The sequence below is a fragment of the Streptomyces sp. NPDC005551 genome, assembly GCF_042871785.1.
Taxonomy (GTDB): Bacteria; Actinomycetota; Actinomycetes; order Streptomycetales; family Streptomycetaceae; genus Streptomyces.
Genome location: NZ_JBIAJE010000011.1, coordinates 122085 through 178837 on the forward strand (window position 1 = coordinate 122085; position 56753 = coordinate 178837).

Here is a 56753-nt window from a genome sequence, read left to right on the forward strand (position 1 = left end):
CAGTCGTCACCACCGACAGCAGCCAGCAGGCCGCCACCGGTGTGCATGCCGCCCTTGGGCTTGTCGTGCTTGCTGCTGTCGTGCTCGTCGTTGTCGTACTTGTCCTCGTGGTCGCTGCTGTAGGAACGGTCGTCCTTGTCCCAGTCGCCGGTGCTGGAGGCGTAGGCACCGGGGGCCGCGATGGCGAGCGCTGCCGTGACAGTGGCCGCGGCGAGGAGAGTGCGAGCAGAACGCATGAAAAGATCCTTCCGTCGCAGCTGGCGTCAGCTGACGTACTGTCGGCTGTGGTACCGCAGCGGCGATGTGGCCACTGTCAGCCAGGCACAGGACGCTCACCACTCGGGCGCGTATCCGGGTGACGACCTGTCCGGTGAACGGGCGAAGCACGGTCGTGCTTCAAGCGCTGCCGTGTGCCGTGAACAGGGCGCGTTCTCCGCCGGACCGGGTTCCCTCGGGTGGACCGTGGAAGTCACCCTGACCGACGGCGACCGGACCGCCTTCTCCCGCCTCACCGGGAAGGTGGCGGGACAGCCCCGGCCGCGCAACGAACTGGCCCTCGTCATCCGGGACTCGAACCGGCTGCTGGCCAGCCCCGCCGTTCTGGAGAAGATAACCGGCCCCAGGATCGCGGTCGCCCTGAATCTCACAAGAAGAACGAGGCCCGCTTCATCGCCCAGGCCCTGGGGGCCCCGTCCTGACCGGGGCGCCAGTGCCGGCTGAGGCTGTCCGCGCGTTCTCGAAGGGTCACGACGCCGGGCGGTGCGGGACGACGGAGCCGGTGTCCCGACGGCGCCGGGGCAGGAGCCGGTCGGCGGCAACCTTCGGGCCTGCGGCGGCCACTGAGGAGTGCAACACTTCGCTCTTCGGAATGGACGGACATGCAGGAAACACGGCCGGCTGCGCGGCACCGCAAGCAAAGACCCGGGCTGATGAGGGGCATCACCGCGGCGTTGGCCGTGGTGGGTGTGCTGGTCTGGGTGGTGGTGGCCGTGCGGCCCGGCGGCAAGGCCGACGCCGGGCGGGACACGGCGGTGTCCGCCGCCGTCTCCCGGGGCAGCCTCCCGCCGGGACCGCCGACGCCCGAGCCGTCCGGCGCCTCGCCGAGCAGCACGCCTTCCACGGCCGTCCCGAAGGCTTCCAGGACCCCTTCGAAGGTGCGGACGTCGGCGGCCCCACGGAGGGCTCCTGCCACCTCGGTGCCGGCCGGGCGGATCCGGCCCGAGGTCACCTATCGAGGCGTCGCCACGGTCTACCGGGCCGGGACCGGGGACGGCGCCTGCTCGTACGGGCCGAGCGCCGACATGATGATCGCGGCCATGAACACCGCCGACTACGAGACCTCCAGGGCCTGCGGGGCACACGTGCTCGTCCGCGCGGCGAACGGGGCCTCCGTCACGGTCCGGATCACCAACGAATGCCCCCTGCCCTGCGCACCCGGCCAACTCGACCTCAGCGAACAGGCCTTCGCCAAGCTGACCGCCCCCTCCACCGGCCGGATCGCGATCACCTGGAGCCTCCTGAGCCCCGGCAGCGCCGGCACGATCTCCCTCCGCTACAAGACCGGCTCCAGCCCCTACTGGTGCGGCATCCAGGCCATCGGCCACCGCAACCCGCTGGCCCGGCTGGAGGTCCGCACCGGCAGCGGCTGGCGCCGGCTCGCCCGCACCGACTACAACTACTTCCTCTCCCCCGACGGCGGCGGGTGCGGCAGCGCGATCCGGATCACCGACATCTACGGAGAACGACTGACCGTCGACGGGATCGCTCTGCGGCCGGAAGCCGTGCAGCCGACACGCGTGCAGTTCGCGAGGCACTGAGTCAGCTGTCGGCTCCGGCGTTCGCGCGGCGCCCCGCGGGCTGGGGGCCGTGCCAGTCCAGGCACAGGACGGTGGCGTCGTCCTTCACGTCGCCGTCGCAGGCGTCGGAGACCGCGGCGACCAGAGTGCGTACGACCTCGCGGGGGTGTTCGGCCGCGGTCTTGCGCATGAGGCCCGGCAGGTCGACGGTCCGGGCCTGACGTTCCTGCATGCCGTCGGTGTAGAGCACGAGGCGGTCGCCGGGACGCAGGTCGAGATCCTGCACCTGGTAGGGGCCCTGCCCCACGACGCCGAAGGGCAGGTTCACCGTCAGGCGCAGTTCCTCGACCGCGCCGTCGCGCAGCCGCAGCGGCCCGGGATGGCCGGCGTTGACGAGCTGGGCACTGGTCCCGTCCAGGGAGATGCGCAGCAACTGGCCGGTGGCGAAGGTGCGTCTGCCGTGGTCGAGGAGGGCCTGATGGATCTGGCGGGCCTGCTCGGCGAGGTCGGCCCCGGCGCGGCGGGCGCCGCGGGAGGCGTTGACCAGGAGGGTCGCCATGAGGGAGGCGTCGACGTCATGCCCCATGGCGTCGGTGACGGACAGGTGTACGGCGTCCTGGTCGAGGCTGTAGTCGTAGGTGTCGCCCGCGATGTCGGAGGCCGGGACCAGGGCGCCGGCGAGAGCGAACTCGGCGGCCTCGCAGGAAGGCGCCGAGGGCAGCAGCTGGCGCTGGATCTCCGCGGCCAGGCGGACCGTGGTGGTGCGGTTGCCCCAGTGGTAGAGGTCGGTGAAGCGGCGGTCGGTGACGATGATGTACGCCAGCGCGTGCGCGGCCTCTTCCACCTGCCGCAGGACATCCGGTGTGACGTGGGTGAGGAAGAGTTCGAGGACACCGACGGCGTCACCGCGGTTGGTGACCGGGGCGAGCACCCGCCAGCCCTCCTCACCCTGCGGTGCCTTCATGAGTTTCTGGGTGCGCAGGACGTCGTCGTACACACTGCTGCCGGCCAGGGGGACCTGTTCGGCCTGGCGCTCCTGCCGGGTCTGTCCCATGTCGTGGACCCGCAGCAGGCGTCGGCCGACGACGTCGACGAACAGGAATGACACGTAGCGTGCGCCGAACCGTTCGCGCAGGTGACGCGCCACTGCGTCGAGAGAACGTACCGGCGCGGCGTCCTCCGCCTGCGCCAGCACCTCGGCCAGTGCCATCCGATCCCGCTCCACGGTCGCCTCCCTCGGGTCACCCACTCTCCTTCCCCCTGATGCGCGAGGCACGACTGCGGACGTGGTCCACCGGCCGCTCCCAGGGGGGTACCGCCTGCGATGGCGGAGAGAGCTGGTCCCGAGGCTCGTCAGGCCGGGCTGTGAGCGGCGGCGCCGCCGGGGGTGTCGGACAGGGCGATACGGGCCGTGATGCGCTTGCCGGCCGGCTCCTGCTCGATGTGGAGGCTCACGGCGACCGCCTTGACGATCTCCAGTCCGTGCTGGCCGATCCGGGCGGGATCCGGGGCGCGGGCGGCGGGAACCGTGGGGTCGCTGTCGCGCACCACGACGTCCACGGCGTCCGCGGTGAGGCGCAGCTCCAGCAGGACGGGACCGGGGGCGTACTTGCGGGCGTTGGTGACCAGCTCGCTGACCACCAGCTGGGTCAGGTCCATTGCGCGCGCCGACACGGTCAGGTGGTGCTCTGTGCGGGCCTGTTCGAGGAAGGCGGCGGCGTGGTGGCGGGCGTCGGCGATACAGCCGTCGTCCTCGCCCAGGACATGCCCGGCGTCCATCAGGTAGGTGCCGGGCGTCATACGGCCGTCCCCATAGGCGTGACTCCCGCAGCCGTCGTCCTCATTTACCGCTCATGTGCGCATCGGTACCCGCCATGCCGATGCATACACCACACAGGCCACTCGGGCATTCTCCACAGGTCCGCCCGGGCGCATCCTGCGGGCGTGGTGGGGCAGAATCATCCGCGCACGCCCGACCCGGGCAGGCCCGGAACGCAGCGCACGCCCGACCGCGGGCAGGCCCGGAACGCAGTCGAGGAGCCAGTGACCAACACCCCGAAAGAGAAACGGCCGGACCGGCTGTCCGTCACGCACCGCGAGGTCGACGGCATCCAGGTCGTGGCTCTGCACGGCGAAGTGGACCACGACGTGCAGGACGTCTTCAGCCGGGCCCTGCTCGCCGGTGAGGACCGGGCGCCGCTTCGGACCGTGGTGGACCTCAGCGGCGTGACCTTCATGGACTCCAGCGGCATCAACGTCATCGTCGCCGCGCACCGCCGGGCGGCCGGCGCCCGGGGATGGCTGCGCATCGCCGGCGCCCAAGGGTTCGTGCTGCGGGTCCTGCAGATCGTCGGCCTCGACGACCTCATCCCCTGCCACCCCACCGTCGAGCAGGCGCTGACCGCCTGACCCGCGGCCCGCCCGCTCGCGCCGGCGGCAGGCCGGCTGCCCGAACTCCGCCCGCGGGCCTGCTGATCGGGCGCGCAGCGCGCTCGAGCCCTGGCCGACCGGGCCCTGGCCGACCGCTCCCCCGGTGTTCTCACCATCCGCCCACACTGTGCCGTGCATCTGTCTCTGCGGTGAAGACTGGCACGGAGCTGCAGGGGAGGCGCTCGTCCGGGGTACCCATGCGGACCCGGCACGTGACGTACATGACGCAAGGCGGACCTGATGGACCAGACCTTATACAACGGACCGCCCGCACCCTCCCCGGTGGAACCGGCACCGCCCGCCTGCGCAGCCTACGACGGGGCCACGTCGTGCATCGGTGCCGCGCGCCGCTTCGCGACCGCCTACCTCCACCGCATCCACACCGAGCAGCGGACTCCGCTCACGCGGCGAGCGGTCGGGACGGCGCAGCTGGTGGTCAGCGAGCTGGTCACCAATGCCTGTGCCGGTACGCCCCCGGCCCGCTGCGCCTGGACCTGCGTCACCTCCGGCACAGCCTGGAGATCACCGTCTGGGACACCGCCGCCGCCCTGCCCACGGCTCACGCGCCCGACCCCAGCCGTATAGGACGGCACGGGCTGGAGATCGTCCTGGCCGTCTGCGCGCACTACGACGTGCAGCCGACGTCCGGGGGCAAACGCACCACCGCCGTCCTGGCCCTCACCGATCCCCCGGCCGGGCGCTGACCGCCTGACGCGCGCCCTGTCCGCGGTCAGTGGCGGTCCGGCCGCCCGGACCGAGCGTCCTGCCGGCAGGCGCGCTGCCGCACGGCTGTCCTGAGGCCCTGCTCCATCCGCCCCGGCAGGGGTTCGCCCAGCGCCCAGCGGATCACCGCCTCGGCGATCGTGTGCAGCTTGGTGTTGGTGCGCTGGGAGATTTCGCGCAGGATCTCGAACCCGGCCGCCGGCCGGAACCGGTACACGGCGGTCAGGACGCCGATGGCCTGGTCGACCACCGCGTGCGAGGCGACGGCGTGCCGCAGTTGGGCGTTCTCCGCCTCCAGGCGGGCGATCGCCGGGTCACGCGGGCCGTCGGCGTGAAGCTGCCGTTCACGGGAGGTCGTCATGACGGGTCTCCATACAAGGGCGAGGTCTCCCGTACGCCTGCCCGCCCGGCGGGACGCCAAGGCACCTTCTGTGCAGCACGGAGATCACATGCGGGCGGCCACTCGACAGATAGTCTTCGCGTAGATAATCTATGGACACATCATCCGGTCGAGGAGGCCCCGCATGTGGAAGTACGAGCACAGCATCGAGACCAGCGCCACCCCTGAGTCGATCTGGCGGCTCTGGGCCGACGTCGAGAACTGGGGCGCCTGGAACGCCGAGATCGAGAAGATCGAGATCAGCGGACCGTTCGCGGCAGGCGGCCGCATCACGATGACGCCGCCGGGGGACGACCCCGTGCTGCTGCGCATCGCCGAGGTCGTCGAAGGCGAACTGTTCGTCGACGAGGCCTCTTTCGGTGATCTGCTGCTGCGCACCACCCACCGGATCGACCGGATCGGGCAGGGACGCAGCCGGGTGGTGTACCGGATGGAGATCACCGGCACCGGCGCGGACGAAGCCGGCCCCCAGATCGGCCCGGGCATCACCGCCGACTGGCCCGACACCATGGCCTCGCTGGTCGAGCTGGCGCTGCGCTGATGCCGCTCAGCCCCGGCGAAAGCCCCGGATTCCTGCTGTGGCACGCCACCCTCCGCTGGCAGCGCGACATCGCCGCGGCCCTGGCCCCGTTCGATCTCACCCACGTGCAGTTCGTGCTGCTCGCCTGCGCCTGGTGGCTCAACAGCCAGGGCGAGCATCCGAACCAACTGGCCCTCGCCCGCCAGGCCGGTACCGACGTCAAGATGACCTCCCAGGTCCTGCGCACCCTGGAACGCAAGGGACTCGTCACGCGTGAGGTCGACCCGGCGGACACCCGGGCCAAGCGGCTGCGCGTCACCGACGCCGGAGCCGATCTGGCCCCCCGCGCCATCGCCGCCGTGGAAGGCGTCGACGCGCAGTTCTTCCGGCCGGTGCCCTTCGACGACGCGGTGGCCCTGCTCGGACGCCTGGCCCGTCCCGAACCGGGACGGGCCGACGGCGCGTGACGTAGCGTCAAGGCCTGCGGGAGACGCCCGGGGGCGTCCTGCCGGTCGGGCCGAGCCCGGGGGGTCGGTCCCGCCGCGGTGCCCGGTCCGTTCGGACGACCGGTTCTGTGTCACCCGCTGAGACCGGATTCGTGTTCCGTGCCGGGCCGCTGCGGCCGGCGCTCCGGAAGCCGTGTGACCGCGGCGCCCACGGCCAGCCCGAGCGTGACACCGACGGCGGTGGTGACGGTCTTCGTCCACGCCCCGTCCAGGGAGCCGGGCAGGAGTGCGTCGGCGAGGGGGCTGGTGACCCCCAGGACGGCCAGTGCGGACAGTGCGGCCGGCCAGCGGTGCCGTACCCCCTCGCTGATGTCGTCGACGACGTGGAAGAAGAGCATCAGCGCCATGAGGTCGCTGCCGACGAACTCGTCGTCCCGGCCGAGCGCTGTGAGCCCGGCCCCGAGAGCGAGCGTCAGCAGCCAGAGGCAGACCAGTCGCCGGACGGGCGTGGGCGGCGCCCGCCGCACACCGGGCGGGCTCCGGAAGAACCGTGTGACGCGCTGGACGACCGCGTACTTTTCCATGACTCGTGTCCCGTTCCCCCGGGGCGGCCGGCTCCTGCCGGCTCTCGCTACCAGGACGCACACGAGCGGGCCGCGGTTGTGGTGAAGCGCCGGCCGGCTCGGCAGAACGCCAGGAGCCGGGTCGTCCGGTCGAGTGGGCCGGACGGGTGCGGGTGTTGGATCCGTGCGCGGAAAACCGCCGGCCGGGCGCGCTCAGGTCCCGCCCCGGGATGGATGGATCATCCATTCGGCCCAAAAACGCCGATGTCAGGCGGTGGTGACGGTTCAACAGGAGTAATTTCCCGGGAGTTGGTCACGCACTGCCCGACCGAAGCCGGTGGGGCAGGTGCTCCACCGGCCCACCCCCCACTGCACCGGTCGTGCCGATTGAAGGATCTGATGGCGACCCTCACCGAACCCGTTGCGCCCGTCCCGGCGGCCGAGCGCCGCAGCCGCGGCCGGGTGATCGTCTCCTGGCTGACCACGACCGATCACAAGAAGATCGGTCACCTCTACCTGATCACCTCGTTCGCGTTCTTCCTGATCGGAGGCGCGCTGGCGATGGTGATCAGGGCCGAACTGGCCCGGCCGGGACTGCAGATCCTGTCCTCGGAGCAGTACAACCAGTCCTTCACCATGCACGGCACGATCATGCTGCTGCTGTTCGCCACCCCGACCTTCGCCGGGTTCGCCAACGCGATCATGCCGTTGCAGATCGGCTCCCCCGATGTCGCCTTCCCGCGGCTGAACATGCTCTCCTACTGGTTCTTCGCCTTCGGCGGGCTGATCGTCATGTCCAGCTTCCTCACCCCTCAGGGTGCCGCCGACTACGGCTGGACGGCGTACACCCCGCTCAGCGGCGGAGAGCGCAGCCCCTACGTCGGCGGTGACCTGTGGGTCATGGGGCTGGCGCTGGCCGGCTTCGGCACGATCCTGGGCGCGGTCAACTTCATCACGACGATCATCTGTATGCGCGCGCCCGGCATGACCATGTTCCGCATGCCGATCTTCACCTGGAACGTGCTGCTGACCTCGGTGCTCGTCCTGTTCGCCTTCCCCGTTCTGGCGGCTGCCCTGTTCGCGCTGGAGGCGGACCGCAAGTTCGGTGCCCACGTCTTCGACCCCGAGAACGGCGGGGCCATCCTGTGGCAGCACCTGTTCTGGTTCTTCGGACACCCCGAGGTGTACATCCTCGCGCTGCCCTTCTTCGGCGTGATCACCGAGATCATCCCCGTCTTCGCCCGCAAGCCGATCTTCGGTTACATGGGTCTGGTCGGCGCCACGATCGCCATCTCCGGGCTGTCGGTCACCGTCTGGGCCCATCACATGTTCGCCACCGGAGCGGTCCTGCTGCCGTTCTTCGCCTTCATGACCTACCTCATCGCCGTCCCCACCGGCGTGAAGTTCTTCAACTGGATCGGCACCATGTGGAAGGGCTCACTGTCCTTCGAACCACCCATGCTGTGGGCCGCCGGGTTCCTCGTCACGTTCCTCTTCGGCGGCCTGACCGGCGTCATCCTCGGCTCGCCGCCGCTGGACTGGCATGTGACGGACTCCTACTTCGTGGTCGCCCACTTCCACTACGTCCTCTTCGGCACGATCGTCTTCGCGATGTTCGGCGGGTTCAGCTTCTGGTGGCCGAAGATGACCGGCACCATGCTCGACCACCGTCTGGAGAAGATCCACTTCTGGACCCTGTTCGTCGGCTTCCACACCACGTTCCTGGTGCAGCACTGGCTGGGCGCCGAAGGCATGCCGCGCCGGTACGCCGACTATCTGGCGGCCGACGGCTTCACCGCTCTGAACACGATCTCCTCCATCGGCGCGTTCCTGCTGGGCCTGTCCACCCTGCCGTTCCTGTACAACGTGTGGAAGACCGCCCAGTCCGGCAAGCGCATCGACGTGGACGATCCCTGGGGCTTCGGCCGTTCCCTGGAGTGGGCGACCTCCTGTCCGCCGCCGCGCCACAACTTCGTCACCCTGCCCCGGATCCGCTCCGAGTCCCCGGCCTTCGACCTGAACCACCCCGAGCTCGCCGAGATCGAACACCATGCGAACGCCGGCCAGCGCGACGCCGTCGAGCCGGACGGGCACAAGGGCGAACCGGGGTGAGACACGGCATGCGCAAGGAGCCCAAGGACGACCGAAGCGAGCTGGCCAACACGATCGAGGGCTACCTCCTGGTCCGCACCCACCAGGACCAGGCGCGCCGCGAAGCCGAGGACCTCTGCGCGCGCCTGCCCTGGCTGACCGGCGCCCAGGCCGAAGACGTCACACGCCACTACCTCCACCAGCGCGTCGACCTCACCCGCCGGCTCCTCCAGGACACCGTCGAGCGGGCCGGCCGGCTACGGCAGGAGTACGAGGAGCGCTACGCGGACCTGCGCCGCAGTCTCCTCAGACGCCATGCCGTGTGCGCCACCGCCCTCGTGGCGTGCACCAGCGGGATCGGCGTCCTGGCGCTGCTCTTCAGCCGCTGACACACCGCCGGAACGACGCGCCCGGGGGGCGCGCCGCGCCGGACGCGGTCACGCGGCTGCCAGGACGATGGCGGTGTAGTGCGCGGAGAAGGCGGCGATGGTCAGGGCGTGGAAGACCTCGTGGAAGCCGAACCAGGCCGGTGAGGGGTCGGGGCGCCTGAGTCCGTAGACGACGGCGCCCGCGGTGTAGAGCAGGCCGCCGACGATGACGAGGACGACGACCGCGGTGCCGCCGGTGCGCGCGAAGTCGGGCAGGTTGAAGACGGCCACCCAGCCCAGGGCGATGTAGCAGGGCGTGTACAGCCACCGGGGAGCGCCGATCCACAGGATGCGGAAGGCGATGCCCGCCAGGGCGCCCGCCCACACCACGGTCAGCAGCACCAGTTGCCGGCCCGCGGGCAGCAGCAGTACCGCCAGCGGGGTGTAGGTGCCGGCGATGATCAGGAAGATGTTCGCGTGGTCCATCCGTCGCAGGACCGCCTCCCCGCGCGGACCCCATGTGCCGCGGTGGTAGACCGCGCTGGTGCCGAACAGCAGGCAGGCCGACACCGCGTACACCGAGCAGGCCGCCACTGCCGCGGCCGAACGTGAGACGGCGATCAGGACGATGCCGCCGACCAGCGCGAGGGGGAACACCCCGGCGTGCAGCCAGCCGCGCATCCTCGGCTTCAGCGCGGCCGCCGCGCGCTCCACCCCGCCTTCCGGACCGACGGCCGGCTGCCCGGAGGCAGGCCGGCCGGCTGTGCCGGAAGGCGCGTCGACCGCCGGGGTGCGCAGGGTGTCGGGCGTGGTGCCGGGGCGGGAGGATGACTCCCGTCCGTGTGCCGGCGGCTGAGTGTCTTCGGCGATCATGCGCTCATATTCTGGAATGTTGGCGGACGGGAGCGGCCGGGCGCGCTGCCGCGGGCCGCGGGTCAGAGGGCGGCCGTCTGCCGGGATGCGGTGCGGCGGTGTTCGGCGTTGAGGCGCTGGGCTTCCTCGAGCTGGTCCTCGAGGATGACGATGCGGCAGGCGGCCTCGATGGGGGTCCCCTGGTCGACGAGTTCCCGGGCGCGGGCGGCGACACGCAGTTGGTAGCGGGAGTAGCGGCGGTGGCCGCCTTCGGAGCGGAGCGGGGTGATGAGGCGGGCTTCGCCGATGGCGCGCAGGAAGTTGGGGGTGGTGCCGAGTATTTCGGCGGCCCGGCCCATGGTGTAGGCGGGGTAGTCGTCGTCGTCAAGACGGCTGAATGAATCGTCTGCTGTCATCTCGCCTCTCTGGGGCGCACGTTGAGGGGCCTTGGTGCCGTACCGGCACCAAGGCCCCGAAGGAACTGCTACACCATCTGCCGGCCTCAGTACTGCGCCGGCCTACTGAGTCCGCGGCCGCCCTGTACGGGACGGGGATGCGGGGATCGCGAATGCGTGACCGGAGACCACCTCACTGTCGATGTCCTGCGGTACCCGGGCCTACGTCTTGCGCCCGGGCGATCCGATGGTGCTCAACTCCTCCGTTCTTCCCTCTGAATCAATCACTTGCACTTGCCAAAACCGGTACTGCGTACTGCTGGTGTTGCTGGTATTGCTGGTATTGCGAACCACTGGCACTGCGTACTGCTTGTCCTGCCAACTACTGGTACTGCGAACTACTGGTACTGCGAACTACTGGTACTGCGAACTGCTGGTGGCCTGGGAGAAGCGCCACTCTCCGGCAGCCAGCCCCGTCGCCCGTCCTGCGTCTGCTCTGGCTTGGAACCCCACTGCCGGACTTCCCGGTACGCGCGCCCGCAGCCGACGCCTTTACCGAGGTGCTGCATCAACTTCACTGCTGGATACCGCGAACTGCACTTGCGGGTACTGCCACCGCATCAACTGCGGTCCTGCTCATGGCGGCCCCTGATCACTGCGGGCCACCCGGTCCAGCAGTCAGTCCCGTCACCGTCCAGCGAAAACCCTGGGCTCCGGAACTCCACCACCGCACCGAACTGCGAACTGCTTCCCGGCAGTTCATCCCTGCCGGGCTTTCTCGATCTCGACTACGAGAGAAACCATACCCATGCCGCCATCCAATGTCTACTCCGGCCAGCATAGATTTTCGTTGGTCGCGGAGGCCCCGGATTCAGGGCCGGGTGAGCCGGCTCGGCGTGGCGTCCGCGAGAGTCACCGGCACGAAGTCCGCGCTGCGCAGGGGTGCGGAGTAGCCGAGGTGGGCGAGGCTGGCCTGCTCCTGGCGCATGTGCATGAACGATTCCAGGATGTAGCCGACGAGCAGGACCAGAACCGCGATGATCATGATCGATGCGGCGAGCACGGCGGTGGGCAGGCGCGGCACGGTGCCGGTGCGGGTGAACTCGAGGACGACGGGCAGGCCCAGGGCGAGCGCGACGACGGTGAGCAGGCCGGCGATGACGGCGTGGAACTGGGAGGGACGCTGCCTGCGGGCCAGCCCCAGGATGAGCCTGAGGATGCGCCAGCCGTCGCGGTAGGTGCGGAGCTTGCTGACGCTGCCCGCGGGCCGGTCCTTGAAGCCCACTTCCATCTCGGCGGTGGGGAGCCGCAGGCTGAGCGCGTGGACCGTCATCTCGGTCTCGGTCTCGAACTCGCGGGACAGGGCGGGGAAGGACTTGACGTAGCGGCGGGAGAAGACGCGGTAGCCGCTGAGCATGTCGCTGACGTCGTTGCCGAAGAGGGTGCGGACGGCGCCGGTGAGCAGCTTGTTGCCGGCGGCGTGACCCGCGCGGTACGCGGTCTCCACGCTCTCGCGGCGGGCGCCGACGACCTGGTCGTAGGGGCCCTCGAAGAGGAGGTCGACCATTTCGCGGGCCCGGGAGGCGTCGTAGGTGTCGTCGCCGTCGATGATGAGCAGCGCGTCGGCGTCGACGTCGGCGAAGGCGCGGCGGATGACGTTGCCCTTGCCCTTGCGGGGTTCGTGCCGCACGACCGCGCCGGCCGCGCGGGCCTCGGCGACGGTGTTGTCGGTGGAGGCGTTGTCGTAGACGTAGACGGTGGCCTCGGGGAGGGCGGCGCGCAGGTCGCGCACGACCTTCCCGACGGCGGCCTCCTCGTTGTAACAGGGAACGACGCACGCGACGGTGGGGTTCATGGTCTTTCCTCGGCCTCTGTGCCGCCCTGGTGCCGGTCGATGCGCTCCCCCGCGAACGGCAGTCTGATTTGGTAGCTTTTGCGGCATACGTTACCTTCGGCGTCATGCTGCGGCCGACGGCTTGGATGCGACGTTCACCCGTGTGGATGCGGAGCGTCCGGCGCGAGGTCGCGGCCTTCGGCACCGTGGGCGCGCTCGCGTTCGTGGTGGAGACGGCGAGTTTCAACCTTCTCGCCTTCGGCCCACCGGGTGAGGGGTTGCTGCACGCCGTCCCGGCCGGCGCCTCGGCCCTCGCCACCGTGCTGGCCATGCTGGTCGGTTGGTTCGGAAACCGTCACTGGACCTACCGCGACCGCAAGGGGCCGGTCGATCCGCGTGAGGTGGCCTGGTTCGTCGGGGTGAACCTGGTGGGCCTCGTGATCACCGCCGCTCCCGTGTACGTGGCTCACCGGCTGTCCGGCTCTTCCTCGGCCCTGAGCGACAACGCGGCCCGCCTGACGGGATGGGCCGCGGCGACGTTCGTCCGCTTCACCGTCTACCGGGAACTCGTCTTCACTTCCCATCGAGAGGATCCCCCCGACGTGGCCGCATCGAGTCGCCGTGGTTCGGGAGTGTGGCGGGACGACCGGCTCTGGCCGGGGTTCCTGGCCCTGACGGCCGCGGTGTGCGGTTACCTCGTCTCCACCGTCTTCCATCCCGGCTTCCTCACCGCCGACAGCGTCGAACAGCTCCTCCAGGCGGAGGGCACGCGGCCGGTGACCGACTGGCATCCGCCGGTCATGGCACTGCTCTGGCGCGTCCTCATCCACACCACCGGCGCGCTCTCGGCGATGGCCGCCCTCCAGACGGCCGTGCTGTGGGGAACCGTGTGGGTGCTGGCCGTCGCCCTGTGGAAGCGGACGGGAAGCCGCCCCCTGTCGCTGCTGATGTTCGGGTTCGGGCTCGCACCGCACATCGCCAACTTCACCGGAGTGGTGTGGAAGGACGTCCACCTGGCCTACGCCCTGCTGGCCGTGTGCGCGATCGCCCTCCTCGCGCGTGAGCTGCCGCCGGGACACGACCGGGCACGCTGGGCCCTGCTCGTGCTGGGTCTGCTCTTCACGGCCTACGCCATCCTGGTCCGCAAGAACGCGTTGCCCGCCGCCCTGCCCGTCCTTCCGATGCTCGTGCTCGCCCTCTGGCCGGCACCCGGCAGGCGCCGGTGGCTCATCACCGCCGGTTCCCTGCTGGCCTTCACCGCGGCCGGCAGCGTGGCGGTCTCCTCGCTCACCCATCCGATGGCCGTCCGCCAGTACGCGCAGATCCCGCTGGACGACCTGACCCACGTGCTGACCCCACGAGAGGTACGGTCGGCCGCCGGGCAGGCGGGTGCCACCCCCTCGTTCCGCGACGACCTCGTGGAGACCGCGCGGACCTGCCGGACGAAGGGGATCCTGTGGGACGCGTACTTCACGTGCTACCCGCACCGCCCCGGTTACCGGGACACCGTCGGCCCGCACTTCACCGCCGACGAGGCGGACGTGCTGGTGAGGATGTGGGTGCAGCAGATGCCCGGCCGGGCCTCCGGTTACGCGGAGTACCGCGCCCGGACCTTCACCCGGCTGCTGTTCGAGGGCAATCTGCGCTACGCCGGCGGCACGTTCGGCGGCACCCCGGAGAACGTCAGGGTGGATCCGGCCCTCGACGCCCTCATGAGGTCCTACGTGACGGGTCTGGCCCGCGACGTTCCCTGGCTCTTCCAGGCATGGTTCTGGCTCGCCGTCGCGCTGGTCCTGACGTTGCGCCCAAGGTGGCCGGGGCCCTGGTCCAGGGAACTGCGCCTCCTCGGACTGAGTTCCGTGCTCTACATCACCTGCTACCTGCCGACCGCCCCGCAGGCCAACTACCGCTACGTGTACTGGCCCGCGTCGGCCGGCACGCTCGCCCTGATCCTGATCGCCGCGGCGGCACTCACCCGCCGCCGCGCCCTGCGCGCCGCGGAGCAGGCCCCGGACGGGGCCGCCGCGGACGCGTCGCCCACCCCGTCCGGTTCCCCCAGCGCGGCGGGGGTGGGCAACGGAAGGCCCGCAGCCGGGTCCCGGCTGCGGAAACGGGAGGCCGCGTAGCGGACCGGGAAGATGTCCACCTTCCGCGACACGGACGGCCCCGCGCCCGCGGGGTGCCGAGACGGACCTGAGCGGCTGCGGCTGTGGATCCGACCGGGCCGCAGCATCCGATCGAACATGCCGTAGGCCCTACGAAGCCCGTCGTCCGATCGGGTGCGCCGGCCGCGTTCGGTAGTGTTCCGAAGTGCTGGCTGTTCGGTCGGTGCCTTTCTGGGGGGATGAGCGAGACGAGGAACATGCCGGAACAAGCGAGCCCGCCTGCGATAGCACCGAGTGAGCGGTTGACCGCCTCGGCCGAGGTGGCGCGGATGGCGGCGGTGCGCCGTTACGACATCCTCGACACTCCGCCGGACGGCGCCTACGACCGGGTTGCGGCGCTGGCCGCGCGGCTGTTCGAGGTGCCGGTGGCGACGGTGACGATCGTGGACGAGGACCGGATCTGGTTCAAGGCCGCGCACGGACTGGAAGGTGTCAGCGAGATCGGCCGGGATCCGGGCCTGTGCGCCTCCGCGGTGCTGCGTGATGACACCACCGTCATCCCCGACACTTTGCTGGACCCGGCCGCCTGCTCCAACCCGCTGGTCACCGGCCCGATGGGAGTGCGGTTCTACGCCGCCGCTCCGATCATCACCGCGGACGGCCACCGCCTGGGCACGGTCAACGTCCTTGACACCCGCCCCCGCGAGATCAGCGAGGCCGATGCCTCCACCCTCGAAGACCTTGCCGCGGTAGTACGTGACCAGCTGGAACTTCGTCTGTCGGCGTTGCGGGCGGTACGCGCCGAGCAGGAGCGCCGTCAGGTGGAGGAAGAGGCCCGGCAGCGTGCCGAGCGGGACAGGATGGCCATCGCCGCGTTCGCCTCCACCTTGCAGCGCACCCTGGTGCCTCCCGCGCTGCCCGCGGTACCGGGACTCGAGCTGGCCTGCCACTACAAGACCGCCTCCCCGCAGGAGGTGGGCGGCGACTTCTACGACGTCTTCCCCATCGGCGGAGGCAGGTGGGCGTTCTTCCTGGGCGATGTGTGCGGCAAGGGCGCCGAAGCCGCCTCGGTCACCTCACTGACCCGCTACACGCTGCGGGCCGCAGCCCTCGTCGACGCGGACCCCACGGCCGCGCTCAAAGCCCTGAACACCGCGCTGCTGCTCGACCCGGCGGTCGGCACCCGCTTCTGCACCGCCGTCTTCGGCCTGCTCGACCCCGCCCGGGACGGCGGTTTCACGGTCACGCTGGCCACCGGCGGTCACCCGCCCGCCTACCACCTCAGCCCTGCCGAGGGCGGCGGTGTACGGGTCGAGGCGGCCCGTGTCAAGGGCGGCATGCTGGTCGGCGCGTTCGCCGAGGCTGCCTTCGCCTCACGCACCCTGCAACTGGCGCCCGGCGAGGGACTGCTGCTGTACACCGACGGGCTGACCGAGGCCCGCACCGCCGACGGCCACATGCTCGCCGATACCGGCCTTACCGACTTCCTTGCCCGACGACCGGCGCCGATCAGCGCAGGCACCCTGATCGACGACACCGTCGCGCTGTTGGACACACTCCCCGACACCGAACGCGACGACGTGGCGCTGCTTGCCCTGTCCGTTCCCACCGCGGACGCTGCTCCCGCCGGCATCACCACCACCGTTCACAGCGCCGCCGCCCCGACCGCACCCGCCGACGCCTCCGTCGGGCAGGAGATCCCGCGCCCATGACCGACGCATTCCACATCGACGTCCCGCACACCGACGGCACCCTGGCCGTGATCACGCTGTCCGGTGAATTCGACATCGCCGCCGCACCCGCCGTGCGGGCCCGCGCCCTGGAACTCATCGCGGCCGGACACCCCGACCTGGTCACCGACCTGTCCGGGGTCACGTTCTGCGACTCCTCGGGGCTGGGAGCCCTCGTCGGCATCTGGCGCTGCGCCAAGGACGCCGACGGCTCCCTGACCCTGGCGGCCATCCCCGACCGGCTGAGCCGCCTGCTCAGCGTCACCGGGATGGACACCTTCCTGACCCCCTACCCCAGCACCGAGGCCGCGCTCGCCGCCCGCCAGGGCAATCGCACCACCGCCTGAACATCCCGGCCTGGCTCCCCCGTGACGCCCGGGGGCTGTCTCTTCGACCCGCCCTGGTGGCGCCGGCCGCCCTGGTGGCGCCGGCGCCGCCGCGTGAAGGGCGGGCCCGGGGCAGCCGGTGGGCTTGAAGACCAGGCTGGAGACCATGAACAGAATGCCGGTTCCCCACAGTCTGGGGTTGCGTACTCCGCCCGGTCCCTGAAGGCTCAGGGACCGGGCTGGAACTCGCGATCGAGGATGGCGTGCACGACGGAGTCTCGCCACTGCCCCGCCTTAAGGACGTGCTCTCGGATGGTTCCCTCTTCGACCATTCCGGCGGCGCTCATAGCCTTGGCGGATGCCTCATTGAGGGGGGACCGCGCGCCCCATATGCGGTGCAGTTGCAGGTCGTTGAAACCGAAGGCGAGCAGGAGACGCACCGTCTCGACGCCGTAGCCCTGCCCCCACACGTCAGGGCGCAGCGCGAAGCCGAGGGTGGCTCCGCGCTGCTGGTGAGGATCGAGGGCCAGGCGGCCGAATCCGATCAGATCGGTCGTCTCATGCTCAATGACGGCGAGCGCGTACTCCGTGCGGGGCGCCACCGTGGCAGCCGCGATGGACCGGGCCACGATCTGCTGGACCTGTTCACGGTCGCGTGGCTCGAAGGAAAGGTGCTCCGTGGCTGCGGTGCTGCCATAAATGGCTAGCACCGCGTCCACGTCCCCGTGGGCGAGTTCCCGTAGACCAAGACGTGCGCTTGAGCGGGTGACGGGATGCATGCTCCGGACTTTACCCGCGGGGCAGCGCGGGCCGACTGGCGGGGAAGGCCTCGATCTCCGCGCGAAGTTCACGGGCGGCAACGGCCGTGCGGACAGAGCCGGTGGTCAGAGAGTTCCTGACGCGCATGGCCGAGACGATGATGCCGTTGTTGCGGTGGGAAGCCGGGAGTTCCAGTACGGGGCGGACGGCGGCCGCAGCGCCCTCCACGTCGCTGCTGTGGAGCCGGACGAGTGCGAGGTCGCACTGGCTGCCGGCGAGGTCGCCGAACGCCCAGTCCGGGTGATGGGGGTCGCTGAAGCCCTGCACGGCTTCCTCCGCCTGCACGGTCAGCTGCGCTCCGCCGTTCCCGAGGAGCGCCTGGGCCTCGACCGCGTAGTAGAGCTGCTTGGCGCGGGCGTAGTGGAAGAGGCCGCCGAGCTCGTCCAGGTCGTCCGGCACAGCTGTGTCGCGTCGGTCGGCTGCGTGCTGGTTCGCGGCGTGCACAGCTTCTTCGTTGCCGAGCACCGCGGCGGCACGCGCTTGAAGGCCGAGCAGCCACAGGCCCACGGTCCCACGAAGGTTAGCTGCGGTCTCCGCGCCCTTGGTGGCGTAGTGGTAGGCGTCCTCGGGCCTGTCCGCCCAGTACGCGATAAGCGACTTGAGGCCGTCGGTCAGGGCAATGAGACCAGGGTGTTCAGCGTCCCGGGCGCAGGCTGCGGCGACCCGGGTCATCGTCATGGCCTGATGCGGGACCTGCATGTCGTTGAAGCCTTTGGCGACCAGGAAGGACAGGATGGCGCCCGCAACGTTCAGGTCCCGCAGCTGTGACGGCCGCACCCTTCCGCCCTCCAGGAGGCGGAACACCTGCTCCTGTGTCTCCAGCAGGTCCGGCCACAGCGCCGACAGCGGCACACGTGGATACTCGGCAACCAGGCGCCGCACCTCGTCGTCCAGCACCCCGAGAGTGTCTTCACCCACCCGGTCACGGTCTGCCCCGAGAAGGAAGTCTTTCGCTCGTCGCACTGCCATCGCGCCCGTCCTTTTCATCTCGTCCAGGCCCACGCCGAGATCGGCGTGGGGTGCAAACGGTGACGTGCCTGCCTCAGGAACGAAATGCGGCGGGGCACCCTCCGGGACCTCGGTCCACAACTGCTCGATGCTGTGACCCAACATCTCGACGATGGCCGGCCGGAACACCCGCTGCGGCTTCCGCCCCTCGTAGACCCATCCCTCGACGGTCTTCACCGCAGGCTCGGCACCTCTCAGGTCCAGCCGTTGGGCGGCCTTCCGGTACTCCGCCAGTAAGTCTTCCGGGGTGCGTATACCGCGTAATTCGAGGGCGCTTCGGAAGAACAACACAGCTGCCTCCCCAGTCATCCGACGGCACGTCACTGATCCGACGGTAGAACGCCGTCCCAGTCGACTTGCCCCATACAGACGCTACTCAGTGGTTCCGAGGTAAGTCCGCGGAACGTCCGAGGAGATGCGTCATTCCTCTCCTCGACCCGAGGTCGGTTTGGGGGTAGATCCGTCTGCGCACGGTTGCAACGCTCGTCTCAGCCCTCGCAGAGAGTGCCTGACCGAGCACAATCGTGAATCTGGGAGTCTCCCTGTGAACCCGCGACCAACGCAGCGCAGAGACGCTGCTTTCCCCGCCTACAACGTGGAAGGGCTCAGCCTCGCCGCCTCTCCCCGGCCCTGCCACGAGACCGACGATGAGGGCTCCTCCGAGGGCCGCCCGGCGAGCTCCCCGCCCGTCCAGTCACTCACGGAGGAGGATGCGGACACTCTCCCGCGCTTCCGGTGGGAAGCGAAGCTGATGGCCGACCCGACGGCCGGATCCAACGTCCGGCTGCGGGCCCGGCCCCGGCTCAAGCAGCTCCCCCGCCGACGGCCAGACCAGGCACAGAGGCACCCCGACGCGGCCCCCGTAGGCTTCACACGCAGTCACGACTTCGTCGACCCGAGCGCCGTTGCGTCCGACATGGGAAACCTGGCCTCCCGGGTCCGGGCCCTGATGGCGCTCCAGCAACAGCAGGTATTGCAGCTCCCGTTAGGCGGCCGCTTCTTCGACATCGTCCTCACGGCGAGCGGCCCGCAGGCTTACGCCGTCATGGCGGTCATGGACAACATCCAGCACTCCGGCGAGGAATCCGCCGACGCGTGCGGGCCGGTGATCGAGGACCCCCAGCAGTCGTGGCTGATCTGGCTCGTGCCGCCGGGCACCAGCGAGCAGTGGGCACCGCACCGTTACGCGACGTGCCTCGGCCGGCCGTACCACGTCGCGCTGCCCGCCATAACGGCGACGGAGCCGCCCGGCCCCTATTGGCGGCGCCCCTGCCGCAGCGACCGGCTCGTCCCGCCGGCGTCCCTGCGCCAGATGCTCGACCAGTTCCAGCCCGGCCCTGCGCCCCACGAAGCGCTCCTCGGGTCCATGTTGAGCACGATCTCCTGATCTCCGCGTGCGGCCCCGGCGCTGCGCCTCGGCCCTCGGTCGCATGCGGACTCCACTGCCTGCCGCCGGGAACCTCCTCCCCCCTCGGCGGCAGGGCCAACACCGCGAGGGATCCACGCCGTGACCACAAGTCACAGTCCAGAGCTCCTCGACTCTCCCGCCTACCGGAGCCTGGTGCGGCTCCGCCGACGGTACGAGCGAGAAGTAATCGAAGCCTCACTCGGGCGGTCCGCGTCGCTCCGTACGTACTTGCCACGTCCTGCGCCGAGCGGCGTGCGGACTTGGATTCGATCGAGGAACACGTGCGGCAGGTGGGATGGCGAATCACGCGCAGCAGTTTCGCGGACGTCGGGCAGCCTCCACCGGTCGCCGAGCGGTGCGGTTTCGGAGAGGCCTTCCGGTACGCCGCATCGGGCTTCGCGCACGGCATCGTCGCGATCAGCCGGGCAGTGATCACCGCAGATGACGAGGCGTACCGGCACCTGCTCAACCAGTTGCACAACTGCCGTGTGTTCCTGTCCTACCTCCCAGCCGAGGTGGATCCGCCTAGCTGACCTCTCGCTGCTACGCCTTCTCCACCCGCATCCTCATGGGCGGCTACGTGCACGTCGTACGGCGCAGCACGGACGACTGGTACAGGCCGTTCAACAGGACCGAATCTGGCTCGGCGGCGCCCCGTCGACGATCGCTTTACACAGCCGGGCGCGCGGCACCCCCGTGACGCGAGAGGCTACGGCGCACCATCCGTACCACGACGAGGAGCACACCATGACCGGCGTCCTGACGACCGATCACCCCGCCTGGACCGTGACCGAGAACAGTGGTCGCGCGCGAGCCGTGCGCACCACGTCCGGTGACTGGGTTCTGACATGGGACCGCGAAGGCCTGCGCATGGCGTGCGTCAACGGCACGGAGGACGTGAAGCCCACGGTCGTCTCCACCGACCCCGCACACCTGCCCGACGCCCTCCCAGCCGCACTCAAGAACGGACTCGAAGACCTCGGCCCCACGCAGCGTCTGGCCAACCCCTGGCTGTGGGACGCCATCAGCACCGCCGTCCTGCGCCAGGTCGTACGCGCCGGTCAGGCCCGCAAGCTGTACCGGACGTGGTGCCAGATGTACGGCACCCGCATTCACAGCGCCCACGGTGAACTGTTCATCGCCCCAGACCCCGATCGGGTGCTGGCTCTCGACGACGACCAGTTCCAAGCCGTTGGCGCGAAGTTCCACAGCAGCGCCCTGCGGGCCGCCGCCGTCCACTACTCCCGGCACTGCGATTCCTGGCGGCTGATGGACGCCGGCAACCTGGCCGCAGCCCTGACGTGCATCCCCCGCATCGGCCCGTGGACCGCGTCCGCGGCCGTCGCCGACTACACGGGCGACTTCAGCATCTATCCGCACGACGACCTGGCCGTGCGTACCTGGGCCGCGCACATCGCGCCCGATCACGACTGGCCCGGCAAGAAGGATCCGGCCTTCCGCTCGATGTGGACCGGCTGGGCCGGCCAGGACGACCACACCGCCCTGCACACCCTGACCCTCTCCACCCTCTCGTGGGGTGCCCATGCCCAATGACCTGGAGGATCCATGCCGCCGTTACCGCTGATCACAGGTGCCGATCCGGCACGCGCGCTCGACGCGCTGTTCGTGAATGCGCCGCTACGCGACTACGACCAAAGGCCTCGGACCAACGACTACACGCTGCCCGTACTGGGGATGGCCTACATCGCCACCTACGCACAGCAGGCAGGTTTCAACGTCGGGGTGCTCGACGCGGAAGCGCATGGTCTCGGGATCACGGAGGCTGCGAAGATCGTCAACGAGGCGCAGCCGCGGTGGGCAGCGCTGAACCTCCTCGCTCCCACCTACGAGATGTCCGCGCGCATCGCGGCCGCCCTGGCCCCGACGATCGCCCTGATGGCCGGGGGCCACCACGCCAAGGCCATGCCGGATCGTGTCCTTGCCGATCTACGCATGGCCAACCTGCGGGCTCTCGTCCTCGGTGAGGGGGAGCTCCGGGTCGCCGCTCTCCTGGAGGATGAACGGCGCCGCAGTGAACTGCCCGGCGTGGTGTGGCGCGATCGGCTGCTCGGGACCCGGGCGACCGGCATCCCGGCGAATCGGAAGCTGAGCGCGCAGATGCTCGGCCCGGACATCAACGCGCTCCCGTACGTCAACCGCGCGTTCCTCCCGCAGGACCCGTACCCTGCCGCTCCCACGGAGACCGATCGGCGCCTTGCGGTCAGCCGGGGCACTGCGCTCCTGCGGCGCGCAGCTGGTGCCGGGCACACGGAGGCGAACATCGTCGGCAGTCGCGGGTGCCCCTACAACTGCACGTTCTGCGGAGCGGCAGTCAGCGCCAATCCGGACGTCATGATCCGGGTCCGGGACCCCGAGGACATCATCGGGGAGCTCGACATGCTGCACGACGAGTACGGCGTCACGGCGTTCCGGTTCGTCGATGACCTGTTCCTCGGCGTGGGCCGCGTCATCGAGGAGCAGATGGAGGCTTTTACCCGCCATCGCATCGGCGATAGGTACGTGTGGGACGCCACCGGCCGTATCAACGTCCTTGACCGGGTCTCCGACAGTGCACTGGACCAGCTCGTCGCCAACGGCCTTCGGGAGGTCGCCCTCGGTATCGAGTCGGGCAGCGACCGCATCCTCAAGGCAATGGACAAGCGCATCAACGCCGAGATGACCGAGCGCGTCGCCCGCCGTCTGGTCGAGCACGGCATCGGCGTGAAGGGCTACTTCATCCTCGGCTTTCCCGGCGAGACGCAAGAAGACCTGGACGCCACCGTCCGCCACATCCACAACTTGTGGCGTATCGCCGACAACGCTCCCGGTGACGTCCGCGCCAGCGTGTTCGAGTTCCGCCCCTATCCGGGCACGCCCGTGTGGAAGACGCTCATCGACGCCGGCCACGAGCCCGACACGCTCCTCGCGTACAGTGACGTCGACCTGACCGGAAACGGCGCCGACGAGTCAATGCGTCAACGCGACGAGTTCAATTTCAGCGTCGGCATCCAGTTCGGCGACGTCCCCCTCTCCCAGGTCCGCTCCACCCTGGCCACGCTCACCCGCGAGCAGCACGAACGCAGCCACGCGACGCAGGGGGCCGCGGCGTGACGCAGCAGGGGCTGTTCGTCAGCCTCGACGGACCCAGCGGCGTAGGAAAGTCCACCACTATCGAGGCCCTGCACCGAGAGCTGACCGGCCGGGGCGTAGCCGTCCACCAGACCGCAGAGCCTTCCCAGAGCAAGCTCGGCACCTTCACCCGCGAGAACGCCAACGAGATTCACGGGCGCGCCCTGGCCTGCCTGGTCATGGCCGACCGATACGCACACATCGAGCACGACATCCGTCCTTCGCTCGCCACCGGCGACACGGTCATCTGTGACCGCTACATCGCCTCCACACTCGTCTTGCAGCGGCTCGACGGGGTACCGCTGGACTTCCTGCTCGCCCTAAACGACGACGTGCTACCGCCGGACCTAGCCGTCATCCTGACCGCATCGCCCGGCCGCATCACAGACCGGATAGCCAAGCGCGGCGTCCGACACCGGTTCCACCTCGACCCCACTCTGCCCGGCCGGGAGGTCGAGCTGTACGTCGAAACGGCTCGACTCCTCAAGGCGAGGAACGTACGCGTGCTGGTCCTCGACACCAGCAACGCCACTCCATCGGATGCCGCGTCCGCAATCGCCGACGCACTGCCCGCTCCGTCGGTACCGTCAGCAACCACCCCGAAGCCAACCACCCCTCAGGGAACATGAATCCGCAGCCCGCGACACCAGTCATCGACACCCACGTCATCGTCCGCGACGGCGAGAAGATCCTTTTCTCCCAGCGAGGCGGCCCCTACGGCTACGGCCGTTGGCACATGCCCTCGGGCAAGCTCGACAAGGGGGAATCCCTCAGCGCCGGGGCCGCACGCGAGCTGCTGGAGGAAACCGGGATCACGGTCGACCCACACGACCTTCGGTTGGTGCATGTGGTACACCACCAGCAGAACGACAACGTGGAGCGGATCGGGTTCTTCTTCGAGGCCACCCGGTGGAGCGGCGAGCCCGTCAACCGCGAGCCGGCGAAGTGCCTCGGACTGGAATGGTTCAGCGAACATGATCTGCCCGCCGACATCATCGAGTATCCGAAGGAAGGACTCCTCGGGTATCTGAAGGACGCCCACGGATTTTCAGAGCACGGCTGGGAGTAGCCCGGCCGGACACGGCGGCTCCAGATCCCGGCACCTGCGGGACCGGAGCCGCCGTTCGTATGAGCGCACCCGCTGGGCGCCGGTGCGCCCCGCTAGCGGTACAGCAGGGCGAAAAGGTACTCCCAGCGGCTCACCACTTCGTCCGGGGAGAATCGTCGAATGCTCCTTCGCGCCTGGTCCCCCATGCGGTGACGCAGGTCCTGGTCGCAGATCATCCTGTCCAGATGCTGCGCGAACACACGGGTGTTGCCTGCCGGTGCGATGAGCCCGTCCTCGCCGTCCGTGATGATCTCCCGCACTCCGGGACTGACGTCGAAGGCCACGCACGGCACGGCTGCCGCCATTGCCTCCATGAGCGCCAGGGGAAAGCCCTCCCCCCGGGACGGAAGCGCGAAGACCGAGCTTTCGCGCAGCGCCCCGAGTACGTCGCCGGTGCGGCCCTTCCATTCCACCGAGGCGGTGATTCCCAGCTGCGCCGCCTGCTTCTTCAGGGCTTCTTCCTCCGGGCCCGCGCCGTAGATCGACAGCGTCCAGGAAGGATGGCCCGAGGCGATCTCGACCCAGGAATCGAGAAGCAGGTCCACCCCCTTCTCCTCATGGAGCCGCCCGATGCTGACCACGCGCTGTTCAGTGCGCCCGGAAGGGACTTCGGGAAAGAACGGAAGGGGGTTCGGCATGCAGCCCGCATTGTTCATGCCCTGGCGAATCCACAGGTCGGCGTCCTCACGGGTGAGAGCCAGCATCCGGTCCACATCCTTGTAGAACCGCTTGACCCGGTGGAAGCGGGAGGACTTGCGGCACGTCTCGAACGACTCGTGACTCATGCCGATGACCGGCAGCCCGCACGTATCGGAGAGCGCCACCCACTCCATGGCCCAGACCTGCGTGACGACGATTACGGCCCCGGGCCGCGCCCTGCGGAACAGCGCGGTGAGCTTGGCGGACTGCTCGCGCATGCCCGCCTCCCGCACGGCCCGGCGGCGCCGCTCGCGCACATCGAGCGTGCCTGCCGGTCCGCGCCGGGCCGCAGCGGCTCCCGGGTGGACGTCGTACAGCGTGACAGTGTCGTACGGCAGGCTGTCACCCAGATCAGCGCGTTGGTCCTCGGGAGCGGGCACGACGCCGATCACATGAACGGCGTGTCCCCGCTGTGAGAACAGGCGGGCCATCTGATGCACCCAGCTGGTGACGCCCCCGGTCTCGTCCACGTTGTTGGAGACGAAGAAGATCTCGCGGGGAGACGTCGGGGCATGCGCTTCGGTCATTCTTCATCCTGTCACCACGGAAAGAGGTCCGCGAAAGAGCGTCGCAGCGGGCGGATTCCTCACGGAAAGAGGATGTTCATGGTGACCTCGGACGCGGGTCCCCGCCCGTACCGCCGCCGTACGCGGCGGGTCGCGGTGTCCTGAAGGACGCCGTGCGCCCCTAAGGGCTGGCTGGAAAGAAGAAAAGGCAAGGAGATTTCTCTCCTCGCCACTCTCAACTTATAGCGCACCGGGGGGCTTGCGGCAAGGCCCCGGTCGTACCGCAGAATCGGCGGCCGTAAGCCATGACCTGCGAAAAATCGGAGTTGCGACATGCGTGTGCTGTTGTCGACGTGGGGATCGCGCGGGGATGTCGAACCGCTGGCGGGGCTGGCGGTGGCCTTGCGGGAACTCGGTGCGCAGGCGCGGGTGTGCGCGCCGCCGGACGAGGAGTTCGCGGAGCTGCTGGCGCGTGCGGGTGTGCCGATGGTGCCGCTGGGCCCGTCGGTGCGCTCGGTGGTCGCCGGACCGAGGCCACCGACGGCCGAGGACGCGTTCCGGCTCGCCCCCGAGCTGGTCGCGGCACGGTTCGAGACGCTCACCGCGGCGGCCGAGGGATGTGACGTGCTGCTGGCAACCGGCCTGATGCCCGCCGGCGCGCGGGACGTGGCCGAGAAACTGGGCATCCCCTACGTGCTCGCGTGCTTCCACACTCTGGGCCTGCCGTCGCGGCACTTCCCTCCGGGGAGGCGGCCGGGCACCCCGTCCCCGCAGGACGAGACCGACAACCGGGTGCTGTGGGAGCAGGACGCCCAGCGGGTGAACGCGCTGTACGGCGAGGCGCTCAACAGGCATCGGGCGGCGATCGGCCTGCCGCCGGTGGACAACGTCCGCGACCACGTCTTCACCGGCCGGCCGTGGCTGGCGGCGGACGCGACGCTGTGTCCGTCACAGGGCATGACGGACCTGGACCTCGTGCAGACCGGGGCGTGGATCCTGCCCGACGACCGGCCGCTGCCGGCGGAGCTGGAGGCGTTCCTGGACGCGGGGGAACCACCGGTGTGCGTGGGCTTCGGCAGCATGGCCGCGCACGCCCCGCAGGGCATCGCCCGGGTGGCCACGGAAGCGTGCCGCGCGCAGGGCCGCCGGGTGCTCCTCGCCCGCGGGTGGGCGGGCCTGGCCCCGGTCGACGATGCCGGCGACTGCCTCGTCGTCGGCGAGGTCAACCAGCAGGCGCTGTTCCGCCGGGTGGCGGCCGTGGTGCACCACGGCGGCGCGGGCACCACGACGACGGCGGCCCGGGCGGGCGCGCCTCAGGTGGTGGTCCCCCGGATCGCTGACCAGCCGTACTGGGCGAGGCGGGTGGCCGAGCTGGGCATCGGTGCGGCGCACGAGGGCCTGACGCCGACCTTCGACTCCCTGTCGGCGGAGCTCACCACGGCCCTGCTGCCCGGGACCCGGGCGCGGGCGCGGGCCGTGGCCGGCACGATCCGCGCCGACGGGGCGACGGTGGCCGCGAAGCTGCTGCTCGAAGCGGCCGGCCGGGAAGGGCCGGCCGTGTCCGTGTGAAGCGCACGGACACGGCCGGCGCCCCGGCATGCGCTGTGCTGCACTGTCGTCTGACGGGACGTCGGCCGCAGCCGGCCCGAACGCACCGGCCCGCGTGAAGGATGTGCGGCTGATCGGCAGGTTTGCGTGGTGGTGTGGAGAGCCTGCGGTCGGTCCTGAGGTCTGCGCGGCGACTTCGCGGGCATACGGCGGTGGATCGGGAGGGTACACCCCCCGGCCGAGAAGAACGCCGCGAGGCGCCGATCCGTGGGAGTCCTGATGCCGACCGCCGTGCCGGAGAGACCCACCGTCCTGCCCGGTGAATCACCCGGGGCCGCCAGGCCCGCCCGCACCCCCGCCCTGCCTCGCGGCAGCGGCCGGACCGCCGCGCGCATCGGTGCGCTGACGCTCTGCCAGGCCGCGCTCATGGTGGGTATCGGACTGCTGATCACCGGCCCCGCGCGCGGCGTGTGGCCGATGACCGCCGAGGACGACCTGAACGAGGCGCTGGAGGAGCACCGCACCGGTGCCCTCACCACCGTGTCGTGGTTCGCGTCGGAGGCCGGCAACACCCTCACGATCATCGCCATCACCCTCGCGGTGTGCCTGGGGCTGATCCTGATACCCCGTCTGCCGATGTGGCGCCAGGCCGTCTTCCTCGCCGTCGGCGTCTCGCTCCAGGCGCTGGTCTTCCTCATCATCACCGCGTCGGTGGACCGTCACCGGCCCGAAGTGGACCGCCTCGACGCGTCCCCGCCCACCTCCAGCTACACCTCGGGGCACACCGGAGCGGCCACCGCCCTGTACGCCGGGCTGGCCGCGCTCGCCCTGTCCCGCATCCGTGGCCCCTGGCGCAAGGTCGTCTGCGGGCTGCTGCTGCTCGTGCCGCTGATGGTGGCCCTCTCCCGCCTCTACCGGGGCATGCACCACCCCACCGACCTCGTGGGCGGCCTGGTCAACGGAAGCCTGTCGCTGCTGATCGTCGGCCGTGCCCTCTTCACCGAGGGCACGGTGGCCGCCGCCCCCTCGGCGCGCCCCGCTCCGGCCGCCGCCACCGTCCGCCGTGAACCGGCGTCCGGCCGCACCGTCGTGGTCTACAACCCCACCGTGACCGACGAGAGCGCCTGCGCCGCGCTGCGGGACGTGCTGCGGCAACACGGGCACGCCGAAGCGGAGTTCGTCCCGACCACGGCCGAGGACACCGGAGGCGGCCAGGCCGCCCGCGCCGTCCGTGACGGCGCGGCACTGGTGGTGGTGTGCGGTGGGGACGGCACCCTGCGGGCGGCGGCCGACGCCATGGCCGGCAGCGGTGTCCCCCTCGCCCTGGTGCCCAGCGGCACCGGCAACCTGCTCGCCCGCAACCTCGGCCTTCCGCTGTCGCCCACCGGCGCGCTCGATGCGGCACTGCGCGGGAGCGTGCGGCACATCGACCTCGGCCGCATCGAGGGCGACGCTCTCGAGGTCACCCACTTCGCCGCCATGTCCGGCGCCGGACTCGACGCCGCGATCATGGAGAACACCGACGACCGCACCAAGTCCTTCCTGGGCTGGCCCGCCTACGTACTGGCCGGCATCACCACACTGCGCGCCCCCCGGATGCACGTGACGGTCCGGCTCGACGGCGCCCCGGCCCTGCGCCGTACCGCCCGCATGGTCCTCCTCGCCAACGTCGGCACCGTGCAGGGCGGCCTCACGCTCGTGCCCGCCGCCCGGCCCGACGACGGACGGCTCGACCTGCTGATCCTCGACCCGCGCGGACCCGGCGGCTGGATCCGTGCCCTCGGAGCGCTGCTGCGGGGCGGCGCCAGGACACCCCGGCCCACGTCCGTGGACACCCTCACCGCCCCCGACGCCGACGCCGGCACCGGCGTACCGGTGGAGTTCTTCACCTTCCGGCGCGCCGAGCTCACCTTCGAGTCCGTGCAGTCCCGCGAACTCGACGGGGATCCCGTCGCGCCCGGCCGGCGTCTGACCGCCGAGGTCCGTCCGGGTGCGCTGACGATGCTGCTGCCGTCCGGGGAGAAGTGATGGGTACGGCGACCAAGGTCCCCGAGACCAGGGACATGTCCGGCGAGGAACTCTCCGCCGACGAGGCGCTGGTGTCACTGCGCCGTTACGGCCGCTGGCCGCTGCTGCGGGACGCCTTCATCCGCTTCCGCTACGCCGACGGCTTCACGCACTCCCGTGCGCTCGCCCTGCAGACGGTGCTCTCGGTGATCCCGCTGGCGATCGCCTTCGTCGGGCTGTCCACCGCCCTGCACACCGAGAACATCGGCAGGCTCACCGAGCTGACGATCCACCGGATCGCCCAGGGCCCCAGCTCCGAGGTCGTCGACGACGCGCTGGACCGCAGCAAGCGGACCGCGGGCGACGGTGCGCAGATCGCTCTCTGGTTCGGCCTGCTCTTCTCCCTGGTCAACACCACCACCGCGATGTGCCAGATCGAGCGCGGCGCCAACCGCATCTACGGCAACGAACGCGACCGGCCCTTCCACCTCAAGTACCTGCGCGGCCTGGTGATGTCGGTCAGCGCCGGCCTGCCGCTCGGCGTCGGCTTCATCGTGATGGTGGCCGGGGCGGACCTGGCCTCCGCGGCGGTGACGGTGTACCACCTGAAGGACGGCACGCTCACCGCGTGGAACATCCTGCGCTGGCCCCTCGGCCTGGTCCTCGTGCTCATCTCGGCCAGCGCCATCTTCCGCCGCTCGCCCCGCCGCAAACAGCCCGGCTACACCTGGCTGGCCTTCGGCGCCGCGGTGTACCTGGTGCTGTGGACGACCCTCACCTGGCTGCTGAGTCTCTACCTCGGGATCAGCGGCTCCTTCGACACCGTCTACGGCCCGCTCAGTGCCTTCATGTCGCTGCTGCTGTGGGCCTACCTGACCTCCATCGCCCTGTTCCTCGGACTGTCCTTCTCCGCGCAGCTGGAAGCCGCGCGGGCCATGCGCCCCGGTCCGATCCACACCGACCCGGGAGTCTGAATGCCCCTCCGGTTCACCACGCGTCCCTTCCGCGAGCGTCGCCGCCGGGAGGCCGACCGCAGGTTCGGCGTCCGTCTGCTCGGCGCGGCTGTCGTGGCCGCGATCGCGGCGGTGCCGTTCGGCCTGCTGCTGGTCCTCGTCAAAGGGCAGTGGGAGCCGCTGCGCCGGATGGACACGGGCGCGGCGCGGCGGCTGAACGAGACGGCGCTCGAGCACCCCGCCTGGACCGACACGCTGCGTTTCCTGTCGAACTGGGTCTGGGACCCGGTGACCCTGCGCATCGTGGTCGCGCTGCTCACCCTGTGGCTGCTTCACCGCCGGGCGTGGCGGCTCGCGGCCTGGTCCGCCGTGACGGCGGTGGCCGGCGGGCTGATCGGGCTGCTCGTCAAGGTGGTCGTCGAGCGGGCCAGGCCCAGCCTGGAGGACCCGGTCGCGCATGCCCCGGGCTTCTCGTTCCCCTCGGGCCACGCCATGACCGCCACCACGTCGTTCGCGATCCTGCTGCTGGTCCTGCTGCCCATGGTGCCGCGCGCCTGGCGGGTGGCGTGCTGGTGCCTGGCGGTGCTCTCGGTGCTCGGCGTCGGCTTCACCCGCGTCGCGCTGGGCGTGCACTGGTTCAGCGACGTGGTCGGCGGCTGGCTGCTCGGTCTGGCCGTCGTCGCCCTCACCGCCTGGGCCTTCGAGGCGTGGCGCGCCGACATCGGCCGCCGCACCACCGAACTGGCCGACGGCCTGGAACCCGAACTGACCGGCGCGCATCCCGAGCCCGATCCCGTCCTGCGCACGAGGCACTGACCGGGGCCGGGACCGCGCAAAGTCCGCCGGGCCGGTCCCCCGCCGGCGGCCGGGGGCCGGCACTTGGACGGAACCTTGTCAGGACCGCGGAACCATGTACGTCAGGTCTGGTTCAGGACCGGAGCCTCAGCTGTTGGCCAGGTTGCGGTCGAGGAGGGGCAGCAGGCGGTCCCAATGACGCTTCAGCCCCGCGGGGTCGAAGGCGTCGGTGTCGGACATGGTGAAGCCGTGGGTGGTGCCGGGGTAGACCTCGGAGGTGTAACCGACCCCCGCGGCGTCCAGGGCCTGGTTGAGCTCGGCGAGCGCCCCGGGCGTCATGTCGCCTTCGGCGTGGCCGAGGTGGACCTGGGCCGTGAGCCCGGCAAGGCTGTCGGGCCCGTCGGCGCCCACCGGAGCGTGGAATGCGGCGACGGCGGCCACCTGGCCGGGGTGGGCCGCGGCGGTGCGCACCGCCAGGAGGCCGCCTATGCAGTAGCCGGTCACCGCGACCGGTCCGGCGCCGGTCTCGTGCCGAGCGGTGAGGAACCTGAGGTAGGCGTCGGCGTCGCTCAGGGCACGTTCGGCGGTGTGCGCCTCGATCAAGGGCATCAACTGGGCGAAGACCGCGGGCCGGACCTCTTCTCCGATGTGCTCGGGAAGTTCGATCACCGGGGCCGGGCCGTGCCGGTAGAAGAGGTTGGGGACGAGCACGTAGTACCCGTGTCCGGCCAGTTCGCGGGCCATCTCCCGCAGTACGGGCCGGATACCGAAGCCGTCCGCGTACATCAGCACCCCCGGGTGCCGTTCGCCGCCGTCGGGGAAGGCGGCGAAAGCGTCGGCCCGGCCGTCCGCGGTCGGGATGTGCAGCATCGTGGTGGGCATGAGTTCTCCTGTCGTGGTTGACGTGTCGAGCTGTGATCGCACGACAGGAGGCGGAGCCCGCGCAGCAGCGCCGGATCCCCGGTTCGTCAGCGGGCCGGTACCGGCCCGTACGGCGCTCAGAGAAGCGCCGGGTCACCCATCCGTGTGTGGCGCAATGCCGTCCCGGTAGTCATCGCCGCAACGTAGCCCACCGGACAGGACCGATGCCAGCCCCCGGTCCACCGTGCTGCCGGGCGCAGGTACGTGGATGCTCGACGGCTGAGGCGCGGAGTCCGGGGTCCTTCACGGCGTGCTCGGTGCCGGTGGCCCTCCGGACGATCGTCAGGAGTTCGTCGAGCTCCACGTACCGCACGGTCACTTCAGACGGCCGTCGGTCCTGTGTTCCGTGTCGAAGGCCACGAACCTCACCTCCGCGGTGTACCGGCGGCCTTCGTCGTCGGTGAGCCAGGTCTGTTCCGGTGTGGGCAGCATCTCGGTGATGGTGAACGTGCCCTGCGGGTCCCTGCGGGACAGGCGGCGCAGTGCTTTGGCGAGGATGGTGACGTAGACGGGGCTGTCGAAGTCGACGTAGAAGGGCCGCGGTTCGGTCGGCAGGACGACGAAGACGTGGCGGGGCAGGCCGAGCCGGGTGCGCCAGTGGCGGGCGCGCACGAAGCGCCGGGCCTCGTCCTTGTCGTCGGCGAATCCCGCGTCGGTGGCGGGCAGCCGCCAGGTCTCCCGGGCGACCACCATGCGGTCGAGGGTCACCCGGGGCGTGTGGCCGCTCTGCGGCAGGAGTTGGAAGAGGTCCATCGCCAGGGTGGTCAGGACGTGGGAGAAGACGTCGACGGCCGGGAAGGCGGAGCCGTCCGGGAGCCGGACGAGGAGCCGGCCGTCGCGTTCCTCGACGGTGGCGTCGGCGCTGCGGACGGCCCGGGGGCGGGCGGGGTCCGCCGTGAAGTCGGCGAGGGCGACCTGGTGGTCCTCGGGGCGCACGAGCGTGTGACGGACCCGGACGGACAGGCGTGAGCGGTGCTCCTTGGGGATCAGGGGCATGAGGCGCGGGCCGGGGTGGTCGCGGTCGGTGAGGCGGAGCAACTCGGCGGCGTCCGGGTGCTGGTGGGTGAACAGGGAGGCGCCCAGCGTGTTGGCGGCGAGGTGCAGTTCGCCCAGGACGAGGGTGAAGTCGCCGCGGGCCACCGCCTGCGCTCCGTCGGCGGCGATCATCACGTCCGGGCTGAGATAGCGGGCCGCCGTCCAGCCGCCGCCGGTGCTCTCGAACGCCTCCCGTACCTGTGCCTCGATGTCCGCCGACGCCACGGTCACCCGGCGGGCGCCCTCGGGGACGGCCAGGATGCGCTGCCAGCGTGCGGCGAACTCCCGCTGGAGTTCGGCTGCGGTGGTGCGGGCGGCGCCGTGCAGCACCGGCAGGCACTCGAACCAGAAGGACGCCAGGTCGACCTCGCCCTCCGCGGCGAGCCGGTCGTACACGCGGCGCGTGTCGGCCGTCACCGTCGCCGCGAGCCGTGCGGTGAGCCAGGCGGCGCTGTCCATGAGCAGCCGCAGCGGGTGCAGTGCGTCGAGCACGGCGGGGCCCAGGCGGGCGGTGGCGGACCGGCGGGTGTCGGAGTACACCAGCGCCCGGCAGGGGGCCGTCGAGGCGGACTTCTCCCGTACGGCGGCCGTGGCGGTCAGGGCGGTGAAGTCCCGCTCCAGCTCCGTCATGGCCTCGACCAGGGTCTCCACGTCACGGGCCGCCGCCACCTTGGCGCGGCCCCGCTCCAGCCGGTCCAGTGCGGCCAGCCCGCGGCTGCGCGGCTGTGGCGCGCCGACGGACTCGAGCCAGGCCCGCAGGGCCCGGTCGGGATGGGTGCCGGCGGGCACCTCCAGCCGCCACGCCACCCAGCGGCGGGCGACCAGATCGTCCAGGACGGCGGGCACGTCGGTGTCCGGGAGTTCGGCGGCGATGTGCCGGGCCGGCCGGACGCCGTCGCAGCGGGCCAGGACGGCCGCCGTGTCGGCGGACACGGTCACCGGGCGGCGGCCGGGCACCCGGACGCGGTCCCCGTCCAGTGCGACGAACGGCACCCGCCGGGGTGCGATCCACTCCCGCAGAGCGGGGTCGGCGTCCAGCGTCTTCGCCAGTGCGTCGATGCCCCAACTGGCCCAGTAGACGGTGGAGTCGGCGATGAGTCCGCAGCCCGCGTCGACGGCGGCGCCGGGTGTCGCGGCGTCCCAGCGGCCCCAGCCGACGGGGCCGAAGAAGCCGATGGTGTCGTTCTTCACGCAGAACCGCTGCCAGTAGTGCGCGACCAGTTCCTCGCGCTGGCGCGGCATGCTGCTGCGGCTGTCCACGCCCGGCTTCCAGCGCAGGAACGGGGCGATGCCGGAGGTGAGGACCGGCCGGTTCTGCCAGGCCACCGCCTCCCGGAAGGCGGGCATGCGGGCGATGTCCTGCAGGGTGTGCGCGCTCTCCACGGCGGCGTCCGCGAAGAGCCGGGCGAAGTCCGCCCAGCGGGCGCCCTCCAGAGGGTCGTCGGCGGCGAACTTGTCGGCCGCCTCCGCCAGTCCGGCCGGTGCCAGGCGCAGGACCCCGTCGGCGGGGAAACCCGGCCCCCGCAGGGCGAACTGCTCCCACAGCCGCCAGCGGCCGAGGGACGGCACGAAGTCTTGGGTCATGGCACGTTCTCCTTGGCGAGCGTGGGTGGACGGTCCTGCCCGTGCTGGTCCGGCGGGAGGGGTCAGGCGGCGCCGTAGTCGGCGTCGACGACCTCGGCCAGGTCGAGCGGCGTGGGGTAGGCGAAGACCAGGGAGACCGGGACGTCGGCACCGATCGCCTCCTGGAGGCGGCCGGTGATCTGGAAGGCGGTGAGCGAGTCGCCGCCCGCCTCGTAGAAGTCGGTGTCCGCGGTGAGGTCGGGCAGGCCGAGCACGTCCTGGAAGATGCCGACGAGCAGGTCGACCGTGGTGAGGGACGTCGCGGCGGTGGCGGTGTTCGAGGTCATGACGTGTGCTCCTTCGTGCGGGCAGCGGGATACGGGTCGGTGTGCGAGTCGGGGTACTGGTCGGTGTGCGGGTCGGGGTGGGTGGCGTGCAGGCGGGCGGGGGTGTTGCCGCCCGAGACGATGGCAACGGCGTATTCGCGGCGGCCGGCGCGCAGCGCCCCGGCCAGTGCGACGGCTCCGCTGGGTTCGGCGTGGACGCCGTGCCGGTGCAGCAGGGCGGTGGCGGCGAGGATCTCGGCGTCGCCGACGGCGATCAGGTCGTCGACGCGGTCCCGGATGATGGGGAGGGGGACGTGTCCGGGGCACTGGCCGCGCAGCCCGTCCGCGACGGTGGTGCTGGGCGGCAGCCGGACGGGGCGGCCGGCGGCCAGGGAGCGGGCGTAGCGCGGGGTGAGGGCGGGTTCGACCCCGACCACCCGGACCGGGCGGCCGGTGGCGGCGAGGCACACGCCGGCGAGGAGCCCGCCGCCGCCGGTGGGGACGTAGACGGTCTCGGTGGCGGGGGCGTCGGCGAGCAGTTCGCTTCCGGCCGTGCCCTGCCCGGCGACCACCAGGGGGTGGTCCGAGGAGGGGACGAGGAGGGCACCGGTCTCCTGCGCGAGCGTCCGGGCACGCTCCTCCCGCTCGGCCACCCCGCCGCCCACCCGGAGGGTCTCGGCGCCCAGTGCCCGGACCGCGGCGGCCTTGGCGGGGGAAGCGCCCTGCGCGAGGACGACGGTCAGCCGGATGCCGAGGGTGCGGGCGAGCCTGGCGAGGGCGATGCCGTGGTTTCCGGAGGAGCCGGTGACGACCCGGTCGGCGCCCAGGGCGAGGACGGCGTTGGCGGCGCCGCGCGTCTTGAACGAGCCGCCGAGCTGGAGGTGTTCGGCCTTCAGCAGGAGCCGGGAGCCGTGCGCCGCCGTCACCGGGCCGCGCAGCAGGGGCGTACGGACGATGTGGGGGGCGATGCGGGCGGCGGCGGCTTCGAGGTCCGCGGGGCCGAGGCCGGCGGGGCCGGGTTCGGCGGGGCCGCGGAGCGCGGGGCCGAGGTGCCGGCGGCTGGTGCCGGCGCGCAGGTCACCGGTGCCCGGCCGCAGACCGGTGGCGGTCATCGGGTGCTCCCGGCGGCCAGCCGGCGGCGGTCCGCCTTGCCGCCGCGGGTGGTGGGCAGCGTGTCCAGTCGCTGGAAGCGGCGCGGCATCAGATGGGGCGGCAGCGACCGGGCGAGGTGGCCGCGCAGGACCGCGTCCGTGACGTCGGCCAGGTCGCCGGTGACGTGGGCGAGCAGGTGGACGCGCCCCCGGTCGTCGGTGTGGGAGGTCACCACCGCGCCCGTGACCCCCGGGTGGGAGAGCAGGGCGCCCTCCACCTCGGCCGGGTCGACGCGGTAGCCGCGGATCTTGACCTGCCGGTCGGTGCGGCCGGCGTAGTGCAGTCCCGCCTCGTCCCACCAGCCGAGGTCGCCGGTTCGGTAGAGGCGGGCGCCGGGCGGCCCGAAGGGGTCGGGGACGAAGCACTCGGCCGTGCGGGCCGGGCGCCCGCCGTAGCCGCGGGCCAGTCCCTCTCCCCCGATGTACACCTCGCCCACCGTGCCGTGGGCGACCGGCGTGAGGTCCGCGTCCAGGATCCGCAGGACGGTGCCGGGCCGGGGCACGCCCACCAGGTCGGCGGACGGGTCGGGTTCGGCCGGCACGCTGTGGCGGGTGGTGGTCATCGTGCACTCGGTCGGGCCGTACTGGTTGACGAGCCTGCCGGGTACGAGCGGGCGCCCGCCGGCGGCGAGGAAGGGCCGCAGCGACTCGCCGCTGGAGGCGGCCAGGGCGACCCCGGCCAGCGGATCGGTGAGTCCCGGCGCCCCGGCCAGGTGCGAGAGGAAGGAGGGGGTGACGCTGAGCAGGGCCGTCACCCGGTGCTCTTGGACGGTGCGGGCGAACTCCTCGGGGCGCAGCAGCCGGGCCCGGTCCACGATCACCAGCCGTGCTCCGGCCAGCAGCGGGACGAAGGTGTCGCGGATCGAGGCGTCGTAGCCCAGCGGCGCCGTCTGCAGGGCGACCGTGCCGGGGCCCAGGCCGAACGCGTGGGCGGTGTCGCGCAGGTAGGCGTCGAGGGAGCGGTGTTCGATCAGGACGGCGCTGGGTTCCCCGGTGCTGCCGGAGGTGTGACTGACGTAGGCGAGGGCGCGGGGGTCGGCCGGGGGTGGCGGCGGGGCGTTGGGGGGTGCGGGGCGGTCCAGCAGGACGGTGGGCAGGGCCTGGCCGAGGAGGGAGGCGTGCGCGGACGTGGTCAGCAGCAGGCGGGCGCCTGCGCTGCGCACGAAGGCCGTCAGCCGGTCCCGGGGCTGTCCCACGTCCAGGGTGAGGAAGGCGGCGCCGCAGCGCAGGACCGCCGCCATGGCGGCGACCGCGTCGGTGCCGTGCTCGACGGCGACGGCGCACACCGTCTCCGGCCGGACGCCGTGGGCGCGCAGGAGCCGGGTGAGCTCCTCGACGCGGGCGGCGAGGCGGGCGTACGTCACGTCACCGGCGGGGGTGGTCAGCGCGATGCGCTGCGGGGTCCGGGCGGCGTGCGCGGCGATGTCGTCGGCGATCGTGCGCATCAGTCCTCCCCCACGCCGGCGACGGTCTGGTCGACGGCAACGAAGCGGAGTTCGGAGGTGTAGCGGCGGCCCTCGTCGTCGGTGAGCCAGGCCTGCTCGGGGGTGGGCAGCATCTCGCTGACCTTCAGCCGGGCCGCGGGGTCCTTGCGGGCGAGCCTGCGGGCCGCCTTGGCGAGGATCGTCGTGTAGACGGGGCTGTCGAAGTCGACGTAGAAGGGGCGGGGTTCGGTCGGGGAGACGACGAACACGAACCGGGGCAGTTCGTGCCGCTGCTGGAAGTGCCGGGCCCGGACGAAGCGGGCGGCCTCGGTCTTCTCGTCGGCGAAGTCGACCTCCGCGACGGGCAGTTGCCAGGTCTCGCGGGCCACGATCATGCGGTCGATGGTGATGCGCGGGGTGTGTTCGCCCTCGGGGCGCAGGGTGAAGCGGTCCATGACGCGCTGGGTGAGGGTGTTGGCGTAGACGTCGAGGAGGTCGTGGGCGGTGCCGTCGGGCAGCACGGCGGTCAGCCGGCCGTCGCGTTCCTCCACCAGGACGTCGGCGCTCAGCACCGTGCGGGGGCGGTGCGGGTCGCCGGTCTGGTCGACCAGGGTCACGTAGTGGTCCTCGGGGCGGTCCAGTGAGGGCCGGCTGCGTGTGGACCACTTCAGCGGCAGTTCCTTCGGCAGGGTGGGCAGCAGTCGCGGGCCGGGGAAGTCGCGGGTGGTCTCGGCGAGCAGCTCGTCGCGGTCCGGGTGCTGGTGGACGAACAGGGAGGCGCCCATGGTGTTGAGCGCGCAGTGCATCTCGCCGAGGACGAGCCGGACGTCGCCGCGGGCCAGGGCGGCGTCGTCCTCGGCGATGACCAGGACGTCGGGGCTGATGTACCGGGCCAGCGACCAGCCGTCGCCCGGTTCGTCGAATTCCCGGCGTACCCGTTCGGCCAGTTCGGCCGTGCTCAGCCGTACCCGGCGCGCGCCCGGCGGAAGGTGGAGGACGCGGGCCCACTTGGCGCGCAGTTCGGCCTGGGCCGCGTCGATCAGGTCGCCGGCGTCGGGGTGCGGGGAGGGCAGGGTGTGCAGCCACAGGGTGCCGAGGTCCACCGGTCCGCCGCTCGCGCGCAGGCGGTCGTACACGGTGTGCAGGCGGCCCCGGACGGCTTCGGCGAAGCGGTTCGTCATCCAGCGGGCGGCGGTCAGGCACAGTTGCAGGGGCTCCAGGTGTGCCAGCAGTGCGGCGCCGGCCGTGGCCGTGGCCGACCGGCGTGCGTCGGAGTACACCAGGCCCCGGCAGGGGGCGGTGCGTTCGCCCTTGGCGCGCTGGGCCTCGCTGTCGGTGAGCGCGGCGAAGTCGGCTTCCAGGGCGGCGATCGCGGCGGTCAGCGCGCCGGCGTCGAAGCGGGCGGCGCGTACGGCGTCCCGGCCGCGTTCCAGGACGGCGAGCCTGTCCAGTGCCCGCTGCCGGGCGGCCTGGTCGGGGACGCGTTCCAGGATGCGGCGCAGGGCGCGGTCGGGGTGGGTGGCCGCGGGCACCTCCAGCCGCCAGTGCACCCAGCGCCGGGTGAGCAGCTCGCCGACCGTGTGGGCCACCTCGTCGGCGGGAAGGCCCAGTTCGGCGGCGATGGCGTCGGTGTGCCGGGTGCCGTCGCAGCGTTCCAGTACGGCGAGTTCGCGTGCGCCGATGGGCTGTGCGGGGCGTCCGGGGACCCGTACCTGGCCGTCCTGGCAGCGTACGAAGGACACCCGGCGCGGCGGGATCCAGCGCATCAGTTCGCGGTCCTCGCCGAGGACCTTGGCCAGGGCGTCGATTGCCCAGCCGGAGAAGTACACCTCCTGCGCGGCGAGGAAGCCGTCGCCGGGGTCCACGGCGACGGCGTCCGGCGCGGACAGGTCCCAGCGGCCCCAGCCGACGGGGCCGAAGAAGCCGATGGTGTCGTTCTTCACGCAGAACCGCTGCCAGTAGTGCGCGACCAGCTCCTCGCGCTGGCGCGGCATGCTGCTGCGGCTGTCCACGCCCGGCTTCCAGCGCAGGAACGGGGCGATGCCGGTCCGCAGGACGGCGGGGTTCTGCCAGGCGAGGGCCGCCTGGAAGCGGGGCTGGGCGGCCACCTCCTGGAGGTGGCGGGCGGTGTGTACGGCGGCGGCGGACAGTTCCTCGGTGAAGGCCTGCCACTCGGGCCCGGACAGGTCCGTGCCGGGGCCGAACTTGTCGGCGGCCTCGGCCAGTCCGGGCGGGGCCAGGCGCAGCACGCCGTCGGCGGGGAAGCCGGGGCCGCGCAGCGCGAACTGGTCCCACAGCCGCCAGCCTCCGCCCGGCAGCAGGACAGGTGCGTGCTCGTCCGACATCGCGTGCTCCTTCCGGAAAGGGGGGTGCGCGGGGGTCCCTCTGCCCGGCCGGGCGGGTGCCGCCGCCGGGATGCCGGGCGCCCCGGCCGGAGAGCACGGTCCCGCGCCGGGGCCGTGGCTCACCAGAGAAGATCCGGCAGCAACGCACGCCACCGGTACGGCGCGTTCGTCCCTGACCCCGCCCGGCGGGCCCGGGCACGCTGGCAGCGTCGGCCCCTGACCTGTGGCCGGCCCCATCACCTGCGGGAGGTTCACCGTGACGCAACCCAACTCCGCGACCGGCGCGGGCGGCGAGGCACCCCGCCCCGGCACCGACGAGGTGTACCTCGTGGTGCGCAACGACGAGGAGCAGTACTCGATCTGGCGGGCGGACCGCGAGGTGCCCGCCGGCTGGTACCCGGAGGGCCGGCGCGGCAGCCGGCAGGAGTGCCTCGACCACATCGGCGTGATCTGGACGGACATGCGCCCGCTCAGCCTGCGCCGCCGGCTGGCCGGGGCAGATGTCTGAGGGCCGTCCGGGCCGGCTCCTGTCGCGGCCGGCCCATGGTCCTCCGGCGGTACCGCCACCGCAACGGCTGTGCCCGGCCGTGCTGGACCTGTCCGCGCTGCCCGAGCGGACGTATCCGCCGGGCCCGCGGGCGCTGCGGGGACCGCTGGAGCTGTACCTGGCCCAGGTCGGGGCGCAGGACGAGCGGGCGCTGCGGCGCGCGCGGGAACTGCTGGACGCGGAGGAACGGGCGCGGGCGCGCGCGTTCCGGCGCGACCGGGACCGCGACGCCTATGTGGTCGCGCACGCGGCGCTGCGCAGTGTGCTGAGTGTCCTGCTGGGCATCCGCGCCGAGGCGCTGCCGCTGATGCGTGAGCCGTGCGCCGGCTGCGGCGGTCCGCACGGCCGGCCGGCGCTGCGCACGGCCGGGGTGCACTTCTCCCTGTCGCACAGCGGGGACCTGGTGATGGTGGCGCTCGCCCCGGCGCCGGTCGGTGTCGACGTGGAGGGGCTGGCCACCGCGCAGGCGGTGCTCGGCGCGCAGTGCGCGCTGCATCCGGCGGAGGCGCGGGAACTGGCGCGGCTGCCCGCGCACGAGCGGCCGGCGGCCTTCACCCGGGCCTGGGTGCGCAAGGAGGCCTACCTCAAGGGCCTGGGCACCGGACTGGTGCGGGATCCGGCGCTCGACTACGTGGGCACCGGGCCGCGGCCGGCCGCTCCGTCGCCGCAGTGGACCGTGCGGGACGTCCTGGTCCCCGCGGGATACGGGGCGGCTGTGGCCCTGCGGGCACCGTGAGGGCACCCGCGGCAGCACGGCGGGGACCGGTCGACGGACCGGTCCCCGCCGTGCTGCCGGGGCGCTTCCCGCGAGGTGCCGGCGGTCCGCTCTTCACGGCTTTCCCACGTCCCGGCGCGGGGGACCGCGATACGATCACGGGCGTGAGCGGCGCTGAACCGACCATCCTCGCCACTTCCGGAGGCCACCGCGTCGGCGCGCGTGCCCGGGTCCTCTTCGATGCTCTGGTCCACCACGCGGTGGACCTCTCCGGTGTGCACGGCAGGCGTCCGCGCATCCTGTACGTCGGCACGGCGGTGGGGGACGCCGAGCACGTCGCGGCGCGGATGGCGGAGGCGGCCCGCATCGCGGGCTTCGATCTGACCCCGCTGCACCTGTTCCCCATGCCGAACGTCGACGACGTGGAGGGCACGGTCCTCGACCACGACGTGGTCTGGGTGATGGGCGGCTCGGTGGCCAACCTGCTCGCCGTGTGGCGGGTCCACGCGCTGGACGCGGTGATGCGGCGCGCGTGGCGGGCGGGTGTGGTGCTGGCCGGGGTGAGCGCGGGTTCCATCTGCTGGTTCGAGGGCGGTGCCACGGACTCCTTCGGGCCCGAACTGCGGCCGGTGACCGGGGGTCTTGGCCTGCTTCCGTACGGCAACGGCGTGCACTACGACTCCGATGCGGGCCGGCGTCCCCTGATCCACCGCATGGTCGCCGACGGCACCTTCGCGACGGCCCACTGCACCGACGACGGGGTGGGCCTGGTGTACCGGGGCACCGAACTGGTCGAGGTCGTGGCGGAACTGCCGGACAAGGCCGCCTACGTGGTGCGCCGGGACGGTGAGCGGGCCGTGGAGGAACGGCTCGTACCGCGGCTGCTGCCGGCGCCCGCGTTCTGACGGCCTTCTCCCGCCGCATGCGCGCGGTGCGGCCTTCGTCCGCCCCGCGTTCGGCCGCCCGGCCCCACCCCCGTGTCCCGGGTGCCGGACGCGGGCCCACGGGGTGAGACGGGTGGACCGCGCGGGCGCTCCTGGCGCCCGGTGTCCATGGGTCCCGTCCCCGCCCCTCCCCCGCCCCCGGTGTCCTCGGCGCGTCAGACCAGGCCGTGGCGCACGGCCTGCGCGACCGCGTGGGCCCGGTTGCGGGCCTGCAGACGCGCCATGATCTCGTAGATGACGTTCTTGACGGTGTGTTCGGAACAGTCCAGCAGGCGGGCGATGCCCGCGTTGGCGTGGCCCTCGGCCAGCAGGCGCAGCACGGACATCTGGCGGGCCGTCAGGGCCGGGGGCCGCACGTCCGGTACCGGTTCGCCGGATCCGCGAGCCGTGGTCAGCAGGTGGGAGAGTTCCGGATAGGGGATGCTCGGATGGGGGTGGGCGGCGCGGCGTACGGCGGCCGCGAGGGTCTCCTCGGTGAGGTCCGCGGTTCTCAGGACGACCGCTCCGGTGCGCAGGGCCAGCAGCAGGCCCCTGCGGCTGACGGTGTCGCACACGAGCAGCAGCCGGCCGGGGTCCCGCCCGCAGCGCAGCGCCTGTTCGGCGTCGGCGGCCACGACCACGCTCACGCTCCCGGGCCCGGCAGGCCCGTGCCCGTGCTCGTGATCGGGCTCGCAGGCGAAGCCGGCGCGGCGGGCGAGGGCGCGGACGCGGTCCGCGCCGCGCGAGGGCGGGATGCGCAGGACCGGGCGCGAAGGGAGCGCACCGGGCGGGACCGGCGTGGCCGGCGCGGGGGGCGCGGGGGGCGCGGGGGGCGCGGCGATCAGGGTGGCCGTCACAGCAGACCCGCCCGCAGCGCGTAGGCGACCGCGTGGGCACGGTTGCGCAGCCTGAACCGCTGGGTGATGTCGTGGACGACGGTGGTCACGGTCCGCGGCGAATAGGCCAGCTGCTGGGCGATCTCCGCCGTCTCGTGCCCGTCGGCGACCAGCCGCAGCACCGAGCGTTCCCGGTCCGACAGCATGCCGCCGGCCCAGCCGCCCGAGCCGTGCCGGGTGTTCGCCGGACGGTCCAGGAACTGTTCGAGCAGCTCGGGTGGCAGTGTGCAGTCGTCCCGGGCGGCGGCCAGCACCGCGTGGTTCAGACGGGAGGCGTCGGCCTCGCGGCGCAGCAGCACGCCGCGGGCACCGGCGGCCAGGGCGTGCAGGGCGTCGCCGGAGGCGAGGGCGGCGACCACCAGGACGACGGCGGGGCGCTGCCGGTGGGCGCGGGTGGTGCGCACCATGTCGAGTTCGGCGGGGCCGAGCCGGTCCACGGTCAGTACGGCGACCCGGGCGTCGCCGGGCTCGCACACGGTCAGCTCCGGGCAGGCGAGCAGGGTACTGCGGGTGCCGGCCTCCAGCACCGGGTCGAGCGCGACCACACCGACGGGTAGGGGTGCTCCCATCTGCTGCTCCTTGAAAGGTCGTCCGCCCCGTCAGCAGCGCTGCGGGCGGTCTGGGGTACTGCGCACACCGTGCCGTCGGCGGCGGGGCGCGGGCATCGGTAGCCGGTCCCCACCTTTCCCGCGGGGCGGGCGGCCCCCTCCCCCGTAGGACCGCCTTCCGGGTGGGTGTGCGGCGGCCGGCGGCGGGCAGGGGGGAGCCGCGCGGTGTCCGGGGCGTAGGCGCGGGGGCCGCAGGAGGGAGGGGACGCGGGGGGCGCGCCGCGGGAATGGGGGTGTGCCCGGGTGCGAGCCGCAGGAAGTGGGGGTGCGACCCGTGAAGTGCGGGGGTGCAGCGGGCCGTACCGGCCTTGCGTACGCGGATGTCCGGCACTCCCCCGGTCCTGTCCCGGGAGGCCGGGGTCCCGGTTCGACCTGCGTCTTTCCCCGTCCGGGGGCGTCTGCGCGCACGCCGTACCCACCGGCGGGGCGGGGCCGCGCAGAATATGGGGGCCGCTCCCCCATGTGGGGACCCCAGGGGTTCTGCGAACTTCTTTCCCGTGACCGAGACCACCAGCCTCCCGACTCCCCGGAGCGCCGGCCTGCCACTCGCCTGGTGGGCTCCGGCGCTGTCCCTCGCGGAACGGCTCGCCGCCCCCGGACTCCCGGTGGCGCCCGCCGCTTCCGGGGCCACCGGGCGCGCCCCCTGGGCCGCCGGTGACGCGGAGGGCTTCGCCCTGCGGCTGGCCCACCTCGGGGTGGACGGTGCCACGGCGGCGGCCCTGGCGGCGGAGCCCGCCGAGCGGCTGGCCGCCCGGACGGTGAAGCCCCGCTGGGCGGCGTACGTGGAGGCGGTCCTGGACGCGGACGCCGAGGACACGGTGGAGCCGGTGGTGCCCGGTGAGGGACCCGATGCCTTCGCACCGGTCGTACGCCCGGTCGTCGCCGCGGCCTCCGCCCGGCTCGCCGAGCTGCTGCCCGGCGTTCCGGCCGCCGAACGAGCCGTCTGGCAGGGCGCGTTCGAGCACCGGCTGACCCACCACCTGGTCCGCCAGGCCGCCCGCACGCTGGTCCACGAACTCGACCTGGCCCGGCGCGCCCGGCGCCTCGCCGGCGCCGGCCCGCGCGAGCGGTTCGCCTCCTTCGTCGCCGCCGCCGGCACCCGCCGGGGGCTGGGCAGCCTGTTCGCCGCCTACCCGGTGCTGGCCCGGATGCTCGGGCAGAGCGCGCTGGACGCGACGGACGCGACGGCCGAACTGGTGGCGCGCTTCCACGCCGACCGGGACGCCCTGACCACCACCCTCCTCGACGGTCGCGCCCCCGGGGCGCTCACCCGGGTCGACCTGGGCCGCGGAGACGCCCACCAGGGCCACCGGTCCGTGGCGGTCCTGCACTTCGCGAGCGGCGAGCGGCTGGTGTACAAGCCCCGGCCGCTCGACCAGCACGCCCTGCTCGACGACCTGGTGGGCTGGCTCAATGCCAAGGTGCCCGGCCTGGCGCTGCGCACTCCGCGCAGCCTGCGCCGGAGGGCGTACGGCTGGCTGGAGTTCGTCGAGCACCGCTGGTGCCGGTCGGTTACCGAGACCGACGCCTTCTACCGGCGCCAGGGAGCGCTGCTGGCGCTGCTCTACGCGGTGGACGGCGCCGACATGCACTACGAGAACGTCATCGCCTGCGGCGACCAGCCGGTCCTGGTGGACGCCGAGACACTCCTGCACACCGGGCTCCCGCAGCCCATGACGGCGGGCGCCGACCCGGCCGCCGACGCCCTGCACGCCTCCGTGCACCGCACCTGCCTGCTGCCCCACCTGCTGATCGGCGAACACGGGGCGCTGGACATCTCCGCGCTCGGCCGGTCCACCGACGGCACTTTCCCGAGCGAGGGCCTGCACTGGCAGGACAGCGGGCGGGACACCATGCGGGCCGTGCGCGCGCCGCTGCCCAGCCCCGCCGCGCAGAACCAGCCGCTGCCCGCCGGCCGCCCGCTGCAGGGCGCCGACCACCGGGCGGCCCTGCTGGAGGGTTTCCGCACCGCGTACGCGGCGATCGCCGCGCACGGCGGTGAACTGCTCGGCGAGGACGGCCCGCTGGCGTCCCGCGCCGGCAGTCCGGCCCGGCTCATCGCCCGCTCCACCCGCCTGTACGCGACGCTGCTGGAGGAGTCCGCCCACCCCTCCCTGCTCGGCGACGCGCTCGCCCGGGAGAGCGTGTTCGCGGTGCTGTGGACCGAGTCCGAGCACGACGAGGTGCGCCGGCGGCTCATCGAGCACGAGACGGCGGACCTGTGGCGCGGGGACGTACCCCTCTTCGCGCACCGGCCGTCCGGTACGGGGGTCCGGGCGGCCGACGGCACCTGGCTGGCGGGAGTGCTGCCGGTGGCGAGTCTGACGGCGGTGCGGGAGAAGATCGCCCGGATGGACGAGGTCGACTGCCGCGACCAGGAGTGGATCATCTCGGCCACGCTGGCGGCACGGGGCACCGGTTCGCCGCTGGACCGGCCCCGGTCCGAGCTGGCGGTGGCGCCGGTACCGGCCGTCGTGCCCGACGCGTCCCGGCTGCTCGCCGCCGCGTGCGGGATCGCCGACGAACTCGCGGCCCGCGCGGTACGGGACGGCGGCCGCACCAACTGGCTCGGCCTGGAACGGGTTTCCGGCCCGCACTGGGCGGTGCTGCCGATGGGCGCCGGGCTCGCGCAGGGCTACTGCGGGGTCGCGCTGTTCCTCGCGCACACGGACGCGCTGGTCGGAGCCGGCCGGTACGCCGCCCCGGCCCGCGAGGCGGTCCGGCCGCTGCCCGGCCTGCTGAAGGCACTGGCCTGCGACCCCGAGCTGAGCGCGGCGGCAGGGCCTGGCGCCTACGACGGGCTCGGCGGCATCGTGTACGCCCTGGTGCGGCTGTCGGAGCTGCTCGGCGAGGACCTGACGGGCTGTCTGCCGGACGCGCTGACCGCGCTCGGCCACGCCGTCGCGGCCTGCCCCGACCCGGGGCTCGCCGGCGGCACGGCCGGGGCACTGGCCGCCGCCGTCGTGGCACACGAGGCGACCGGCGATCCGGCGGCACTGCGGCTGGCGGACACGGTGGCGGACCGGCTGCTGGCGACGGTGTCCGGCGCCACCGGACCGGCCCGGTCCGCGGAGGGCACCGCCGCGACGGACACTGCGACCGGCAGCACGGGAAGCGCCGACGACGCCGGGGTCCCTGACGGGGCCGTGGAGGCCGGCGGGGGCACCGGACTGCCGGGCGGGCCCGCAGGGGTCGGTGAGCGCACCGGACTCGCGAGCAGCGCCACCGGCAACGGCGGGCACACCGGACGCACGGACCCGGACAGCACCCCGGGGACCGGCGGGACCGGACTCCCGGGCGGGGCCGTGGAGGCCGGCGGGAGCACCGGGTTCGCGGACGGGGCCGCGGGGATCGGCGGGGGCGCCGGGTTCGCGGACGGGGCCGCGGGGATCGGGTGGGCGTTGCTGCGGTACGCCGCCCGGCGGCCCGCACGTGCCGCCCGGCACACGGCCGCCGCCCACGCCCTGCTCCGCACGGCGCTCCGGGACACGGGGGCCGCGCACGCCGACACGTCCTGGGCCGGCGGGCTCGCGGGCGTGGCGGCCGCCGCCGCCCACCTTCCCCCGCAACCGGGTTCGCCCCGGCCGAAAGACCGGCCGGCAAACCGGCTGGCGGACGCCGAGGTACGCCCGGACCTGAGCCTTGGACAGGGCACCCTCGGCACGCTGGAGGCGCTGACCGTCCTCGCCGGACAGGGCGACGCGACCGCCGCCGAGGCGCTGAACCGGCGCAGCGGTCAGGTGCTCGCCCTCGTCGAGGCGCAGAGCCACCGGTGTGCCACCCCCGATCACGTCCCCTCCCCCGGGCTGCTGACCGGACTGTCCGGCATCGGCTACGGACTGCTCCGCCTGGCCCGGCCCGAAAACGTGCCGTCCGTCCTGCTCCTGGGACACCCCGGCCACTGACCGACCCACGCACCTGCGCTCCTCGGCACCACGGCATTTCTCCACCTCCCACCGTGCGCTCCGCACGGGACACCAGAAGGGGATCACCGTCATGGACAAGCACCTCGCCACCACCGCCGCCGACGTCACCGAGACCGGCGCCGACGAGCAGGACGCGGCGGGCGGCGTCACGCTCCGGGGCCGCAACCGTGCCTGCGCCCGGGCCCGCGTGCTGGCGGGGATGGTGCTGACCAGCGGCGTCGTCATCACGCTGAGCACCCTGGACACCTCGGTCTCCGCCCCGAACTGACGGCGGGTCAGTACGGACAGCGTGTGCGGTGCGGGCCCGTTCGCCGGGTCCGCGCCGCCGTGCTGCGTGCGGAGCCGGTGGCGGAAGCGGCCGGGAGAGACCGGGAGCGGGCGACCTGCCGCAGATCGGGATATTCCGATTATCATCTGCGTTCATGCGTTCCCATGCGCCATCCCTGGTCGGGCGGGACCCCCAAATCGCCCTGCTCGAACGTGCCTTGGCCGAGGCGAGGCAGGGACGCGGCGGTGTCGTCTTCCTGGTCGGCGAGGCCGGTGTCGGCAAGTCACGGCTCGCGGCGGAGGCGGTGGGCCGGGCGCTGGACGCCGGGATGCGCGTACTGCGCGGGCGCAGCAGCACCACGGGTCCGGCCGTGCCGTTCCGTCCCCTCACCGAGGCGCTGATGTCGCTGTTCCGCGGCGGTGAGCCCGTGGACGACCTGGCCCTTGGCCCCTACCGCCCCGTCCTCGGGCGGCTGATCCCCGACTGGGACACCGGGGAACGCGAGAGCAGCTCCATGGTCATCCTGGGCGAGGCGGTGCTGCGTCTGCTGACCGCCGCCGGGCGCGGGCAGGGCCAGCTGCTCCTGCTGGAGGACCTGCACGACGCCGACCCCGAGACGCTCGGGGTCCTGGAGTACCTGGTGGACAACCTGGAGTACTCGCCCGTACTCCTGCTGGCCACCGTGCGCACGGACTTCAGCGAGGCGCTGGATCTCGCGCAGTCCGCCCGCCGGCGCGGTGTCGCGGCGCTGGTCGAGCTGCCGCCGCTGACCCGCCCCCAGGTGCACGGCATGATCGCGGCGCAGCTCGGCGCCGAGGGCCCGGACGAGGTGCCCGAGGCGGTCCTGCGGCGGCTGTGGGAGGACAGCGCGGGCAGCCCGTACCTGGTGGAGGAGCTGCTGCAGTCGATGATCGGGGCCGGGACGCTGGTGCAGGGGCCGCAGGGCTGGCGTGCGGTCGGGGATCTGCGCAGTGACGTTTCCTCGACGCTCGCGCGGGGCATTCTGCGCCGCATCGACCGGCTTGGCGCGCAGGGCCTGACCCTGTTGTCGGCCGCCGCCGTCCTTGGCCGGCGCTTCCCGCTCACCGTGCTGCAGCGGATGACCGGCGTCGACGACCGGGCCCTGCTCAGCCATCTGCACGCGGGCGTGGCGGCGCGGCTGGTCATCCCCGACGAGCCGGCTCCGGACTGGTACGCCTTCCGGCACTCCCTCACCGTGGAGGCGCTGTTCACGCAGATGACGCCGGGTCAGCGGGCGGAGCTGGCCCGGCGGGGCGCGGAGGCGGTCGAGGAACTGCACCCCGGCCTCGGCGGCGACTGGTGCGCGCTCGCGGCCGGGCTGCGGTGCGAGGCCGGGGACCGGGTCGAGGCCGGGCTGCTGTTCGCGGAGGCCGGCGGCCGGGCTCTGGCGGCGGGCGCGCTCGGCTCCGCCGTGACCCTGCTCAGCAGCGCGGAGAGCCTGCTGGCCGACGCCGGTGATCCGCAGGCGCGGGCCGAGGTGCTGGAGAACCTGCTGCCGGCCCTCGCGGAGGCCGGTGACTTCGCTCGCGCCTTCGCGCTGGCCGAGGACCTGCACGTGCTGAGCGGGTCCGGGCTGAGCCCGGCGCGCCTGGCCGCCCTGCACACCCGGCTGGCCAAGGTCGCCCACACGGCGGGCCGGTGGAGCGACGGCAACCGCCAGATCGTGCGTGCCCGCGAGATGCTGGCGAGCGCGCCGGACGAGGCGACGGCTGCGGCCGTCGACGTCACGGCCGCCTATCTGGCCCTGGACACCCCGGGGCCGGACCGCACCCAGCACGCGGAGAAACTGGCCCGCTCGGCCGCCGACACCGCCGAGCGGTACGGGCTGCCCGTCGTCGCCTGCCAGGCCAGCGAGCTGCTCGCCACCGTGGCCCGGGAACGGGACCCCCAGGAGTCGCAGGCGATGCTCGAACAGGCCCTCGCCACGGCCGAACGCCACCGCCTGCCGCTGCAGCGCATGTACGCGGCCACCCGCATGGGCGGCAACGCCTGGCTCGCCGAGGGCGACACCTCGGGTCTGCTGGCGGCCCGCGCGGAGGCGCTGCGGCTCGGCTCGGTGCACCTCGTGCACACCGTGGACGGCATCCTCGTGCTGGACGCGGTGCTGCGCGGCGACTACGAGGGCGCCCGGTCGGCCGCCGCCGAATGCCTGGCCGTGGTGCGGCGCCTGCGGCTGGCGCCCGCCGTGCGGTACGTCCTGATGGCGCAGTCCGTCCTGGAGGCGCACCGCGGGGACCGTACGGCGATGCAGGCGGCGCTCGCCGCGTTCACCGAGTGGGACGGTGCCGGCTCGCAGGAGGAGCCGCTGTGCCTGGGGCTGGCCCGCGCCTTCTGCGCGCTGCTGGAGGAGGAGCGCGAGCTGGCCCGTGCCGAGCTGCGGGCGGTGGTGGCGCTGGAGGCGGACAATCCCTCCACCTACCACCTCAGCGGCACCCACGGCCTCGTCCTGCTGCTGGACGTGCTCGCCGGGGACGCGGACCGGGCCCGGCACGACGAGGTCACCGCCACCGCCGTCGCCCGGATGCGCTGGAACCGGCAGTTCGTGCTGCTCGCCGACGCGGTGCTGCTCGGCCGGGAAGGGGCGGGCGCGCGGGCCGCGGCGGCGGTGGAGTCGGCGCTGGTGCTGGCGCAGCCCTTCCCGCTGGCCCAGCATCTGGGCCTGCGGCTGATCGCCGACGCGGCGCACCAGGACGGCTGGGGTGATCCGGTGGGCTGGCTGCGGCGCGCCGAACACCACTTCCACGAGCGGGACACGGCGGCCGTGGCGGGTGCCTGCCGGGCCGCGCTGCGCCGGCTCGGTGCTCCCGTGCACCAGCACCGCACCGGCACCAGCGGCATTCCCGAGAAGTTGCGGGCGCAGGGGGTGACCGTGCGGGAGTTCGAGGTGTTCCGGCTGCTCGCGGAGCGGCTCGGCAACAAGGACATCGCCGACCGGCTGTTCATCTCGCCCCGTACGGCGGAGAAGCACATCGCGAGCCTGATCACCAAGACGGGGGCGGCCAACCGCGCGGACCTGTGCGCGCGGTCGGCCGCCCTGCGGTCCTCCTGAACCCGGCGCCGGGGCGTGTCCTAGCGCATCTCGCGCACCGCGCGTGAGGCGAGGACCGCGAGGCCCGTCGCGGCGAGGACGGCGGCCACCGTCGCGAACAGGGCGAACGTGTCGATGCGTGCCAGTGCGCCGCACGCGATCAGTGACAGCGGGGCGGCGGCGTAGCCGAGGACCATGTCGACGGAGACGACCCGGCTGAGCACGTCCTGCGGGATGTTCCGCTGGATCCAGCTGAGTCCGAACACGCCCTGGAATCCGATGGCGAAGCCCATGGCGAGCACGGTCGCCACGACGGCCGCGGTGCTGTGCACCAGGCCCAGTACGGCCATTCCGGCGCCCAGCCAGCCCGCGAGAGCGGCCACCAGCAGGCCCACCCGGGGCCGGCCGCCGAGCGCGCCGCCGGCGAGCGTGCCGAGGATCGCGCCCCCGGCGAGGGACCCGTTGAGCACGCCGAGTGTGGCGGAGCCGCCTCGCAGGACCTGGTCGGCGAGGGTGGCGAAGCCGACCGTGAAGGGCCCGGCGTAACAGAAGTTGACGGCGGTGTCGAGGGCGACGATCGTCCGCAGCCGGGGGTCGCGGAAGGTGTAGGTGACGCCTTCGCGGATGCGGGCGCCGAGGGGGGTTCGTTCCTTCGCCGCGCCGGTCTGCGCGCGGCCGGTCCCGGGGCGGGTGCGGATGCTCGCCACGCACCAGCCGCACAGGGCGAAGCAGACGGCGTCGACGAGGAAGGCGACCGGCGCGCGGGTGACGGCGATGACGACACCGCCGACGGCGGGTCCGACGACGGCGGCGGTCCGGGCGCCGGTGCCCAGCAGCGCGTTGGCCGCGGTGAGCAGGTCCTTGTCCACGACGGAGGGCAGGATGGAGACGCGGGCGGGCTGGAAGAAGGCGTCGACGGCGCCGAAGGCGGCGGCCGCCGCGCACAGTGTCCCCACCGTCAACTGGCCGCTCAGTCCGGCGAGTCCGACGCCCGCCATCAGTGCCGCCCGGGTCCAGCTGGAGGCGACCATGAGGGTGCGGGTGGACCAGGAGTCGCTGAGGGAGCCGCCCACCAGGGTGAGCAGTGCGCGGGGTACGGCCTGGAAGGCGAGGACGTAGCCGAGGGCGAGGGTGGAGCCGGTCAGTTCGAGGGTGATCCAGGAGAAGGCGACGACGCTGAAGCCGTCGCCGAGCAGGGACAGCGACTGTCCCAGCCACAGGAGCTGGAAGGGCCGTTGCCGGGCCGGTGCCCACAGCCGGGGACCGGCGTCGGCGAGAGTGGTGGCCATGGGGTGCCTTTCGTCGTGCGGACGCTCTCGGCGGTCCGGTCAGTAGCGGACGGGCAGGGCGGTGAGGCTGCGGTTGAGCAGGGAGGGCTGCCAGGTCTGTCCGCCGGGGTCCGCGAGGGTCAGGCCGGGGTGGTCGGTGACCAGGGTCCGCACCGCGGACACGGCGACCAGCCGGGCCAGGGCTGCGCCGATGCAGAAGTGGGCGCCGAAGCCGAAGCCGAGGTGGGTCGCGCCGGTGCGGCGCACGTCGAACCGTGCGGGGTCGGGGAAGCGGGCCGGGTCGCGGTTGGCGGCGGCGGTGACGAGGAAGATCCGGTCGCCGGTGCGCAGGGTGTGGCCGTCGAGGTCGAGGTCGCGGGCGGCGGTGCGGATCGACATCTTGGACGGGCCGTCCAGGCGCAGGGTCTCCTCCACGGCGCCCTGGGCCAGTTCGGGGTCCGCGCGGACGGCGGCGAGCTGCTCGGGCCTGGTGTGCAGGGCCAGGACGGTGTTCGCGATGAGGTTGCTGGTGGTCTCCCCGCCGGCGAACGCCATCTGGGTGAGCATGCCGACGAACTCCTCCTCGCTGACGGAGTCGCCGACCCGGCCCTCGCGCAGCACCTGGCTGATCAGGTCGTCGCCGGGTTCGGTGCGGCGCCGCGCGACCAGCACTGCGAGGTAGTCCTCCAGGCTCACCAGCGCCTGCAGGGAGGCCCGGTACTCGCTCTCCTCCTGGGCGGTGCCGAGGACGAGGTCGGCGACGCGGGCGTTCCAGTACCAGAAGGAGGGTGCGTCGGTGCGCGGGATGCCGAGCCAGCGGGCGAACACCAGCGCGGGCAGGGGCTTGGCGACGTCGGCCATCAGGTCGCCGGTGCGGCCGGGAGCCGCCTTGCGGGCGAGGACGGCGCGGGTCGCCTTCTCGGTGAAGGCGCGGTAGCGGGCCACCGCGCGGGCGGCGAACGCCTCCTGGAACACCTGGCGCAGCCTGCGGTGCTGCGGCGCGTCGTTGAAGACCATCCAGCGGGAGAGGATCCCGAAGGCCCGCTCGGCGTCCTCGCGGGCGCCGTGCGGTACGGCGTCCATCAGGGGGCGTACCCGGTCGGCGGAGACCGCGGGGTCGCGCAGGCAGCGCATCACCTGGTCGTAGCCGGTGACGAGCCAGGCGTGGTGCATCGGGCTCCAGTGGACGGGGGCGTGCGCGCGCAGGGCGTCGAGGTGGTCGTAGGGGTCGGCGACCATGCCGGCGGACAGCAGGTAGCGCTCGGTGAAGGCGGGGGCGGCGGTGGTCATCGGTCTTCTCCCGCCTCGATGCCGGTGAGCAGCCGGGCGATGCCCTGCACTTGGGGCTCGGCCATCATCGACATGTGGTCGCCTTCGCTGATGTGCAGGGTGAGCCCGTCGCCTGCCACCTCGCGCCAGCGTGCGACGTAGGTGTCGTAGTCGACGTCCAGGCCGGGCATGGTGCGGCCGCGGGGCAGTGCGGCGGCTTCGCTGCCGACCACGAGGTGGATGTGGCCGGGGTAGGGGCGGACCTCGTAGGCGGCCAGGGCGGCGAGCAGCGAGTGCCACACCTCGATGGGCGCGTTCTCGACCAGGGCCGCTTCGGCGGGGCTCATGCCGGCGCCCAGCAGGGTGGCGGTGAGTTCGGCCGTGGCCCCCTCGCGCTGCGGGGAGGGTGGCAGTTCGCGCAGCCGGTCCCGCAGGCGCAGGGCTTCGCGCAGGTCCTTGGTGACGCCGTCCAGGCGGGCCCGGGCGGCGGTGTTGGGCAGGTACGGCTCGATCAGGACGAGGGGTGCGACCGGGTGTCCCGCCGTGTGCAGCTGGGTGGCCATCTCCAGGGCGATGTTGGCGCCCATGGACCAGCCGAGCAGGGCGTGCGGGCCGGTGCCGTCCCGGTCGGTGATCTCGGCGGCGTAGTTGGCGGCGATGCCGGCGACCGTGCTCGGGTCGACGCCGCCGAGCAGTCCGCGGGCCTGGAAGGCGTGGACGGGCCGGCCGGGCGGCAGGGCGCGGGCGAGCGGCACGAACCAGGTGGCGCTGCCGCCGGTGGGGTGCACGCACCACAGGGGCTCCCCCGTGCCCTCGCGCAGCCGTACCTCGGAGGTGACGGCGGCGGGCAGCCCGTCACCGGCCGCCCGGGTGGCGTGCGCGGCGAGCTGGGCGATCGTCGGGTGTTCGATGAGGTCTCCGACCGACACCGGCAGGCCGCGTCCGGCGGCCATCAGGGAGACCCGGACGGTGGACAGGGAGCTGCCGCCGATGCGGAAGAAGTCGTCGTGGACGCCGATGCGGGACAGGCCGAGGACCTCGCGCCAGATCTCGGCGAGGACCTTCTCCGCGGTGGTGGACGGGGCGGCGTACTCGGTGTCGCCGCGGTCGAGTTCGGCCGGGGGCAGGGGCAGCGCCCGCTTGTCGGTCTTGCCGCTGCGGTTGACGGGCATCTCGTCCAGGAAGACGAACCGGGCGGGCAGCATGTAGGCGGGCAGTGAGGCCCGCAGGTCGCGGCGCAGTTCCTCGGGCCGGGGCGGCTGGGGGCCGTGGAGGACGAGGTAGGCGACGAGGGCCGGTTCGCCGGGCAGGTCGGTGCGGTGCAGGACGACGGCCTGGCGGACCTCGGGCAGGGCCCTGAGTGCGTGCTCGATCTCGCCGAGTTCGATGCGGAAGCCGCGCAGTTTGACCTGGGAGTCGCGGCGGCCGAGCCACTCCACGGAGCCGTCGGGCCGGTGGGTGCCGAGGTCTCCGGTGCGGCACAGCCGCTCACCGGGTGTGCCGTACGGGTCGGGGACGTAGGTGGCGGCGGTCAGCGCGGGCCGGCCCAGGTAGCCGCGGCCGACGGCCTGCCCGCCGAGGTATATCTCGCCCGGCACGCCCACCGGGACGGGCTGGAGGTCGTCGTCCAGGACGTGGATGCGGGTGTTGCGGATGGGGGTGCCGATGGGCGGGGTGCCCTGGCCGGGGCTCAGTTCGGCGGCGACGGACCACACGGAGGTCTCGGTGAGGCCGTAGACGTTGTGGAAGCGCCGGCCGCGCGACCAGACGTCGGCGAGTTCGGCCGGGCAGGCCTCGCCGGCGACCTGGAGCACCCGCAGCTCGGGGAAGTCGTCCTGGCCGAGTACCGCCAGTGCGCTGGGCGGCAGCATGGCGCCGGTGACGTGGGCCTCGCGCAGGGTGCGGGCCAGGTCGGGGCCGGGGCGCAGGTCCTCCCTGGGGGCGGTGACCAGCCGGCCGCCGTTGGCGAGGGACCAGGTGAGTTCGAGGATGGAGGCGTCGAAGCCGAAGGAGGCGAACTGCAGCACCCGGTCGCCGGCGGTGGGGCGCACCAGGTCGCGCTGCCCTTCGAGCATGTTGGACAGGCCGCGGTGCGGGACGGCCACTCCCTTGGGTGTGCCGGTGGAGCCCGAGGTGTAGATGATGTAGGCGAGGGTGTCGGCGTCGGGCTCCCGGCCCGGCACGGCTGCCACCGGGTCGGCGGGGGTGTCCAGGTGGATCACCGGCCCGTCGAAGGGCACCGTCCCGGTGAGTGCGCGCTGGGTGAGCAGTACCCGCATGCCGCTGTCCTGGGCCATGAACGCGAGCCGTTCGGTGGGGTGTTGCGGGTCCAGGGGCAGGAAGGCGCCGCCGGAGCGCAGCACGCCGACGGCGGCGCGCACCAGGTCGGGGCCGCGCTCGGCGCAGATGCCCACCACGGTCTCGGGGCCGACCCCGAGCCGCCGCAGCCGCCGTGCCAGCTGTTCGGCCTGCTCCTTAAGTGCGGCGTACGTCAGGTGCTGCCCGCGGTGCTCGACGGCGACCGCGTGCGGGGTACGGGCGGCGTGGGCGGCGATGTGCTCGTGGAACAGCAGTGGTGAGGAGGGGGTTTCGGGGCCCCGGGCCCAGACGTCGAGGGCGGTGGCGCGGGCGGCGCCGGTGAGCGCGGGCCGGGTCACCGGGGTGTGCGGGCCGGCGACCATGGCCTCCAGCTGGGCGCAGTACACGTCGGCGAGCTGCTCGGCGGTGGCGGGTGCGACGAACGCCGGGTCCGCGTCGAGGGTGAAGGCGTTGACGCTGGCGTTGATGAGCAGCGGGAACATGGTCCGCGCGATCTCCAGGGAGTCGTCCCAGGAGTCGTGCGAGAGCCGGTGGAAGTTGACGTAGTTGAAGACGGCGTCGGTCAGGTTCGGTTCGGTGGGCCGCAGGCGGGCGATGTGGACCAGCGGGAGCCTGCGGTGCGGGAGCATCTCCTGTTCGGCCGTGAAGACGTCCCGCAGGTAGGCGAGCCAGTTGCCGCGCGGGCGGGCCACGCCGAACGGCACGGTGTTCAGGAACAGTCCGCGCATCCGGTCGGCGCCGGGCACTTCGGGCCGCCCGTTGGTGACCAGGCCGATGCTGTGGCCGAGGGTGCTGTCGTCGCGGTCGGCGAACAGGCTCATGGTGTGGTGGAAGGCCGTGATCAGCACGGTGCGCCGCGGCACGCCGGCTTCCTTGGCCAGGCGGCCGATGCGTTCGGCGAGGTGGGCGTAGGAGCGGCGGACCTCGTGCACCGGCGCCTGGGCGGCGAGGTCGGCGGCCGTGCGCCTGCGGAAGGTGACGGGCCGCAGGTCGGCGAGCCGGTTGCGCCAGTAGTCGAGGGACTCCTCGCTGTTGAGCGCGGCCCGCTCCAGGGCGACGTACTCGGCGAAGGGCGGTGCGGTCGGCGGCTCGGGCGCGCGGCGGTGGGCGACGGCCTCCCGGTGCATGGCCAGCAGGTCGGCGACGAGTGAGGTCAGGCTCCAGCCGTCCAGGACGACGTGGCAGTCGGTCAGGACCAGGCGCAGGTCGTGGTCGGTGATGTGGTGGAGGTGGATGCGCACCAGGGGGGCGGCGGCGAGGTCGAAGCGGCGCTCGAACTCCTCGTCGACGAAGGCGCGCAGCCGGGCCCGCTGTTCCTCGCGCGGCAGTGCGCGCAGGTCGGTGTAGCCGACGGGCAGGCGGGCGGCGCGGTGGACGAGCTGGAGGGGCTCGCGGTAGGAGACGAGGTCGACGGAGGTGCGCAGGATCGGGTGGCCGGTGACGACCGCGTCCACGGCGGCCTGGAACGCGTCGAGGTCGAAGCCCTCGGGGACGGTGATCTTCAGGTCGGTGACGTTGTGGTAGGCGCCGCGCCGGGGGTCGGCGAGCATCTCGTGGAGCATGCCGGCCTGGAGCATGGTGAGCGGGTAGGCGTCGGCGAGTCCGTCGGGCAGGCGGCCGGCGTCGGCCGGGTCGAGCTGG

At 72.6% G+C, this 56753-nt stretch carries 46 protein-coding genes and 1 pseudogene (1 of these 47 only partly in view); 25 read left to right on the plus strand and 22 right to left on the minus strand.

Annotation, left to right across the window (positions count from 1 at the left end):
• A pseudogene (locus ACFYP4_RS29165) lies at positions 1–236 on the minus strand (hypothetical protein); the annotation flags it as partial.
• Between the two features lie 693 nt (positions 237–929).
• Between ACFYP4_RS29165 and ACFYP4_RS29170 the strand changes: the two are divergent.
• Complete coding sequence (locus tag ACFYP4_RS29170) at positions 930–1817, plus strand: expansin EXLX1 family cellulose-binding protein (RefSeq protein ID WP_388789413.1); 888 nt, start codon at positions 930–932, stop codon at positions 1815–1817.
• 1 nt (position 1818) lies between these two features.
• Here the strand turns inward: ACFYP4_RS29170 and ACFYP4_RS29175 are convergent, their stop codons facing one another.
• Entirely contained in the window at positions 1819–3021 is a 1203-nt protein-coding gene (locus ACFYP4_RS29175) for a PP2C family protein-serine/threonine phosphatase (RefSeq protein WP_358850561.1), read from the minus strand.
• A gap of 128 nt (positions 3022–3149) precedes the next feature.
• Positions 3150–3596 (minus strand): ATP-binding protein, encoded by a 447-nt coding sequence (locus tag ACFYP4_RS29180; RefSeq protein ID WP_358850562.1) that lies wholly within the window; start codon positions 3594–3596, stop codon positions 3150–3152.
• A 243-nt stretch (positions 3597–3839) separates the two neighbouring features.
• Between ACFYP4_RS29180 and ACFYP4_RS29185 the strand changes: the two genes are divergently transcribed.
• Entirely contained in the window at positions 3840–4205 is a 366-nt protein-coding gene (locus ACFYP4_RS29185) for an STAS domain-containing protein (RefSeq protein ID WP_358850563.1), read from the plus strand.
• Between the two features lie 751 nt (positions 4206–4956).
• Here the strand turns inward: ACFYP4_RS29185 and ACFYP4_RS29190 are convergent.
• On the minus strand, positions 4957–5310 hold the full coding sequence (locus tag ACFYP4_RS29190; protein WP_388789418.1) for an ANTAR domain-containing protein: 354 nt from the start codon (positions 5308–5310) through the stop codon (positions 4957–4959).
• A gap of 163 nt (positions 5311–5473) precedes the next feature.
• On the opposite strand from ACFYP4_RS29190, the gene ACFYP4_RS29195 reads away from it, so the two are divergent.
• Together ACFYP4_RS29195 and ACFYP4_RS29200 are read left to right on the plus strand one after the other, a co-directional pair.
• Entirely contained in the window at positions 5474–5890 is a 417-nt protein-coding gene (locus ACFYP4_RS29195) for an SRPBCC family protein (protein ID WP_358850566.1), read from the plus strand.
• A complete protein-coding gene (locus ACFYP4_RS29200) occupies positions 5890–6336 on the plus strand; it encodes a MarR family transcriptional regulator (protein WP_358850567.1) in 447 nt (148 codons plus the stop codon). The genes ACFYP4_RS29195 and ACFYP4_RS29200 overlap by 1 nt, the downstream gene beginning before the upstream one ends.
• Positions 6337–6446: 110 nt before the next feature.
• On the opposite strand, the gene ACFYP4_RS29205 is transcribed toward ACFYP4_RS29200, so the two are convergent.
• Positions 6447–6899 carry a hypothetical protein gene (locus ACFYP4_RS29205; protein ID WP_358850568.1) on the minus strand — a complete coding sequence of 151 codons (453 nt, stop codon included), beginning with the start codon at positions 6897–6899 and terminating at the stop codon, positions 6447–6449.
• A gap of 378 nt (positions 6900–7277) precedes the next feature.
• Here ACFYP4_RS29205 and ctaD point away from each other — a divergent pair, with 378 nt between their 5' ends.
• Together ctaD and ACFYP4_RS29215 are read left to right on the plus strand one after the other, a co-directional pair.
• On the plus strand, positions 7278–8990 hold the full coding sequence (ctaD, locus tag ACFYP4_RS29210) for a cytochrome c oxidase subunit I (protein ID WP_358850569.1): 1713 nt from the start codon (positions 7278–7280) through the stop codon (positions 8988–8990).
• Positions 8991–8998: 8 nt separating this feature from the next.
• A complete protein-coding gene (locus ACFYP4_RS29215; RefSeq protein ID WP_388789423.1) occupies positions 8999–9358 on the plus strand; it encodes a hypothetical protein in 360 nt (119 codons plus the stop codon).
• A gap of 48 nt (positions 9359–9406) precedes the next feature.
• Here ACFYP4_RS29215 and ACFYP4_RS29220 read toward each other — a convergent pair whose 3' ends face one another.
• From ACFYP4_RS29220 to ACFYP4_RS29230, 3 genes are all read right to left on the minus strand, one after another.
• Positions 9407–10210, minus strand: coding sequence for a hemolysin III family protein (locus ACFYP4_RS29220; RefSeq protein WP_358850571.1), 804 nt, complete (start codon positions 10208–10210; stop codon positions 9407–9409).
• A 62-nt stretch (positions 10211–10272) separates the two neighbouring features.
• Positions 10273–10605: a MerR family transcriptional regulator gene (locus tag ACFYP4_RS29225; protein ID WP_358850572.1), complete on the minus strand. Its 333-nt coding sequence runs from the start codon at positions 10603–10605 to the stop codon at positions 10273–10275.
• A gap of 850 nt (positions 10606–11455) precedes the next feature.
• On the minus strand, positions 11456–12439 hold the full coding sequence (locus ACFYP4_RS29230) for a glycosyltransferase family 2 protein (protein ID WP_358850573.1): 984 nt from the start codon (positions 12437–12439) through the stop codon (positions 11456–11458).
• A gap of 104 nt (positions 12440–12543) precedes the next feature.
• Here ACFYP4_RS29230 and ACFYP4_RS29235 point away from each other — a divergent pair, with 104 nt between their 5' ends.
• The 3 genes from ACFYP4_RS29235 to ACFYP4_RS29245 all read left to right on the plus strand — a co-directional run bounded on the left by ACFYP4_RS29235 (position 12544) and on the right by ACFYP4_RS29245 (position 16600).
• A complete protein-coding gene (locus tag ACFYP4_RS29235) occupies positions 12544–14544 on the plus strand; it encodes a GtrA family protein (protein WP_388789428.1) in 2001 nt (666 codons plus the stop codon).
• A gap of 218 nt (positions 14545–14762) precedes the next feature.
• A complete protein-coding gene (locus ACFYP4_RS29240) occupies positions 14763–16235 on the plus strand; it encodes a GAF domain-containing SpoIIE family protein phosphatase (protein WP_358850575.1) in 1473 nt (490 codons plus the stop codon).
• Positions 16232–16600, plus strand: coding sequence for an STAS domain-containing protein (locus ACFYP4_RS29245; protein ID WP_358850576.1), 369 nt, complete (start codon positions 16232–16234; stop codon positions 16598–16600). Before ACFYP4_RS29240 ends, ACFYP4_RS29245 begins: the two co-directional genes overlap by 4 nt.
• A gap of 206 nt (positions 16601–16806) precedes the next feature.
• Here the strand turns inward: ACFYP4_RS29245 and ACFYP4_RS29250 are convergent, their stop codons facing one another.
• Together ACFYP4_RS29250 and ACFYP4_RS29255 are read right to left on the minus strand one after the other, a co-directional pair.
• Complete coding sequence (locus ACFYP4_RS29250; protein ID WP_358850577.1) at positions 16807–17358, minus strand: GNAT family protein; 552 nt, start codon at positions 17356–17358, stop codon at positions 16807–16809.
• Between the two features lie 10 nt (positions 17359–17368).
• Positions 17369–18583 carry a hypothetical protein gene (locus ACFYP4_RS29255; protein ID WP_358850578.1) on the minus strand — a complete coding sequence of 405 codons (1215 nt, stop codon included), beginning with the start codon at positions 18581–18583 and terminating at the stop codon, positions 17369–17371.
• A 574-nt stretch (positions 18584–19157) separates the two neighbouring features.
• Here ACFYP4_RS29255 and ACFYP4_RS29260 point away from each other — a divergent pair.
• The 6 genes from ACFYP4_RS29260 (at position 19158) to ACFYP4_RS29285 (ending at position 24012) form a co-directional block, all read left to right on the plus strand.
• A complete protein-coding gene (locus ACFYP4_RS29260; protein ID WP_358850579.1) occupies positions 19158–19793 on the plus strand; it encodes a hypothetical protein in 636 nt (211 codons plus the stop codon).
• Between the two features lie 281 nt (positions 19794–20074).
• Entirely contained in the window at positions 20075–20347 is a 273-nt protein-coding gene (locus ACFYP4_RS29265; RefSeq protein ID WP_358850580.1) for a hypothetical protein, read from the plus strand.
• A 214-nt stretch (positions 20348–20561) separates the two neighbouring features.
• Entirely contained in the window at positions 20562–21368 is an 807-nt protein-coding gene (locus tag ACFYP4_RS29270) for a hypothetical protein (protein ID WP_358850581.1), read from the plus strand.
• Positions 21369–21380: 12 nt separating this feature from the next.
• Positions 21381–22925 (plus strand): B12-binding domain-containing radical SAM protein, encoded by a 1545-nt coding sequence (locus ACFYP4_RS29275; RefSeq protein WP_358850582.1) that lies wholly within the window; start codon positions 21381–21383, stop codon positions 22923–22925.
• The gene (gene tmk, locus ACFYP4_RS29280) at positions 22922–23572 is read left to right on the plus strand and encodes a dTMP kinase (protein ID WP_358850583.1); all 651 of its coding nucleotides are present in this window, start codon (positions 22922–22924) and stop codon (positions 23570–23572) included. The genes ACFYP4_RS29275 and tmk overlap by 4 nt, the downstream gene beginning before the upstream one ends.
• Entirely contained in the window at positions 23569–24012 is a 444-nt protein-coding gene (locus ACFYP4_RS29285) for an NUDIX domain-containing protein (protein WP_358850584.1), read from the plus strand. The genes tmk and ACFYP4_RS29285 overlap by 4 nt, the downstream gene beginning before the upstream one ends.
• A gap of 92 nt (positions 24013–24104) precedes the next feature.
• On the opposite strand, the gene ACFYP4_RS29290 is transcribed toward ACFYP4_RS29285, so the two are convergent.
• Positions 24105–25277 (minus strand): glycosyltransferase, encoded by a 1173-nt coding sequence (locus ACFYP4_RS29290; RefSeq protein ID WP_358850585.1) that lies wholly within the window; start codon positions 25275–25277, stop codon positions 24105–24107.
• Positions 25278–25589: 312 nt separating this feature from the next.
• Between ACFYP4_RS29290 and ACFYP4_RS29295 the strand changes: the two genes are divergently transcribed.
• The 4 genes from ACFYP4_RS29295 (at position 25590) to ACFYP4_RS29310 (ending at position 30580) form a co-directional block, all read left to right on the plus strand.
• Positions 25590–26825 carry a glycosyltransferase gene (locus ACFYP4_RS29295; protein WP_388789436.1) on the plus strand — a complete coding sequence of 412 codons (1236 nt, stop codon included), beginning with the start codon at positions 25590–25592 and terminating at the stop codon, positions 26823–26825.
• 258 nt (positions 26826–27083) lie between these two features.
• Positions 27084–28832: a diacylglycerol kinase family protein gene (locus tag ACFYP4_RS29300; protein WP_388789440.1), complete on the plus strand. Its 1749-nt coding sequence runs from the start codon at positions 27084–27086 to the stop codon at positions 28830–28832.
• On the plus strand, positions 28832–29785 hold the full coding sequence (locus ACFYP4_RS29305; protein ID WP_358850588.1) for a YihY/virulence factor BrkB family protein: 954 nt from the start codon (positions 28832–28834) through the stop codon (positions 29783–29785). The genes ACFYP4_RS29300 and ACFYP4_RS29305 overlap by 1 nt, the downstream gene beginning before the upstream one ends.
• Positions 29786–30580, plus strand: a complete 795-nt coding sequence (locus ACFYP4_RS29310) for a phosphatase PAP2 family protein (RefSeq protein ID WP_358850589.1) — start codon at positions 29786–29788, stop codon at positions 30578–30580.
• A gap of 126 nt (positions 30581–30706) precedes the next feature.
• Here the strand turns inward: ACFYP4_RS29310 and ACFYP4_RS29315 are convergent, their stop codons facing one another.
• From ACFYP4_RS29315 to ACFYP4_RS29340, 6 genes are all read right to left on the minus strand, one after another.
• Positions 30707–31441, minus strand: coding sequence for a dienelactone hydrolase family protein (locus tag ACFYP4_RS29315; protein ID WP_388789445.1), 735 nt, complete (start codon positions 31439–31441; stop codon positions 30707–30709).
• Between the two features lie 354 nt (positions 31442–31795).
• Entirely contained in the window at positions 31796–34099 is a 2304-nt protein-coding gene (locus tag ACFYP4_RS29320) for a lantibiotic dehydratase (protein WP_388789448.1), read from the minus strand.
• A gap of 62 nt (positions 34100–34161) precedes the next feature.
• Positions 34162–34425, minus strand: a complete 264-nt coding sequence (locus ACFYP4_RS29325) for an acyl carrier protein (protein ID WP_358850592.1) — start codon at positions 34423–34425, stop codon at positions 34162–34164.
• Entirely contained in the window at positions 34422–35516 is a 1095-nt protein-coding gene (locus ACFYP4_RS29330; RefSeq protein WP_388789451.1) for a threonine/serine dehydratase, read from the minus strand. The genes ACFYP4_RS29325 and ACFYP4_RS29330 overlap by 4 nt, the downstream gene beginning before the upstream one ends.
• On the minus strand, positions 35513–37000 hold the full coding sequence (locus tag ACFYP4_RS29335; RefSeq protein WP_358850594.1) for an amino acid adenylation domain-containing protein: 1488 nt from the start codon (positions 36998–37000) through the stop codon (positions 35513–35515). Before ACFYP4_RS29335 ends, ACFYP4_RS29330 begins: the two co-directional genes overlap by 4 nt.
• A complete protein-coding gene (locus ACFYP4_RS29340; protein WP_358850595.1) occupies positions 37000–39324 on the minus strand; it encodes a lantibiotic dehydratase in 2325 nt (774 codons plus the stop codon). The genes ACFYP4_RS29335 and ACFYP4_RS29340 overlap by 1 nt, the downstream gene beginning before the upstream one ends.
• A gap of 256 nt (positions 39325–39580) precedes the next feature.
• On the opposite strand from ACFYP4_RS29340, the gene ACFYP4_RS29345 reads away from it, so the two are divergent.
• From ACFYP4_RS29345 to ACFYP4_RS29355, 3 genes are all read left to right on the plus strand, one after another.
• Positions 39581–39832: an MbtH family NRPS accessory protein gene (locus ACFYP4_RS29345; protein ID WP_358850596.1), complete on the plus strand. Its 252-nt coding sequence runs from the start codon at positions 39581–39583 to the stop codon at positions 39830–39832.
• A 79-nt stretch (positions 39833–39911) separates the two neighbouring features.
• Positions 39912–40607: a 4'-phosphopantetheinyl transferase superfamily protein gene (locus tag ACFYP4_RS29350; RefSeq protein WP_358850597.1), complete on the plus strand. Its 696-nt coding sequence runs from the start codon at positions 39912–39914 to the stop codon at positions 40605–40607.
• Positions 40608–40750: 143 nt separating this feature from the next.
• Positions 40751–41491 carry a peptidase E gene (locus ACFYP4_RS29355; protein ID WP_358850598.1) on the plus strand — a complete coding sequence of 247 codons (741 nt, stop codon included), beginning with the start codon at positions 40751–40753 and terminating at the stop codon, positions 41489–41491.
• A gap of 194 nt (positions 41492–41685) precedes the next feature.
• Here the strand turns inward: ACFYP4_RS29355 and ACFYP4_RS29360 are convergent, their stop codons facing one another.
• Together ACFYP4_RS29360 and ACFYP4_RS29365 are read right to left on the minus strand one after the other, a co-directional pair.
• The gene (locus ACFYP4_RS29360) at positions 41686–42366 is read right to left on the minus strand and encodes a response regulator transcription factor (protein WP_388789456.1); all 681 of its coding nucleotides are present in this window, start codon (positions 42364–42366) and stop codon (positions 41686–41688) included.
• Entirely contained in the window at positions 42363–42974 is a 612-nt protein-coding gene (locus tag ACFYP4_RS29365) for a response regulator transcription factor (protein ID WP_358850600.1), read from the minus strand. The genes ACFYP4_RS29360 and ACFYP4_RS29365 overlap by 4 nt, the downstream gene beginning before the upstream one ends.
• Positions 42975–43510: 536 nt before the next feature.
• On the opposite strand from ACFYP4_RS29365, the gene ACFYP4_RS29370 reads away from it, so the two are divergent.
• From ACFYP4_RS29370 to ACFYP4_RS29380, 3 genes are all read left to right on the plus strand, one after another.
• Positions 43511–46918 carry a type 2 lanthipeptide synthetase LanM family protein gene (locus ACFYP4_RS29370; protein ID WP_388789459.1) on the plus strand — a complete coding sequence of 1136 codons (3408 nt, stop codon included), beginning with the start codon at positions 43511–43513 and terminating at the stop codon, positions 46916–46918.
• A gap of 91 nt (positions 46919–47009) precedes the next feature.
• Positions 47010–47207 (plus strand): hypothetical protein, encoded by a 198-nt coding sequence (locus ACFYP4_RS29375; protein WP_358850602.1) that lies wholly within the window; start codon positions 47010–47012, stop codon positions 47205–47207.
• A 154-nt stretch (positions 47208–47361) separates the two neighbouring features.
• Positions 47362–50277: an AAA family ATPase gene (locus ACFYP4_RS29380; RefSeq protein ID WP_358850603.1), complete on the plus strand. Its 2916-nt coding sequence runs from the start codon at positions 47362–47364 to the stop codon at positions 50275–50277.
• Between the two features lie 20 nt (positions 50278–50297).
• On the opposite strand, the gene ACFYP4_RS29385 is transcribed toward ACFYP4_RS29380, so the two are convergent.
• The 3 genes in view from ACFYP4_RS29385 to ACFYP4_RS29395 are tightly spaced (at most 39 nt apart) and all read right to left on the minus strand, a layout consistent with a single transcriptional unit that may run on beyond the window.
• Complete coding sequence (locus ACFYP4_RS29385; protein ID WP_358850604.1) at positions 50298–51545, minus strand: MFS transporter; 1248 nt, start codon at positions 51543–51545, stop codon at positions 50298–50300.
• 39 nt (positions 51546–51584) lie between these two features.
• Entirely contained in the window at positions 51585–52814 is a 1230-nt protein-coding gene (locus tag ACFYP4_RS29390) for a cytochrome P450 (RefSeq protein ID WP_358850605.1), read from the minus strand.
• A protein-coding gene (locus ACFYP4_RS29395; RefSeq protein WP_388789465.1) for an amino acid adenylation domain-containing protein crosses the window boundary here: on the minus strand, positions 52811–56753 show its 3' portion. Its footprint extends 3314 nt past the window's final position; the window shows 3943 of its 7257 coding nt (coding positions 3315–7257); its start codon lies beyond the right edge, outside the window; the stop codon is at positions 52811–52813. Before ACFYP4_RS29395 ends, ACFYP4_RS29390 begins: the two co-directional genes overlap by 4 nt.

Bases quoted from the DNA above. Each gene is read 5' to 3' on its own strand.
- ACFYP4_RS29380 (WP_358850603.1), top strand. From the start codon at position 47,362: ATGCGTTCCCATGCGCCATCCCTGGTCGGGCGGGACCCCCAAATCGCC.
- ACFYP4_RS29385 (WP_358850604.1), bottom strand. From the start codon at position 51,545: ATGGCCACCACTCTCGCCGACGCCGGTCCCCGGCTGTGGGCACCGGCC.
- ACFYP4_RS29390 (WP_358850605.1), bottom strand. From the start codon at position 52,814: ATGACCACCGCCGCCCCCGCCTTCACCGAGCGCTACCTGCTGTCCGCC.
- ACFYP4_RS29270 (WP_358850581.1), top strand. From the start codon at position 20,562: ATGACCGGCGTCCTGACGACCGATCACCCCGCCTGGACCGTGACCGAG.
- ACFYP4_RS29260 (WP_358850579.1), top strand. From the start codon at position 19,158: ATGGCCGACCCGACGGCCGGATCCAACGTCCGGCTGCGGGCCCGGCCC.
- ACFYP4_RS29180 (WP_358850562.1), bottom strand. From the start codon at position 3,596: ATGACGCCCGGCACCTACCTGATGGACGCCGGGCATGTCCTGGGCGAG.
- ACFYP4_RS29295 (WP_388789436.1), top strand. From the start codon at position 25,590: ATGCGTGTGCTGTTGTCGACGTGGGGATCGCGCGGGGATGTCGAACCG.
- ACFYP4_RS29310 (WP_358850589.1), top strand. From the start codon at position 29,786: ATGCCCCTCCGGTTCACCACGCGTCCCTTCCGCGAGCGTCGCCGCCGG.
- ACFYP4_RS29170 (WP_388789413.1), top strand. From the start codon at position 930: ATGAGGGGCATCACCGCGGCGTTGGCCGTGGTGGGTGTGCTGGTCTGG.
- ACFYP4_RS29320 (WP_388789448.1), bottom strand. From the start codon at position 34,099: ATGACCCAAGACTTCGTGCCGTCCCTCGGCCGCTGGCGGCTGTGGGAG.
- ACFYP4_RS29275 (WP_358850582.1), top strand. From the start codon at position 21,381: ATGCCGCCGTTACCGCTGATCACAGGTGCCGATCCGGCACGCGCGCTC.
- ACFYP4_RS29335 (WP_358850594.1), bottom strand. From the start codon at position 37,000: ATGCGCACGATCGCCGACGACATCGCCGCGCACGCCGCCCGGACCCCG.
- ACFYP4_RS29230 (WP_358850573.1), bottom strand. From the start codon at position 12,439: ATGAACCCCACCGTCGCGTGCGTCGTTCCCTGTTACAACGAGGAGGCC.
- ACFYP4_RS29305 (WP_358850588.1), top strand. From the start codon at position 28,832: ATGGGTACGGCGACCAAGGTCCCCGAGACCAGGGACATGTCCGGCGAG.
- ACFYP4_RS29375 (WP_358850602.1), top strand. From the start codon at position 47,010: ATGGACAAGCACCTCGCCACCACCGCCGCCGACGTCACCGAGACCGGC.
- ACFYP4_RS29240 (WP_358850575.1), top strand. From the start codon at position 14,763: ATGAGCGAGACGAGGAACATGCCGGAACAAGCGAGCCCGCCTGCGATA.
- ACFYP4_RS29315 (WP_388789445.1), bottom strand. From the start codon at position 31,441: ATGCCCACCACGATGCTGCACATCCCGACCGCGGACGGCCGGGCCGAC.
- ACFYP4_RS29215 (WP_388789423.1), top strand. From the start codon at position 8,999: ATGCGCAAGGAGCCCAAGGACGACCGAAGCGAGCTGGCCAACACGATC.
- ACFYP4_RS29330 (WP_388789451.1), bottom strand. From the start codon at position 35,516: ATGACCGCCACCGGTCTGCGGCCGGGCACCGGTGACCTGCGCGCCGGC.
- ACFYP4_RS29205 (WP_358850568.1), bottom strand. From the start codon at position 6,899: ATGGAAAAGTACGCGGTCGTCCAGCGCGTCACACGGTTCTTCCGGAGC.
- ACFYP4_RS29245 (WP_358850576.1), top strand. From the start codon at position 16,232: ATGACCGACGCATTCCACATCGACGTCCCGCACACCGACGGCACCCTG.
- ACFYP4_RS29365 (WP_358850600.1), bottom strand. From the start codon at position 42,974: ATGGGAGCACCCCTACCCGTCGGTGTGGTCGCGCTCGACCCGGTGCTG.
- ACFYP4_RS29220 (WP_358850571.1), bottom strand. From the start codon at position 10,210: ATGATCGCCGAAGACACTCAGCCGCCGGCACACGGACGGGAGTCATCC.
- ACFYP4_RS29200 (WP_358850567.1), top strand. From the start codon at position 5,890: ATGCCGCTCAGCCCCGGCGAAAGCCCCGGATTCCTGCTGTGGCACGCC.
- ACFYP4_RS29250 (WP_358850577.1), bottom strand. From the start codon at position 17,358: ATGCATCCCGTCACCCGCTCAAGCGCACGTCTTGGTCTACGGGAACTC.
- ACFYP4_RS29285 (WP_358850584.1), top strand. From the start codon at position 23,569: ATGAATCCGCAGCCCGCGACACCAGTCATCGACACCCACGTCATCGTC.
- ACFYP4_RS29290 (WP_358850585.1), bottom strand. From the start codon at position 25,277: ATGACCGAAGCGCATGCCCCGACGTCTCCCCGCGAGATCTTCTTCGTC.
- ACFYP4_RS29340 (WP_358850595.1), bottom strand. From the start codon at position 39,324: ATGTCGGACGAGCACGCACCTGTCCTGCTGCCGGGCGGAGGCTGGCGG.
- ACFYP4_RS29325 (WP_358850592.1), bottom strand. From the start codon at position 34,425: ATGACCTCGAACACCGCCACCGCCGCGACGTCCCTCACCACGGTCGAC.
- ACFYP4_RS29195 (WP_358850566.1), top strand. From the start codon at position 5,474: ATGTGGAAGTACGAGCACAGCATCGAGACCAGCGCCACCCCTGAGTCG.
- ctaD (WP_358850569.1), top strand. From the start codon at position 7,278: ATGGCGACCCTCACCGAACCCGTTGCGCCCGTCCCGGCGGCCGAGCGC.
- ACFYP4_RS29225 (WP_358850572.1), bottom strand. From the start codon at position 10,605: ATGACAGCAGACGATTCATTCAGCCGTCTTGACGACGACGACTACCCC.
- ACFYP4_RS29235 (WP_388789428.1), top strand. From the start codon at position 12,544: ATGCTGCGGCCGACGGCTTGGATGCGACGTTCACCCGTGTGGATGCGG.
- ACFYP4_RS29190 (WP_388789418.1), bottom strand. From the start codon at position 5,310: ATGACGACCTCCCGTGAACGGCAGCTTCACGCCGACGGCCCGCGTGAC.
- ACFYP4_RS29300 (WP_388789440.1), top strand. From the start codon at position 27,084: ATGCCGACCGCCGTGCCGGAGAGACCCACCGTCCTGCCCGGTGAATCA.